The sequence below is a fragment of the Salinispora mooreana genome (assembly GCF_000379065.1).
GTDB classification, from domain to species: Bacteria; Actinomycetota; Actinomycetes; order Mycobacteriales; family Micromonosporaceae; genus Micromonospora; species Micromonospora mooreana.
Map to the genome: position 1 here is coordinate 3932457 of NZ_KB900614.1, position 57671 is coordinate 3990127.

Sequence of the window (57671 nt, forward strand, 5' to 3'; positions counted from 1 at the left end):
TGTCGCAGTTCGGTCCGCTCTTCGAGCTCTTGAACCAGGTGCCCTGCGTCAGGTCCACGGGGAACTTCTTGGTCGCCATTTCCACAACGGCTCCTCTGCCAGTTTCGCGATGTGTGCCATGGACTCCTCAGGACTGATGGCAGCCGCGCGGATGTGATCAAAGATGAAGCTGTACTTCTGCAGTTCGTCGCTCTTTTCCAGGAAGAGCCCACCCGTGGCGTTCTCCGCGTACACAACATCCGGATCACTGGGTTCGGGGAAGCTCAGGATGCTGAAGGTCCCGTCCATGCCCGCATGCGCACCAACCTCGAACGGCAGGATCTGCAACGTCACGTTCGGTAGTTCGGTTACTTCCAACAGCCGCTTGAGCTGACCACGCATCACCGTGTCCCCACCCACCGGTCGGCTCACCACTGCCTCATCGAGCACCACCCACAGATCGACTGAATCATCCTGAGTCAGCAACGACTGACGACCCAGCCGGACACGGACACGTTGTGCGACTTGTTCTGCGGTGAAGTCCGGTCGCGCTGCGCGGATCATGGCGCTTGCGTACTCCTCGGTCTCCAGTAGACCCGGCACGACCTGCTGTTCGTAGGCGCGGATGGAGCTGGCCGCCGCTTCCAAGCCGACGTACGCCCCGACCAAAACCGTGCTGTACGGGTGCCACCAGCCCTTCTGCCGGGCCTCGCGAGCGATCTGTACCAGCTCGTCGCTCTCCGCGCCCACCACTCCACAGATCCGGAGCATGTCCCGGACATCGCGCGGCGTCGCCGTGGTGTGGCCGGTCTCGATCCGGGAGACCTTCGAGGCCGAGCATTCGAGCTGCTCGGCGACCGACTCGATGGTGATCCCCGCGGCCTCACGCTGGCGACGGAGTTCTGCGCCCAACCGCCGCCGGCGGATCGTCGGGCTTCGCCGCTCAGCCACGGTGCCACCCCGGACTCAATCTCGCGGTCACTGCCACCGTCCCCCTCCACCTTGACAACTTCCCGGCTCGGCCGTCGCGCCGGGGAGGGCACGCCGGTGGACGGGCTCGCGACGGCGGATGGTGGCGGGGCGAACCCGACCCTCAGTGTGCCGCCCGAATACGAACAGCTCAAGCATTGCATCGCTCTGGACCGACAACCCATCGGCAACGACCGACATGCAACTTGCATGTCGCACGTTACTGATGCACTCTATTCCCTATGGCGGATCACGCAGAGTTCCACTCCGCTCTCCCACCGTGGTGATCCCACGGTCAGGCACCAACAACGCCAGCCTGCGGGGCACCACCCCGAGGCCGACGACACATGTCCCCCGACAACTCCCGCCGGCGCCTTCGCCGGCCCTCTTCTCCAGGAGCCCATGTGCTTCCCCGCACCGGTGACGTACTGCACGTGACTCGCGCGGCGAGTGTCCAGTTCCTCCGACCCATCGCCTTCCGGGTGATCCGGGTCCTCGACTGGCCGACCTACGACGGTTGGCTCTGGCTCGACGGCTACGAGTTGAACGCATCGGGGGACGCGGTCAGCAGGCGGTCGATCTTCGTACAGCAGGGAGGGCTGGACCAGATCCAGGCCGCTCCGCAACGCCACCCACACACCGTAGGGACACAGCGCCGACCGCTGGCGCGGACCCCCGCACGCGTGGGCTGAACTGCTGCGATCCGCCGCTGGTGGGCGCACTACGAGAGACACCGGTACGCCCACCCGGCAGCTCCACCCGCACCGCCAGGACCTGAGATCCTGGAAAGCCGTCCAGTCAGCCGGTAGAGATGACGCCCGGTCAGCCGGTGGGGGTGGGTTCCAGGGTCGGAGTGAGCGTTGGCCGCTGCGGCGACGGCCCAGACCTCGACACCACCAGGACCACCGCTGTACCCGCCGACACCAGCACACCTGCGCGCGGCTCCGTCCCGATCACGATGCCGGAGGGCTGATCCGAGGGCCGGTACTGGACCCGGTACGCCAGTCCGACCTGGTCCAGGAGCGCTTGGGCCGTCGCCAGCGGCAGGTTGACTACTGGGGGCATCGGGACCTCACCCGGCTCCTCCGTGGGCGATGGAGTGGTTGGTGCGACCGAGGTTGGTGCGGTCGTGGTCGGTGCGGTCGTGGTCGGTGCGGTCGTGGTCGGTGCGGTCGTGGTCGGCGCGGTGGACGTTGGTGTGGGGGACGCTGGCGTCGGCGATGCCGGTGGTGTGGTCGCCGACGGCGAGGAGTCGGGGTTGATCTGCTCATCGTCACCGGCGCCGAGGGCGAGCCACAGACCGGTGCCGAAAACGACGAACAGGAGGACAATCACTCCCCAGAGAATCGGCGACCACCACCGTCGCCCATTCGGCTCCGCGTACCACCCGGGTGCGTCCTGATACTCCGGCGGACGCGGCGGCGGAACCCCCGCACGCCCTGACCATGCTGTCGGCCCGCTAGCTGGCGGTAGCGGCGCGGTCTGGTCGGTGGGCAGCGGCCGGGTCTCGTCGTCCGGCCCGTCGGCGGCGGGCTTTCGGTCGTCGCTCATCGCACGCTCCCCCTCGCTGCCTGACGACAACCTAGCCCGCCGGCAGGGAGGCCGGCGGGAATCAGTTCACCGCGGCCCGGTCCGTGTCAGCGCCCATCCGGCGGTCACCACGGCGATCACGCTGATTCACCTCGATCACCGACAAGCAGAACACCCCCGCATTGATCACTCTAAGTAAGAATTTAGCCGCGGTACTCCCCGCCCCGACCACAGGACGTTACGCTCGCCGGCATGGCGAGACGCGGCTGGGCAATGTCGATCATGACCGCGCTTGGCACCGCTGCCGGGGCCGGCGCCGCCGCACTGGGCTTCGGCTACGGCCTCGGCATCATCAACTGGGCCCCACCACCGGATCAGAGTGTCGCCGTCACCGCCTGGACAGCCAGCCTGATCTGGGCCACGTGGATCGCTGCCACCTCCACTGTGGCTGGTGCGGTCTGCGCACAACACCTCCGTCGTCGTAGCCCGGCGGCGCCCCCGCCGACCAGCAGCCACGGCGAGATCTCCAGTGCGGACTCGCCGGCCGACAACCCGAGCGAGCCGGAGGCCGCCGCAGCGGCCACCCGGGCCAGGCGACGCCACGCCGCGCCGGGCGAATCCGACGGTGCGCTCGGCAAACTGACACTCGCCGTCGCCGCCGGATTCGGCGCCCTGATCACGGTGCTGTTGACCGCCGTACCGGCACGGGTGGCCGTGGTACCCGGAGTCGCCGCGCCCCGCGACGTCGCCGCTGGCTACGCCGCCCTGGGTGTCCTGGTCGGCGTGACCATCGCCGGGTGGGCGTTGCACTCGCGCGCCGCCGCCACCAACGTGATCGCAACCGTCGGCTGGCTGTGGCTGCTCGCCGTGGTGGCTGTTGTGGATGGCGTCATTGCGGGGCGGGGGCTGAACACCGCCCAGCTCGGCATCTGGCAGCTCAGCGTCGGCGGAACCGAGCTGTGGCTCCGCGACTGGTTCTACTGGCCGGGTGCGCTGCTGTCGCTCGGCTCCGCCCTCCTCATCGGCGTACTGGTCGCCCGCGGCACGGCCCAACGCCCCGACCAGCAGGTGGGTGCCGCTGCCTCCGGTGCGGCCGGCCCGCTCCTCGTCGCGGTCGCCTACCTGCTCGCCGTGCCGGACCTGGCCGACCTCGCTCCCGGCCAGGCGTCAGCGCACCTCATCGCCCCCTATGCGGTCATCATCGGTCTTGGGGGCTCGGCGCTGGTCACCGCAGCCGGTCAACGGGCCAACCCCCGGAGGCGGACAGATTCGATGCGACCGGCGGAGTCCCCGGCTGATTTGCCCCAGTCGGCGAGGTCCCCAACCGACCCGGAGCCGGACGACTCGACCGTCGCGACGCCCACCACCCGCGGCCGGACCCGCGGATCGGGCAGCCGCCGGCCCCGCACCGTGAAGGCGGACGCCACCAGCGGAGTACCGGTTCAGCGCACCGCGGACGATGCACCAGCAGAGGATGCCGCCCCCGCCGCACAGGAGCCGAGGGAGACGGGTTCGCGCCGGCCCCGGTCCACCCGCCGCACCAGCTGACGGCGGTCGCGGGGTGCTCCCGAACCGGGCACCGCCCCCGCGCCGGCGGTCCCGACGCTCCGACCGCAGGGGTCGACGGTTGACCCGCCGGCCGCCTAGTCGACCGGCCAGGTGTGCACCGGCTCGTTGCTGTGTTGGAGTTCGGCGTAGCGCTGGACCATGTGGTGCAGCGCCGCCGAGCGGTCGAGTTTCCGGTGCCGCTCGGCCGCCCACACCGTCTCCGCCTGCCATACCGCGCCGTTGCGCCGGGTCCGGCAGCGCTGCTCGATGACGCCGAGCAGCCGGTCTCGCTCAGCGGGAGCCACGCCGAACCGGTCCAACCCGATCGCCGCCTGCGGCAGCAGCACGTCGAGGACCAGCTCGGCGACCGGCACCTCACCGAGCCGAGGCCAGTGCACCACCGCGTCCATGCCTCGACGGGCGGCGGAGTGGAAGTTCTCCTCCGCCGCGCTGAACGTCAGCTGACTCCAGGCTGGACGGTCGGCCTCCGCCAACCCACGCGCCGATCCGAAGTAGAAGGCAGCGTTGGCCAGCATGTCGATAACAGTCGGACCGGCTGGCAGGACCCGATTCTCCACCCTCAGGTGCGGGCACCCGTCGGTAATGTCGTAGACCGGCCGGTTCCAGCGGTAGACGGTCCCGTTGTGCAGGCGCAGTTCGCCGAGGTTCGGCACCCCCCCGGCGTGCAGCACCTCCACCGGGTCCTCGTCCTCGCAGATCGGCAGCAGCGGCGGGAAGTAGCGGACGTTCTCCTCGAATAGGTCGAAGATCGAGGTGATCCACCGTTCGCCGAACCACACCCGAGGGCGAACGCCCTGCGCCTTCAACTCGTCGGGCCGGGTGTCGGTCGCTTGTTGGAACAGCGCGATCCGGGTCTCCGCCCAGAGTTGTCGGCCATACAGATAGGGGGAGTTCGCCCCGGTCGCCACCTGGGCGGCAGCGATCGCCTGTGAGGCGTTCCAGTAGTCGGCGAAGCTGTCCGGCGCGACCTGGAGGTGCAGCTGCAGGCTGGTGCAGGCCGACTCAGGAGCGATCGAGTCGGTGTGGGTCTGCAACCGCTCGACTCCGCGGATGTCGAGTTCGATGTCTTCGCCACGCGCTCCGACGATCTGGTCGTTGAGCACCCGGTAACGTTCGTTGGTGGAGAGGTTGTCAACGACCAGGTGCCCCTCGGTCAACGTCGGCAGGATCCCCACCAGGAGGATCTTCGCGTCGGACTTGGCGGCCCGCTCGTCGGCGCGGGCGAGACTGCCGCGAAGGTCCTGTTCGTAGCCGGTGAAGCCGGTGCCCCCAATCAGTCGGGGCGCGGCGTTCAGCTCGAGATTGAACTGTCCCAGCTCGGTCTGGAAGAGCGGGTCGGCGATGTCGGCCAGAATCTCCTCGTTCCGCATCGCCGGTTCGGCGGCGGAGTCGACCAGGTTCAGCTCGATTTCCAAGCCGGTCATCGGCCGGTCGGCGGCAAACCCGAAGTCATCCAGCATCAAGGCGAAGACGTCCAGGCAGCGACGTACCTTGTGGCGGTAGCGGACCCGATCCTCCCGGGAGAAGGCACCCCGCGTGACATCCCTGCCCATGTGTCCTCCCGGCGCCCGAGGTGACGGAGCGATGCCGCTCCGCAGCGCATTGTGAACCATTCACGGTAAGAGTGCCCACGGCAGCAGGCCAGAGCCGGGCACACACAAGCCCGCCGAACCTGGTCACGTGCACTTTCCACAAAATGCTTGTTTCGTAAATAACGTACTCAACAGATATACCCCCAGCAATATTTTGTTGATCAACGACTGGTAAGATCGTCGGGTGGACCAGAATGTGTTCAACGACCCCCGGATCACCGCCGTCGGCCTACTCGTCGAGGCGCACGCTGGACTGTCAGCCCGGTTCACCGCCCAGTTCGAGGAACACGGCCTCTCCCCGGTGGAGTTCGACGTACTCACCCGGCTCGCCCGCTCGCCGGACTACCGGCTTCGGATGACCGACCTCGCTGCACAGACCTCCCTCTCCACCAGCGGGACGACCCGCGTGGTCGACCGAATGGAACGCGATGGGCTCCTCGCCCGGCGCGCCTGCCCAGCCGACCGACGCAGCTCGTTCGCGGTGGCCACCGAATCCGGCCGTAAGCGGCTCGACGCCGTGCTCCCGGGTCACCTGCGAATCATCGAGGAGTGGTTCACGGGGCAGCTCGACCCGGAGTCGCTGGCCCAGCTCCTCGATGGGCTACGTCGGGTACGAGATGCGGTCCACCCCGGCGCCACCGCCGGCGCCACCGGCCCGGAACCGGACCGGGGCAACGACTGACAGAGATGATGGTCGTGGGTACCTCCCGCCGAGGTCTGACCCGACGACTGACACCGCCGTGGGTGGCGCTGGCTTGGCCGAGTCGTCGCGAGCGGAGGACCGGCAGAAGGAGCGGCAGAACTGCTCGAGGGCCAGATTATTGTCGGGCAAATCGGTCAGCCGACTTTTCCCCGCCAACTAAGCTCCGATCAACGGGGGATGCACCCGGGGGAGGGCGCGGGCGACGAGCGAGGGGTAACAGAGGGGGCTCTCGCTCGCGCCACTCCCGGGACCTGTTCACCCGGCCCACCCGATCTCCGGTGCGACCCGTCACGGCCGACGGGTAATCGCAGCCAAGGCCGCCACCTCCGGCGGCAGCAGGCGAATCCCACTGACCCGGCAGACCGCGTCCAGCCGATCCAGTACAGCCGGCTCCGCCGTGCTGGCGGCCAGCCCCACCAGCGCTTCCACCAGGTCACGGCGGTCCTGACTGTTGGCCCCCACCTCGGCAGCGACGGCGAACCACTCGGCCGCCAGCTCCCGATCGCCCCGGCGCAACGCCAGCGTTCCTTCGATCAACCCACAGATCCCGTCCGCCGGCATCCAGCTCAGAGCCGCCGCCGGGCCCCCCGGTCGCAACTCGGCCAGCACCTCGGCCGCCTCCGTCACCCGGTCGGCCTGTGCCAGCGCCAGCCCGACCGTGCCCAGCACCCGACGGTGGTGCCCCGGGTCACCCAAGGCCGTCAACGCCGCCAACGTCCTCCGCCCCTGATCGACGGCGATGTCGTACCGGCCCTCAAGGCGCGTGACCTCGGCCAGATTGGCCATCGCGAGTACGCGTAGCCGCCGCTCCCCACACTGGGCCGCCAGCCGATCGGCAGCCGCCAACCGGCGCCGGGCGGTGGCGAGGTCACCGACGCGGATCCCGTGCCAGGCCAGATTGTTCTGTGCCACCGTCATATCCCGGATCCGCCCGTGCCGGGTGGCCAGCGTCAGTACCGCCTCGACCTGCCCCCGCGCCTCATCGTGGTCGCCAGTGCCGGTGAACAACCTGCCCAGAACCGTACGGGCCTCCAGCTCACCAGCGACATCACCGGCCGACTGCAGCGCGGCGAGTGCCGCGCGGGCGGCCGGCAGCTCCTCAGCCCCCGCGCCGTGCTCCGCCGCCAGCCGAGCCACGCCCAGCAACGCCCACCCCCGCAGGACGGGGACTGCGTCAGCGGTACGGGGATCCGCCAGCAACCGGCGCAGCCACTGCCGGCCGGCGACATCCCGACCCCGGAAGCGCCACCACCGGACGAGCCCGGCCGCCAGGCCCAGCGCGGTCACCGGTTCGTCAACAGCGGCATGCGCGAGTGCGGAGCTGATGTCCCCGCCTACGTCGTCCAGCCGGTGGACCGCTGCGGTCAGGTCCGCCCCGACCAGGTACGGGGCCGTCTCGGCGACCAGTCTGGCCATGACCCGGGCATGGTGACGCCGGGCCAGGGTGAGTTCCCCCGCGCCAGCGGCCTGCTCGACGGCGAACTCCCGAACGGCGTCGAGCAGCCGGAATCGGAACGATCCCACCCCCAGAATGCTGAGTAGGCCCAGTTCCCGGAGCCGGTCCAGCAGCACAACCGGGTCAACGACCAGCACCGGGTCCGCCGGTTCGGCACCAATTCCGAGCATCTCCTCGGCCAGCTTGATCGACCAGCGGTTACCGAAGATGGCGAGCCGCCGTAGGGCAGCCCGCTCCTGGGGTGTGAGCAGAAGATAGCTGGTCGCAACAGCGTCCCGTAGCGTCTCGACGACCGCCGCGGGCGATCGCTGTGCCGGGCCCGGATCGGCAGCGTTCCAGCCCGGCCGCTCCGCGGTGCCGGAGACGGTCGCCAGATCGAGAACCCGATCGCCATACCGGTCGAGCAACTCGTTGAGGTCGAGAAGGTGTCCCCGCGCCGCCATCAGCTCGATCGCCAGCGGAAGGCCACCGAGGCGCCGGACCAGCCGGGCCAGCGCCGGCAGCTCCTCCGTCCTCGGCGGGTTCGGTCGGACCAGCGCGAGCCGGGCGGTGAACAGCGCCACTGCCGGGTACCGGTCGAGGGCCGTTGGACCCGCCTCGTCGCGGTCCGGCGGTGGCGTCTCGAGCGGGGCTACGGGCCGGACCCGCTCACCGCGCAGCCCGACCGGATGCCGGCCGGTGACCAGCACACACAGGGACGGCACCATGGTCGCGAGCTGGTGCAGGGCCTCGGCGACCGGGCCGGGAGCCCGCTCCACCGCGTCCACGAGCAGCAGTGCCGGCTGACCCGCAAGGCGGGTGGCGAGCGCGGGGAGGCGAGCGGCCCCGAAGACCGCCGCGGAGGTGGCAAGCAGCTCCGCAACATCCGTTCCCTCGCCGGTCAGAACCCCGGCTACCCCACCCGGGAGGTGCTCGGCAGCCGTGTGGGCCACCGACAGCGCCAGCGCCGTCTTGCCAACGCCAGCCAACCCGACCAGGCTGACCAGCCGGACTGCCGGCTCCCCGGTGAGCATCCCGACCAGCTCGGCAACGTCACGCTCCCGACCGATCAGCTCGGGGGCCGGGGGCAGCGCGGTCGGCCGTACCATGCTGTCCGGGCCGAGGTAGAGCGGTGACTCGGACTCCGGGCACCGGGGCGTCGGCATGTGTCGGGCGGCGGCGAGGAAGGTGGACCGCGCTGCCCCGGCCAGCCCAAGGGCGGTCGCGAGCAGCTCGACGGTGGTCCGCTGCGGCCGCGACGAGCGGCCCCGCTCCACGTCCCGGACAGTCCGGACCCCGACGCCAGCCCGATTCGCCAGGTCGGCCTGGGTCAGACCAGCGGCGAGCCGGTGTCCGCGGAGCAGGTCGGGCAGCCCCATCCGGCCGCCTGACCACCGCGAACGGTCATCCTCCGGGTTCATGGCCAGGAAGGGTACGGATCAACAATGATTATCAACAGGTCATCGTCGCCCTACTGACGTGCCACTGCGGATACCCGACAGCGATGCCGCCGGGCGGTTCCGGCGACAACGCGTCCCGTTCCGGCTACAACCCCAGCTCCCGAGCAATGATCATGCGTTGCACCTCGGAGGTACCCTCACCAATTTCCAGAATCTTGGCGTCCCGCCAGAAGCGGGCCACAGGAAACTCGTTCATGAAACCGTATCCGCCGTGAATCTGGGTGGCGTCCCGGGCGTTGTCCACTGCGATGGTGCTGGCGTGCAGCTTGGCAATGGCTGCCTGACGCTTGAATGGTTCTCCGGCGAGCATTCGCGCCGCAGCGTCGTAGTACGCCAGCCGAGCGGTGTGCACCCTCAGCTCCATATCCGCAATCTTGAACTGAATTGCCTGGTTGGCCCCGATCGGACGGCCGAAGGCGTGCCGTTCCTTCGCGTACCGGACCGACTCGTCCACACAGCCCTGGGCCAGTCCGACGGCGAGCGCGGCGATCGCGATCCGCCCCTCGTCGAGAATCCGCAGGAACTGCGCGAAGCCTCGACCTCGCTCGCCGAGTAGGTTCCCCGCCGGCACCCGGCAGTCATCGAAGGTCAGCTCGTGCGTGTCGGAGGCCGTCCAGCCCACCTTGGAGTATCCCGGCGCCACCGTGAAGCCCGGGGTCCCGGCCGGCACGATGATCGTGGACAGCTCCTTCGCACCGTCCGGCCTCATTCCGGTAACCGCCGCGACAGTGACCAGATCGGTGATGTCGGTCCCGGAGTTGGTGATGAACGCCTTCGACCCGTTAATCACCCACTCGTCCGTCGACTCATCGAGTACCGCCCGGGTCTGGGTCCCCCCGGCGTCCGAGCCGAAGCCCGGCTCGGTCAACCCGAACGCGGCCAGTGCCGTGCCGTTGAGCAGCCGCGGCAGCCACCGTGCCCGCTGCTCATCCGTGCCGAACCGGTAGATGGGCATAGCGCCGAGCGAGACCGCCGCCTCGAGCGTGATCGCCACACTGGAGTCGATCCGGGCCAGCTCCTCCAGCGCGAGGCAGAGCGCGAAGTAGTCACCCCCCATTCCGCCGTGTTCCTCCGGAAAGGGGAGGCCGAACAGGCCCATCTTTCCCATCTGGCGAATGACGTCGTACGGGAAGGTGTGTCGCTCGTAGTGATCGGCGATGACCGGAGCGACCACCTCACGGGCGAAGTCGCGGACGCTGGTCCGCAGCGCCTCATGCTCCTCGCTGAGCCGAAAGTCCATGGGTTCCTCCTGGTGGGGGATGGGCCACCGGGCGTTCGTGACGCCGGGGCGGCCGGGTCAGACAGGGGTGACGCCGTGCCGGCGAGTGGCGAAGTGGCGATCCTTGCCGCGGGCGGCGGCAAACCGGCGAATCAGCTCACCTCGCAGCTCGGGTGGTTCCACGATCGCGTCAACCACCAGTTCGCTGGCGAGCCGGACGATGTCGATGTCCTGCTCGTACTCCTCGCGCCGGGCAGCGACAAAGGCGGCCCGTTCGCTCTCGTCCCCGATGGCCGCGATCTTGTTGGCGTAGACCGCGTTCACCGCCGCCTCCGCACCCATCACGGCGATCTTCGCGGTCGGCAGGGCAATCGTGGCGTCCGGCTCGAAGCCGGGGCCGGCCATCGCATAGAGGCCAGCACCGTAGGCCTTGCGCACCACCACGCAGATCTTGGGCACGGTCGCCTCGGAGATTGCAGTGATCATTTTGGCGCCATGCCGGATGATGCCCTGCTTCTCCACCGCGCTGCCGACCATGAACCCGGGCACGTCGGAGAGGAACAGCAACGGCACGTTGAACGCATCACAAAGCTGCACGAACCGCGTCGCCTTGTCGGCCGAGTCAACGAAGAGCACGCCGCCCTTGAACATCGAGTTGTTGCCGACCACACCGACGACCTCGCCGTTGAGCCGACCGAAGCCGATGGTCAGCTCCTTGGCCCACAGCGCCTGGATCTCGAAGAAACTCCCCTGGTCGAGCAGCCCCTTCGCGTACCGACGCATGTCGAACGCCTGCCGCTCGCTGGCTGGTACCAGCGCCGCCAGATCGACCTTCGCCGGCGCTTCGACGGCCGGCGCCGGGGGCGGCTGCTGGGTCCAGTTTGTCGGCAGATACGACAGGTAGCGCCGTACGACGTCAAGTGCGTCGGCCTCACTCCGGCAGAGGAAGTGGCCGACGCCGGACTCGGCGCAGTGCACCCGGGCCCCGCCCATCGCCTCCAGCGTTGTCTGCTCTCCGGTGACCATCTCGACCATGCGGTCCGAGCCCAGGTACATGCTGGCGTTTCCCTCGACCATGGCGACCACGTCGCAGAAGGCCGGGATGTACGCCCCGCCAGCCGCGCTCGGTCCGAAGAGCGCACAGACCTGGGGGATCGAGCCAGACGCGCGGACCTGGTTCCAGAAGATCTTTCCGGCGCCCCGGCGGCCGGGGAACAGATCCACCTGATCGGTGATCCGGGCACCGGCCGAGTCGACCAGGTAGACCATCGGAACCTTGGTCGCGTAGGCGCGCTCGATGATCCGAATGATCTTTTCGACGGTTCGGGCTCCCCAGCTGCCAGCCTTGACCGTGGAGTCGTTGGCCATCACACAGACCGGGCGGCCGTCGATGGTGGCGGTTCCGGTAATCACGCCGTCGGCGGGCAACCCCTCGGCCAGCGCGTTGGCATAGAGCCCGTCCTCGACGAACGATCCCTCGTCAACCAGGAACGCGACCCGTTCCCGGGCGAAGAGCTTGCCCTTCGCCGCATTCGCCGCATGGTACTTGTCCGCGCCACCGGCCCGGGCCCGCTTGCGTAGCTGCTCCAGCGCCTCACCATCGAGCGTCACGCCGACTCCTCCTGTGCCCGCCGCTCCCGGTCCGGCGGGCACTCGCTCGCACCACCGAACCTACCTGAACGATCGTTAGGGTAGCGCACAACGCCCACCAGCTGCCTGCCCGCACCGGGCGAATCCGGGCACTTATCCGGCTCCACGACAGCGACCACCGTGCGGCCGGGTTCGACCGCACGGTGGTGGGGACCAGCTCGGCGAGGGGCTGCCCGGCCGGGGGAACCAGCCAGGCGAGAGACGTCAGCCCGGCAGCGTAGACAGCCGGGTCCGTGGGCCAGCCCGGAGCACGCCGCTGGGCAGGGATCGGCCGACCAACTCCTCGGCCAGTTCGGCGACCTCGATCAGGGCGGCCAGGTCGATACCGGTGTCGATACCCATGTCGTGCAGCATGTGCACGGCCTCCTCGGTGGCCAGATTGCCGCTGGCCCCAGGCGCGTACGGGCAGCCACCCAGGCCACCGACGCTCGCGTCGAAATCGGTGATCCCCAGCTCGATGGCGGTCAACAGGTTCGCCAACGCGGTGCCACGGGTGTTGTGGAAGTGCAGCAGCACTGGTGCGTCTGCGTCGCGATCACGTAGGGCCGTCACCAGCTCACGGACCCGGCGGGGCGTCGCCATGCCGGTGGTGTCGCCGAACGCCACCCGGTCGGCGCCGTCGCGCAGCACCCGGTCCACGATGCCGGCCACCCGCCCGGGGTCAGTATCCCCCTCGTACGGGCAGCCGAAGCTGGTCGCGACGATAACCTCCACCCGGGCACCGGCGTTGTGCAGCAGCTCGACCAACTCAGCGATGTCGTCCAGCGACTCGTCGGTGGAGCGGTTGACGTTGCGCCGGTTGTGGGTGTCGCTGGCGGAGACCACCACCTCTATCTCGGTGAACCCGGCGGCCAACGCGCGGTGGGCACCCCGCGTGTTCGGCACCAGCGCCGAGTAACGCACTCCTTCGGTCCGCTCCGCCCGTCGCCACACCTCGTCGGCGTCGGCCATCTGCGGGATCGCCTTTGGGTGCACAAAGGACACCGCTTCAATCCGCTTCACCCCGGTCTGGGAGAGCGCATCGAGCAGTCGCACCTTCGCTTCGGTCGGAATCGGCTCCTCGTTCTGGAGCCCGTCGCGCGGCCCAACCTCTCGAATAGACACAAATCCCGGCATATTACCCATGGGCCACCTCACTGTGACAGGCTCTGGTCCGACTCCCCCAGCATGTCACCCGCAGCCTCGGCTGAGTCGATCGCGTGATCATGACAGTTGGCGCAGTGCGGCGACCAACAACCCGACCGGGGATCAGCTCTCCCCGACCCCGGGGTCAGTACCTCGACCCCGGGGTCAACCGCCCGACGCCGGGTCCGGGTCAGCGCATTCGGGAGACGATGCCGGTGTCGTAGTCACCGGAGAGGAACTCCGGGTTGTCCAACAGTTCGGCGAAGAAGGGCAGATTGTTCTTCGGCCCGGCCAGCTGGAACTGCGCCACGGCGGCCCGCGCCCGACTGATCGCTTCGGCGCGGTCCACGCCACTGACGATGAGCTTGGCCATCAGGCTGTCGTAGAACGGGGTCACCGTGTTACCGGCGACATACCCCGAATCGACACGGATGCCCTCGCCCGTCGGTTCGGTCCAGGTGGTGATCGCCCCCGGCCCGGGCAGAAAACGCTTCGGGTCCTCGGCGTTGACCCGCAGCTCGATCGCGTGCCCGCGCGGCGCCAAGGCATCCGGGTCGAACGTCGGCGGCAGCCCAGCGGCCACCCGGAGCTGCTCCTCGACCAGGTCAACCCCGTAGACCAGCTCGGTGACCGGATGCTCAACCTGTAGCCGCGTGTTCATCTCCAGGAAGAAGAACTCACCGGTGGTGGGGTCGAGCAGGCATTCCACCGTGCCGGCGTTGCGGTAGCCGACCGCCTCGCCCGCCCGCACCGCCGCGGCCAGCAGACGGGACCGAAGCTCCGGGGTGACTGCCGGGGAGGGGGACTCCTCGACGAGCTTCTGGTTTCGTCGCTGCACCGAGCACTCGCGCTCGCCGAGCGCCACCACCCGGCCGTCGGCCAACCCGAGAATCTGCACCTCGACGTGGCGCACCCGCGGGAAATACCGTTCGATCAGGACGGAGCCGTCCCCGAACATCCGCTCGGCGAACGCGCGCACCTTGTCATACTCGGTGCGGAGCGCGGCCTCGTCGGTCGCGATTCCCATGCCCATGCCACCCCCGCCAGCGGCTGCCTTGACCATCACCGGATAGCCGATCTCCGCCGCCGCGTTGACCGCCGCGGTAAGGTCCGCCGCCGGTTCCGTGGTGCCCGGTGCGACCGGCACCCCGGCCGCCGCCATCAGATTCCGGGCATTGATCTTGTCGCCCATCGCGATGATCGCGTCTGGACCGGGCCCGACCCAGAGCAGACCGCTCGCCACGACAGCCTGCGCGAAGTCGGCGTTCTCCGACAGGAAGCCGTAGCCAGGGTGGATCGCCTGCACGCCGGTCGACTGTGCGGCGGCGAGGACAGCCTCGACGTTCCGGTAGCTCTGCGCCGGGTTCGCCGGACCAACACAGACCGCCTCGTCGGCCTCGGTCACAAACGGCAGGCCGGCATCCGCCTCCGAGTGCACCGCCACCGCCCGGACACCGAGCCGCTTCGCAGTACGGATAATCCGGCGGGCGATCTCGCCCCGATTGACGACCAACAGTGACTCGATCATGTTTCCTCCAGCGTCCCGGGGTCGAACGGAAAGCAAGGGAACCATGCCACCCCGGTTACTGACGAGTCAGTGTGCGGCACAGCCCCTCGATCCAGCCTGCGGCAATCGGGCTCGGGCCCAGAACTCAGCGGGCTGTCGGTGCCAACAGAGCAGCCAGCGTCGCCCCCCGGAGCAGCTCGGCTCGGCGCTGCCGGTCCACCACGCCACCGAGGAACGGGGTCGAGTTCATCAGGCCGAAGGCGGCGTGGGCCAGCACCCGCGCCTCGTTGTCGGGCAGGCCCGGGTGTGACGCGGTCAGCACGTTGACCCACTCCTCGACGTACAGCCGCTGGAGCCGGCGGATGCGGCGACGCGGTTGATCAGGCAGTCGGTCCAGCTCGTGCAGGTGCAGGGCGATCACCGCCGGCTGGGCCAGCGCGAAGTCGACATGAAAGTCGATCAGGGACTCCAACGCGGCGCGGGGATCGTCGGGATGGACGGCCGCCCGCTCCCGGCCCCCGGCGAGCAGCCCTTCGCTGACCGGGATCAATGCGGCGACCAGCATCGCCTCCTTGCCGGCAAAGTGGTGGTAGAGCGCCGGACCGGTCACCCCGGCGGCGGCGCCGATGTCATCCATTGACACGCCGTGGTAGCCCCGGGCGGCGAAGAGCCCGACCGCGATCTCGAGGATCTCCTCCTTGCGGGACCGACGCCGGCCGCCGCCCACATCGCCGTTCGCCGCTTTGGGCGACTGCTGCACCGTCACGGGGAGAGCGTAGTCCGCCGACTCCACCGCGCGCAGTGGCCGGGGCCGTGCCTCGGTTCTCGAGGCACGGCCAGGACAGCAACCAGGAGCGGTGGGCTCGCTCTGGGCGGAGCAGGGGGCCGGTTAGTCCGTCAATGGGGTCAGGACGGGGCGTTTGGCGGTGACCGTGTCACCAGAACTGCGACCCGTCAGGCGACGCGTGAACCAGGGCGCCAGATGCCGGGTGGCCCAACGGAGGTCGTCGGTGCGGGCCGTCAGCCACGGCTTGGGCAGCGGACGCTCGGGGACCAGCAGCCACTCCTCGGCACAGCCGACCCCCAGCGCGGTCAACACCTGGGCGGCCACCCGCCGGTGCCCGGCCGAGGAGAGATGCAGCCGGTCAGTGCTCCACAGCATTGGGTTCAGGTACGTGTCGTCGGCGTACAGGTCGACCAGGATCGCGCCGTGTTGTTCCGCCGTGTCGCCAACCGCCTGATTGAGTAACTGCACCCGGGGGGCGACCAGCCGCTGCCCGGGCAGTCGCGCCATGACGTCGGCGAAACGGAACAGAACCACGTCGGCCCCGCCTGCGCGCAGCCGCCCCACCACGTCGTTGAAGCGCGCGATCAGGTCATCCGGGTCGAAGCTTCGCCGCAGCACGTCATTCCCACCAGCCGCGAAGCTGATCAGATCCGGCTGCATCGCCAACGCCGCGGGAACCTGCTCGTCCACAACCCGAGGAAAGAGCCGACCGCGAATAGCGAGGTTCGCGTACCGGAACTCCGACCCGGCCTCCACGGCGAGCCGGGACGCCACCAGGTCGGCCCAGCCCCGAAAGCGGCCATCCGGGTATGTGTCGTTCAGGCCCTCGGTGAAGCTGTCCCCGACCGCCACGAAACTGCGCCAGCCCACTACACCCTCCAAGGTAGGGAAGGACCCGTGTCTCCGCCTTCGGTGGCGGCGAGCCCCGCCTGAGAAGCGATAGTTTCTCACCAATGATGTTTCTACTGGTGCCCCCGGGTCGGGGCCAGGTGATATCGAGGCGATGGGCCGGACCACCGCTGGTCGAAGGGGTGACCACAGAGACAGGTGTAGTAAGGGGGGAACGGGGAACCGCGTCCCGATCGGGCTGGATCGCTTCCGAAGGAGTCCCATGACCAGTTTCCGGGTCAGTGACGTCATGACAAGGCGGGTCATCTACCTACCGATGGAGACCACCCTGGATGAGGCTGCACGGGTGATGAGGGAGGCCGACATCGGGGACGTGGTCGCCACCGACGGCGCCACCCTCGCCGGGGTACTCACGGACCGGGACATCGTGGTCCGGGCCGTCGCCCAGCGGAGCGACCCGGCCCGAACCACCATTGAGTCGATCATCACCCGTCAGGTGGTGATGATCGAACAGAACTGCACCACGGGCGAGGCGGCGGCCCTCATGCGAGAACGGGGCGTACGGCGAGTGCTGGTCTGCGACAACGAGCGGAAGCTGGTCGGCATCGTCTCCCTCGGTGACCTCGCCCAGCGGCTCGACCCCCAGTCGGCGCTCGGCCAGCTCAGCGGGCAGAACCCGACGTCGTGACGTGGGCACACCCACTGCGTCGTCCGCTGGGCACACCCCGCCGTGAGGTGGCCACACCCGCCGCCGCGATGTGGGCCCGTTCCGTCGGCACACTGCCCGATCCGGGTTCCGGGCGCCGGTAGCCTGGCGGGATGCCCGAGATGCCTCCCCGGCTGGTCGAGATCGTGGACGAGTTCGCCACGGCGCCCCGTGACATCGTGCTGGAACTGCTGCTGGAGTACGCCGACGCCATCAGGCCGTTGCCGTCCGGGCACCCCGGCCGCGCGGAGATGGAGCAGGTCCCGGAGTGCCAGACGGCGCTTTTCCTGCGCGCACGCCTGACCCCCGAGGGCCGCGTCGAGGCCGTCTTCGACTGTCCACCCGAGGCGGCCACCACCCGCGCCTTCGCGGGGATCCTCGCCGAGGGGCTCGCCGGCGCTCGGCCAGCACAGGTGCTGGCCGTCCCAGACGACCTCTACCAGCAGATGGGGCTGGCCCAGGCGGTCAGTCCGCTGCGGATCCGGGGCGGCACCGCGGTCCTGGCCCGGCTCAAACGTCAGGTCCGGGAACAGACAAGCTGACCACCGGGTTGCCTTCGGTTATGAAGATCGAAATCTACAGCGATCTGGTCTGCCCCTGGTGCTACCTCGGCAAGCGCCGATTGGAGCGGGCGCTCGCGTCCTACGACGGCGCCGCGACCGTCAGCTACCGACCGTTCCAACTCGACCCGGCGCCGGTTCCCGAACCGCTGCCGCTGCTGGACGCGCTGGGCGCGAAGTTCGGCGGCCGGGAGCGTGCGCGGCAGATGGCGGACCAGGTGACTCGGGCCGCTGCCGAAGACGGCATTGAGTTCGACTTCGACCGTGCGCTCGCCGCGAACACCTTCGACGCGCACCGACTGGTCGCCTGGACGACGGAGCGGGACCGGGCCGCCGAGACGGTCGAGGCGCTCCACCGGGCCCACTTCCGCGACGGCGTCGACATCGGCTCCCGACCGGCGCTGGCAACGATCGCGGGCGAAGTCGGCCTGGACGCCGTGGCGGCCCATACCTTCCTCGAATCCGACGGGCAGGTAGCCGAGGTCCGCGCACGGCTGGCCGCCGCACGGGAACTCGGCATCACGAGCGTGCCGACCTACGTCCTCGACGGCAGGTACGCGGTGAGCGGCGCGCAGGATTCGTCAGCCCTGCTCGCCGCCCTTACCGAGGCCCAGCGGCACGCGGCGACCGAGGCCTGATGGAGTGCACCGGAACCCGACCAGGGTATCGACCGTCCTGATGTTTCACGTGCAACAACATTGACGATGACGGCTGTCTGGTGGTGCGCGAGCACCGCCACCACCAGGTCAGTTCCCGGCGAGGTAGCCCTTCCCCTCCAGCAGCGTCCGATCACGGTGGGCGGCCAACTCCTCGGCCCGCTGGGCCTGGATTCGGCGCGCCTCCGCCTCCTCCAGAGCGTGCCGGATCGCGAGGCGGATCACTCCGTACAGGAAGACGAACCCTCCGACGTACAGAATCACGGTGGTGACCAGGGTGAACATGAGGCCACCGTAGGTCTGTCCGAACTGGGTGGGGCGGTGGCCGCGGACGGGTTCCCCCGTACGTGTCCAGCGCCACCACCCGACCCGGCGCAGCCCGGGAGTGTCGAGGGGTCGCCGGGGGCACTGCACCCCCACCGAGGTGATCAGGCGGTCTCCAACGCCTCTCCGACCCCCTTGGCCAGCCCGGACAGGTGCTGATCGGCGAGCACGTGGCCAGCGGTCACCACCAACGCCACCGGCCACTCGATGACCTGCAACAGGGTGAGCAGGCCCACACCCGCGTAGTACGCCAGTTTGTCTGGCGGCGGGACGGCCACCTCCCCCAGTACCGGTACCTCCACTCGGCGGGTAAACGTCTGGATCATGTCCCGACTCCCACTGAGATCCCGGGTCAACATACTCATCTCGACCTCCCAGAAACGGCGGTGACCGCCCTGGCTTTCCACCGTCGCCGCCCACCATGCCGGTGTGGCCGGTAGAACTTCGCCGCTGGTCGCGGGCATAACGGACGGCCGGGCGGGAAGTCAGACCGCCGGGACACACGGCGTGGGAGGCGCGATGGCGTACGGAGAGAGCGACACCGGGGGATCGGGCCGACACGAGTCCCGCCGTACGCCTCGATGATCCCGCTGGGCCGCGGCGCTGGCAACGTGCGCGTGCCGGCCGTGCCCCAGCTGATGGGGCAGGCAGCCCGCAACCTCGGATCCGCCGCTGCCCGAGCCGCGCGGCTTACCGGGCTGACCCGCCGCCGGGTCTGGTCCCGCTACGGCCGACACCACATCGAGGTGCACGGTGTCTGCCAGGACGGCGGGGACCGCCTCGCCCGGCAGGTCGAAGCAGCGCTGGAACGCGTACCCGGCGTGAGCTGGGCGCGGGTGAACGCCCCCTCGGGGCGGGTGGTGGTCGCCGTCGGCTCCCCCGAGCCAAGGCTGCGCGATCTGATCGCCACCGTGGCCCGCGCCGAACGCATCAGCCCACACGAACCGGACCCGGAGATCCCACCGCCGCACCCGCCGGAGGAGGGCCCCCGCACCCCCCGTACGCTCGGCGCCCTCGCCTCCGACGCGCTCGGTCTGACGATCTCCGCTGCCACCCGGATCCTGCCCTTCACCCCCGTGCCGGGTGAGGTCTCCGGCCTCCTCAACGCGGTTGACCTACACCCAAGGCTGCATGCCCTCGCCGACCGGGGAGTACGCGCTGACCCGCGTGCCGACCTACTCTTCCCGCTGGCCGAGGCGGTGACGCAGGGCCTCGCGGGCGGCTGGACCGGCATCGTCCTGGACAGCCTCCAGCGGGTGGTGCAGTGGGGCGAGGCGCGGGCCCAACTCGCCGCGTGGACAACAGCCGAACCCCGGCTCACCGGCGCCCCGGGCCGGGCCGCTGCCCCCGTCCTGCCAGCCGAACGGCCCTGCCCGAAACCGGATGGGCCGGCCGAGACGTATGTGATCCAGATGCTGCACGCCGGCGCGGCAGCAGCCGCCGCCGCGACCCCGGTCACCGGTCCGAAACGCGCCGCCGCACTCGGCCTCGCCGCGCTTCCGAAGGCCAGCGGCGCCGGCCGGGAGGGGTACGCCGCCCAGCTCGGTAGCCTGCTCGCGCGGCGCGGCGTCATCGCCATGGACCGCCGCGTGCTCCGCGAGCTCGACCGGATCGACACGCTGGTGCTGGACGCCACGATCCTCGGCTCCGACCGTGGCGTCCTCACCGACCTGGCGCCACTGGGCGACGCGGAGCTGGGCGAGGTGGGCGCCCGAGCGTTTGCCCTCTTCGACCCGGATCAGCCGGCGGCGGTCCAGCATGGCGACGGCTGGAGTCTCGGCCCGCTGGACCGCCTCGACGCGGCTGACCCGGGCGGCACCCTGCACAGCGACCGGCTTCGCGCATCTGGCAGCCGACTCCTCGGCCTGGCACACGACGGTCGGCTTGCTGCGCTGCTGCGGGTCGAGGACGAGCCGGCCCCCGGCGTGGACCTCCTACCGGCAGCCGCTCGACGTGCGGGGCTGCGGCTGGTCGTGGCGGACGACGACCCGGGCCGGTACGACTTCGCCGACAGCGTCCTCGCCGGGGGCGCCCAGCTCACCGAAACCGTACGCCAGCTGCAGCGTGACGGCGCGGTCGTGATGCTGCTCTCCGATGACCGGTGGGCGCTCGCGGCAGCCGACTGTGGCCTCGGCCTGACCACCGACGAGGAGCTGCCCCCCTGGGGCGCACACCTACTGGTCGGAACCGACCTCGGGACCTCCGCGCTGGTGGTCGAGGCGGCTGGGGCGGCACGCCGGATGACGAGGCAGAACATCCGGCTGGGGCTCGGGGGCACCGGTCTCGGGGCGCTGTCCGCACTCACCGCCGCCCGGGAACAGCTCCCGTACCGAACCCAGGCCGCGGTCAATGGGACGGCGGCGCTGGCGTTCGCCCACGGCGTGTGGCGGGCTCACCACCTGCCCACGCCGACCGAGGCCCCCGCCGGGCGGGCGTCGGTACCGTGGCACCTGATGCCGGTGGGGTCCGTCCTTGACGAGCTGGGCAGCAGCTTCGACGGGTTGGATCCGCCGGAGGCCGATCGCCGACGCTCCGACCAGGTCCCCGACGGCGGTCCGACTCCGACCCTGCTCCGCGCCTTCCTGGACGAGCTGGCCAACCCGTTGACCCCGGTCCTCGCCGCCGGGGCGGTGCTCTCCGCGTCATTCGGATCCCTGGTTGACGCCGCCCTGGTCAGCGGTGTGGTCGGCGGCTCCGCCCTGGTGGGGGCGGTACACCAACGCAACACCGAACGCTCACTGGCCGAGTTGCTGTCCCGTACCGCGGTCACCGCCCGGGTCCGGCGGGGCGGTGCCGAGCAGCAGCTACCCGCCGCCGAGCTGGTCCCCGGCGACGTGATCATCCTGGAGCCCGGTGACGCCGTACCGGCCGACTGCCGGATCCTCGAGGCCACGGGGTTGGAGGCAGACGAATCCTCGCTCACCGGCGAGTCGTTGCCGGTTGGCAAGACCGACCAACCGGTGGCCGCGTCCGACATCGCCGACCGCCATTCGATGCTGTACGAAGGCACCACCGTCGCCGCCGGTCACGGCTCGGGCGTGGTCGTCGCCACCGGTACCGACACGGAGGCCGGGCGCAGCCTCAGCCTCGCTCGGCAGGACCGACCCAACGGCGGCGTCGAAGCGCGACTCGGCGGGCTCACCGGCTCGGCGATACCGCTCGCGCTCGGATCGGCGGTCGCGGTCGCCGGGGCCGGCGTTGCGCGCGGCGTACCGCTGGCGGAGACCGCCTCAACCGCCGCGAACCTGGCCGTCGCGTCGGTGCCCGAGGGGTTGCCGTTCCTGGTCAGCGCCGCGCAGCTGGCGGCGGCCCGGCGTCTGGCCGAACGTGGCGCCCTGGTGCGTAACCCCCGCACGATCGAGGCGTTGGGGCGCGTGGACGTGCTCTGCTTCGACAAGACCGGAACCCTGACCGAGGGGCGGCTGGTGCTCTCCGGAGTCGGCGACGGTGCTCGGTTCGCCACCGTGGACCAGCTCGACGACCACCTCCGTATGATCCTCGCGGTCGCGCTGCGCGCCACTCCGGGCGCCGAGGACCCGGAGCAGCTTCCCGAGCAGGCCGACCGGGCGATCCGCCGGGCAGCCCAGGAGACCAACACGGTGGAGCAGACCGGTGCCGAAGCGTGGCGTCCCGCCGGCGGGCTTCCGTTCGAACCGTCCCGCGGCTACCACGCCACCGTCGGCACCTGCGATACCGGCGTGGTCCTCAGCGTCAAGGGCGCCCCGGAGACCGTCCTGCCCCGCTGCCACAACCGGCGGACCAAGGCCGGGGTGGTGCCGTTGGACGACGCGACCCGAGAGGCGGTCCAGCAGGAGCTGCTCCGGCACGCCGGGGCCGGCCAGCGGATGCTGGCCCTCGCCGAACGGGCTGTTTCCGACGAGTCCATCACCGACGGCGATGTCCAGGGCCTGACCTTCGTCGGCATCCTCGCGCTAGCCGACGGGATCCGGGCCAGCGCCGCCCCGGCGGTGGAGAGCATCCGCAAGGCGGGGGTACACACGATCATGATCACCGGTGACCATCCGGCCACCGCCGAGGCGATCGCCTCGGTGATCAGCCCCGATGACGGTCAGCGGGTGGCGACCGCCAGCGACCTCGTGGACCTCGACGACGAGGCGCTGGCGGCCCGCCTGGTCACCACCGACGTCGTGGCCCGGTGCACCCCAGCCCACAAGGTACGAATAATCCAGGCGCTCCGGACCTGCGGTCGTACCGTCGCGATGACCGGGGACGGCGCCAACGACGCACCCGCCATCCGCCTCGCCGACGTCGGCATCGCCCTCGGACAGCGCGGCACCCCCGCGGCTCGCGCGGCGGCGGACCTGGTGGTCCTGGACGACCGGCTGGAGACCATCATCGCCACCCTCGCCGAAGGGCGGGCAATGTGGTCGTCGGTCCGGCACGCGCTGAGCATCCTTTTCGGCGGCAACCTCGGTGAGATCGCGTTCAGCATCGTCACCGCCGCCATTGACGGCCACTCCGCGCTCAACGGCCGGCAACTGCTGCTCGTCAACCTGCTCACCGATCTGGCCCCCGCCCTGGCCGTGGCGGTCCGGCCGCCCCCGCCGGAACAGAGCGAGAACCTGCTCCGGGAGGGGCCCGACACCTCCCTCGGCGCCACCCTCAACCGGGAACTCGGTGTCCGCGCCACCTCCACCGCGCTCGGGGCCACCGCCGGCTGGGCGCTGTCCCGGTGGGTGGCGGCCTCACCTCGCCGGGCCGGCACGGTGGCCCTGGTGTCGCTGATCGGCACCCAGCTCGGCCAGACCCTGCTGGCCGGCGGCGCCACTCCCGGTGTCCTGCTCTCCACCGCCGGCTCGGTGGGGGTACTCGTACTGGTCGTACAGACTCCCGGCCTCAGCCACTTCTTCGGTTGCACCCCGCTCGGCCCGATCAGCTGGACGATCGCTACCGGCTCCGCGGCCGGCGCCGCCCTCGCCAACGGCACGGTTGCCCGCCTGGTGGAGCAGCTACCGGCCCCACCCCGCCCCGCGGTGGACCTGCACGACCTGCTCGCCCGCCTCCGCCACCGGGGGCACGGCAGCTAACCGCTACGTCCAGGTAGCGGCGGCGCGGCGCAACCGGTCGTTGATCGCCCGGCCCACCCCGACCTCGGGCACCGGTTCTACCAGGATCTCGTCAACGCCGGCCCCATCCAGTCGATGCAGCGCGTCGAACAACCGGGCCGCCGCCTCGGTCAGGTCGCCCTTGCTGGACAGCACCTCCACCGCCGCCCAGTCCCCCACCGGAACGCCGCGGAAGCCCAGGAACCCCCGCCGGGCGACGCCGCCGCCGGCCGGCTCGACATCGGTGGCCAACCGCAGCCGCGTACGCGGGGCGTAGTGCGCCGCCAACGTCCCCGGTGCCACCGGCTGGCCCGAACTGCCCAGCCGGACCAGCACCGGACCGACCGCTTCCTGAAGCGACTCCACCGGCAGCGCGCCCAACCGCAGCACCACCGGACGGTTGCCTCGCGCGTCCACGATCGTCGACTCGATCCCACACCGGGTCGGCCCACCGTCGAGCACCACATCAACCGCCGCTCCCAGCCCCGCCACCACGTGCTCGGCCCGCGTCGGGCTGAGCTGACCGAACCGGTTCGCGCTCGGTGCCGCCACCGGCACCCCGGCTGCCGCGATCAACTCGCGCGTCGCCGCGTGGTCCGGCACCCGAACCGCCATCGTCTCCAGCCCGGAGGTGACGATCGGCGGGATCACCGCCGGCCGGTCCACGATCAGCGTCAGCGGCCCGGGCCAGAATCGCTCCGCCAGCACTGCCACCGCCGCCGGCACCGTACCCACCAGCTTCTCCAGCTCCGCCGCCTCAGCCAGGTGACTGATCAGCGGGTCGAAGCTCGGCCGCGCCTTGGCCGCGAAGATCCGCGCCACCGCCGGGGCGTCCAGTGCGTTCGCGCCAAGGCCGTACACCGTCTCGGTGGGCAGGGCCACCAGACCACCGGCCCGCAGGACGGCGGCGGCCTCGACGACACCGCTGTCAGCGGGCAGTACTCGCGGCGTGCTCACGCCTCGACGCTAGCCTGCCGGACCCGCTCCCCCATCGCCGACCCGATCAGCGTGCAGAAATCACTGGACCAGCGGCATATATTCGGACAGTGACCGAGAACACCAAGCGGCGAACAGCCGGGCCGGCCAAGGCGTCCCTCGAGGGCATCGAAAAGGTCTGGTCGCGGGTATGGGAGCAGAACGGCACCTATCGCTTCGACCGCTCGGTAACCCGGGACAGGGTCTACTCGATCGACACCCCGCCGCCGACGGTCAGCGGGGCGCTGCACGTCGGTCACGTCTTCTCCTACACCCACGCCGACGCCATCGCGAGGTTCCAGCGGATGCAGGGCCGGGCGGTGTTCTACCCGATGGGGTGGGACGACAACGGTCTGCCCACCGAGCGGCGGGTGCAGAACTACTACGGGGTGCGGTGCGACCCCTCCCTGCCGTACGACCCGGGCTATACGCCACCGGCCGAACCCCCGAGCCGGCCGCAACCAATCTCCCGGCGTAACTTCGTCGAGCTGTGCCGGAACCTCACCGAGCTTGACGAGCAGGCGTTCGAGGCCCTCTGGCGGCACCTGGGCCTCTCCGTCGACTGGTCCCTGACGTACGCGACGATCGATGACCGGAGTCGGGCGATCTCCCAACGCGCCTTCCTCCATAACCTGGGCCGGGGTGAGGCGTACCTGGCGGACGCCCCGACCCTCTGGGACGTCACCTTCCGCACGGCCGTCGCGCAGGCCGAGTTGGAGGATCGCGAGCGCCAGGGCACCTACTACCGACTCGCCTTCCACTCGGCGACCGGAGACAAGATCTACGTCGAGACCACCCGGCCCGAGCTACTGCCGGCCTGCGTCGCGCTCGTCGCCCACCCGGATGACAAGCGGTACCAACATCTGTTCGGTAGCACCGCCGTCACGCCGCTCTTCGGTGTCCCGGTGCCGATCCGGGCGCACCCGCTGGCTCAGCCGGACAAGGGTTCCGGAATCGCGATGATCTGCACCTTCGGCGACCTGACGGACGTGCTGTGGTGGCGGGAGCTGGACCTGCCGACCCGGCCGGTGATGGGTCGCGACGGCCGCCTGCTCCCCGAGCCACCACCCGGGGTCGTCAACGCCGACGCGGTGGCGGCGTACCGGATGCTCGCCGGCCTGACCTCGTTCTCCGCGAAGGCAAAGATCGTGGAGCTGCTGCGCGCCGCCGGGAGTCTCGAGACCGAGCCCCGCCCCACCACCCAGGCGGTCAAGTTCTACGAGAAGGGTGACAAGCCACTCGAGATCGTCACCACCCGACAGTGGTACGTCCGCAACGGTGGTCGGGACACCGAACTGCGGGCCGCGCTGGTCCGCCGGGGGCGTGAGCTGACCTGGTCCCCCGAGTTCATGCGCAGTCGGTACGAGAACTGGGTTGAGGGTCTCTCCGGGGACTGGATCATCAGCCGACAGCGCTTCTTCGGTGTGCCGATCCCGGTCTGGTACCCGCTCGACGACTCGGGCGAGCCCGACTACGAGCGCCCCATCCTGCCGGACGACGCGGCGCTACCGGTCGACCCCAGCAGTGACGCCCCGACCGGCTATCAGGAGAGCCAGCGCAACCAACCGGGTGGCTTCATGGCGGACCCGGATGTGATGGACACCTGGGCCACCTCCTCGCTCACCCCGGAGATCGCCGGCGGGTGGACGGTTGACGACGACCTCTTCGCCCGGGTCTTCCCGATGGACCTCCGTCCGCAGGCGCACGAAATCATCCGGACCTGGTTGTTCGCCACCGTGCTCCGGTCGCACCAGGAGTTCGATCGTCTGCCCTGGAACACCGCGCTGCTGTCGGGCTGGATCCTGGACCCGGACCGCAAGAAGATGTCGAAGTCCAAGGGGAACACCGTCACGCCGATGGCTCTCCTGGAGGAGTACGGCTCCGACGCCGTCCGGTACTGGGCGGTCAGCGGCCGGCCGGGCACCGACACGGCCTTCGACACCGGTCAGATGAAGATCGGCCGCCGACTCGCCCTCAAAATCCTGAATGCCACCAAGTTCGTGCTGCGGTTCGGCTCCCCGACGCTGTTGGCACCCCACGTGGCGCAGGTGACCGAACCACTCGACCGTTCGATGCTGGCCCGCCTGGCCGTCGTCGTCGACTCCGCCACCACCGGGTTCACCCAGTACAACTACACGCGGTCCCTCGAGTGCACGGAGCAGTTCTTCTGGTCGTTCTGCGACGACTACCTGGAGCTGGTCAAGGAGCGCGCGTACGGGGAACCCGACGATCCCGCCGTCCGTTCGGCCCACGCCGCGCTCGCACTGGCGCTGCACACGCTGCTGCGACTCTTCGCTCCGATGCTGCCGTTCGTCACCGAGGAAGCCTGGTCGTGGTGGCAGGAGGGGTCAGTGCACCGGGCAGCGTGGCCGACCCGACGAGAACTCGTCAGCCCCGACGATTCCCCCCGCTCCGCCGAGGTCAGTGACTCCGCAGCCGCCAGCGGTTCCACCGAGGCCGGAACGGGGTTACTCGGGCTCGCCTCCGACGTGCTCGCCGCCATCCGCCGGGCGAAGTCCGAGGCGAAGCAGTCGATGCGGGTGCCGGTAGCCCAGCTCACCCTCCGTGGGTGCGCCACCGACCTCGCCGCCTTCGCTCTGGTCAGCCGGGATGTTCGGGCAGCGGGGGTGGTGCGGGAGGTCGACACCGCCGAGGCGGACACGCCGTTGACGCCGGAGATCACACTCGGCTGACGGGGCCGGGCTGCACCGGTGCTAGCATTGCTCTCATTCCTCGGTGAGGAGAAGCGATGGCAGCCCTCAGCATCAGAGATCTCGACGACGCGGTCCGGGACAAGTTACGCCGCCGCGCCGCACGGCACGGTCGATCCATGGAAGCCGAGATCCGCGACATCCTCACCGCCGCCGTCGCCGAGGACGCGCCGGCAACCGACCTGTTCAGCGCACTCACCGATCGGTTCACCAGACTCGGCGGCGTCGAACTGGATCTGCCGGACCGTGCCACGCCACCCCGCGCGGCGGGGCTGCCCGAATGAAGATCGTTCTCGACACCAGCGTCGTCTCCGAGCTCATGCGGGCGCAGCCCGCCCCAGCGGTGCTCGCGTGGCTCCAGCAGAGTTCCAGCGCCGGCTTGTACACCACTGCCGTCACCGTCGCCGAGATCCGCTACGGCATCGCGCGGCTGCCGGAGGGTCAGCGCCGGGAATCACTGCACCAGGCCGTCAATGAGATCTTCGCCGCCTTCCCACGCCAAGTGCTGCCCTTCGACCTCGCGGCCGCCGGCGCCTACGCCGGCGTAGTCGCTGGCCGGGAACGGCTCGGCCAACCGATCGACGGATTCGACGCCCAGATCGCCGCCATCTGCCGCGCCCAAGCAGCCACCCTCGCCACCCGGAACACCAAGGACTTCGCGGACACCGGAATCGACGTCCTTGATCCCTGGCAAACCACGGTCACCTGAATCGTGCGCCCGGCTGCCTACCGGGTCAGGGTAGGCAGCCGGGCGTCCAGTCGCCCGGTCGACACCGCGACCACCCGCCCCCCCCGACGGCGACCTGCGCACCGGCGAGCGGACGCACGTGCAGCTCGCCCGGGTCAGTGCGGTGCCGTATCCCTGCCGGACCAGCACCGACTGGGAATGGCCGCCGCCAGTAGCGGCGAGAAATGCCGGCAGACCACCGGCAGCACCTCCGGTGGCCACATCCTCCGCGCCGGGCCGCTCGGACATGGGTACGTTCGCCGGTGAGAACGACGTACGCCATGTCCTCGTACCGGCGCACCGGCACCTCACCCACGTCCGTGCCGGCCAGCAGGTCCGTGCCGAGGGACAGTTCCCGGGCGGGACCGCAGCACATGTTCGGTGCCGAGCAGCGTCTGGGTGCACACCCGCAGCCAAGCAGTTGGTCGACAACCCGCCGTGCTGGTCGCGCCGTTCCCGTTACGGACGTAGGTCGGTCCTGGCTGCGCCGGTGACCGGGTCGAAGGGGTGGGAGAGGTGCTGGTGGGTCATCAGCCAGGCGCCGTCCCGGCGTCGGAAGATGCGGGTCCCGCGGGACCAGCTGTCTACTGACTGCCCGCCAGCGGAGTTCACCTCGACGTGGTTGAGTCCCCAGGCGACGGCGAGATCACCATTGACCAGGATTTTCAGGTCGGGGATGTTCCAGGTGACGCTGCTGTCGCCGGCCGCGTCAAGACCGGCCTTGCAGACCGTGCGGACGGCATCAACCCCGATGCACTGCAGCGACTGGTCATGCTCATAGGAGACGACGTCCTCGGCGATGGGGGCCATCAGGCCGTCGAGGTCTTTGGCAGCGGTGCTGGCGAACCAGCGTTGGTGTAGCTGGCGCAGGTCCTGCTCGCCGGCAGCGTGGTCCTGGTCCGCAGCGGGTTCGGCCGCGGTGGACCCGTCGGTGAGCGGAAATGAGTGGTGTTCGTGAACGATGACCCACCGACCGATCTGCTTGCGCAGACCGAACGTCAGCCGCAGCCGGTTGTCGGGATTGTCGGCGAAGTCGCGCTCGGTGCCACACCGCAGCAGGGCGTACGCGAAGGCGACATCCTCGCCCGCGGTGACCTCCAGCGACTCGATGTCGAACGAGGCGCCCTGGGCCTGCCACCGGAAGAATGGTGGCCAGGTCTCCCGGTAGGCATCGATGCCGCGCACCCCCTGCTGCGGCGGCGGCACGTCGAACATCACGATGTCCTGCGTGTGGTCGGCAAGGACTCCGGTGAGATCGCCGTGGTGGACCGCTTCGGCCCAGCGCTCGATCAGGGTGCGGATGTGCTCCTCGTTGGTAGCCATGGTCGGCTCGGTCCTTCCGGGTTGATGCCTCCGTCAGGACTACAACCCGGGCCAGTCCGCACAATCATCGCGCGCCGAGAAAAATCTCTTCCCACAGCTGCGCCGGCAGGCCGAAGGTCGGGAAATCGGCGTCCAGGAACGAGACCACCTCGGCCACCTGCCGTCCGTGCAGCGTCAACACATCCAGACCCGCCGGGACGTACGCGCCCCGCTCGTCGCTCCACAGGTAGGTGCCGAACGCGAGTTGCCCGTTAGCCCACGTCGGCACGAACCGCCAGCGATGCCGCAGCACCACCTCGACCAGGAACCCGCGGACTGCTACCGGGCCGGCGTACCACCTGGTCAGCGGCGGCATCGAATACCGCGCGTCCTTGGTCAGCATCGCCACGATGGCATCAACGTCGCCAGCCTCCCAGGCGGTCACGTACCGCTGGGCCACCTTCCGTTGTTCCGTGTCGCCGAGCGTCTGCAAGGTCTGCTGTTGGCTGGCTTCGGGGCGAAGTCTCCCGATGACCTTGCGGGCCCGCTGAAGAGCGCTGTTGACCGCGGCCACCGTGGTGTCCAACACGTCGGCGACCTCACCGGCGGTGTAGCCGAGCACGTCACGCAGTAACAGAACCGCTCGCTGCGACGCCGACAGGTGCTGCAGGGCGGCGACGAACGCCAGCTCCACGCTCTCCCGCGCCACGATCCGGGCTTCCGGGCTCAGCCGCGCCGTCCAGTCCATAAGCCGAACCGGGTATGGCTCCAGCCACGCCGTCTCGGTCAGCGGCGCACCGCCCGGACTCAGATCCGTGGGCAACTCGCGCCGACCCCGACGCTCAATAATCGTCAGCGACCGGTTCGTCGCGATCTTGTACAGCCACGGCCGAATTGAGCCGTGACCGTCGAAGCGCTCCAGGCTGCGCCACGCCCGATCCAGGGTCTCCTGGACCGCATCCTCCGCGTCATGGACCGACCCCAGCATCCGGTAGCAGTGGACGCGTAGCTCGTCCCGCAACGGACCCACCAAACGGCCGAAGGCATCGCCGTCACCGGACCGCGCCGCCGCCAGCTGCGTCGCAGCAGCATCGCGTGCCTCACTCGAACTGCTCCCGCGATCTTCGGCATCGCCCACCAGCGCCAGGCTACATCGACAACGGGGTGAGCTTGGGTGCTGTGGGCTTCACCTGGGTGCGAGGAAAAGCCTGCGTCCCACCGGGGTCGAGAGCGCTACTGGCCCCGAACCTTGTCGATGACTGCGACTTCCTCCGTGCCGCTGCCGCAGGTCTCGGGGATGCTGGGCATATCGTCACCGAGCGGTGGGGTGGCGTAGCCGCCAGATGCAGTAAAAAGGGAGCCGACCTGGACGGTGCCCGCGCCGGGCACCTCGACCCCGGTGGTGCCGTCGCCGGTCTTCAGGCCGCTTCCGGCCGGCCAGACGACGACCAGTCTCCGATTCTCCGCGGTCTGCACGGCCAGGCACTGGCCCTTGCCCACCACAAGTTCACCGAGGAGCCACGTTTTGCCTGACCACAGTCTTTTACTGTGGAGCCCAGGGGACTTGAACCCCTAACCCCTGCCTTGCAAAGGCAGTGCTCTGCCAGTTGAGCTAGGGCCCCGGAAGCGGTCGTGTCGCCGAATGCTGACCGGTGCGGGTCAGCGCAGGTCGGGCGCGGTGGTGGCCTCGTGCCAGAGGGCACGCTCGTCGTTGGTCTCCTTGACTCGCTTGGCCACGATTGCCGCCACACCGACGATACCGACGAGGATCAGCAGCTTCTTGAACATTTGGGCAACCCCTCACGCTCGACAGTGCCGTCGGACCTACCCGAGGACCGTATCAGCCGGAAGCAAGGGGCGGTCAACGGGCCCACCAACGCAGTGGCCCGAACGACGCATCACCGTATCCCGCCCCCGGCCGGCACTGCGGCAGCGATCACTCCGGCCGATGACAGACCGCCTCGACGTTGTTGCCATCCGGATCGCGGACGAAAGCACCGAAGTAGGTCGGGTGATACTCCGGCCAGACTCGGGGCGCGTGCAGCACCTCCGCCCCGAGTGCCACCGCGGCGTCGTGGAATGCCTGCACCGCAGCCCGGTCCGGCGCGGTGAAGGCGATGTGCGCCTCGACGCCCCCGGCCGCACCGCCCAGCGGACTGAGCCAGAAGTCAGGAGTGCTGCCGCCATAGCCGACCGCCTCCGGGAACTCCATGAGGCGACGCCCATCGAGTGGGGCCAGAACGGCATCGTAAAAGGCGAGACTGGCGTCGAAATCGCGCACCTGAATGCCAAGGTGGTTGAGCATCGGACCTCCTCGAGGGCGAACCGACCCAGTGGAAACCGGGCGGGACGGAACATCGAACGGCGCCAGACTAGGGGTGGGCTACGACACTTTCGCCACATGCTGCGGTGCCGGCGTCTCGCCGTTGGCGCCCAGGTTGCCAGGCCGGTGACGGCTGGGTTCTGGCATCTCGGCGAGCAGAGCGCTTCCCGGAATCGGCCCAGGAGCGGCCGGGTGCGGAGCGGAGACCGCTGTCGGCTCTACGAAAAACTCGGCCCCCAGAATGTGAGGACCGAGTGGGAGGTGGGGCTAGCTGGAATCGAACCAGCGACCTCAGAGTTATCAGCTCTGCGCTCTAACCGACTGAGCTATAGCCCCGTGTTGCGACGAGCAAGGTTAACCCATCGGACCGGCCGCCCCAAAATCGGGGTGACTCCAGTCGCGTCCCGGCACCGGTGGGTGCGGTACCCGGGCCACCGGCGGCGACCCGGGTAACGCTGACGTACTCAGTCGCGCTCGGCGAGTGTCAGCTCGATGCCGCCCACCAGGTCGGCGCAGACGTTGTAGACGAATGCGCCCAGCGTTGCCAGTGCCGTGAAGAGCACGACGTTGACCAAGCCGATCAACGCAGAACTCAGGATCACGCCGCGGGCAGTGATCTGGAAGCCGTTGGCGCTCTGGCCGCCGCCGGCGTTGACCAGATCACTCAGGCTGTCGTTGACGCTGGCGAACACGCCCATCGCGTCCAGCGCCAGGTACAGCACCGAGGTCGCGACCACGACGACGATGAAGATCACCACCGAAACCGCGAAGGCGAACTTCATCACCGACCATGGGTCGATCCGCCGCAGGTTCAGCCGGGCCCGGCGCGGCCCGCGGGACGCGGCAGAACTGACCGCGGTACGCGCGGCGCGGACCGCCTCGCCGACGCGTGCCGCCCCGATGGCCGCCACCCCGCTGATTCCCGGCGGGAGGGCACCGCCCTGGGGCCGGCCAGCGGAGTTCGGCTGGGGGCGGGCGGTCCCGGTGACCCGCGGCTGACTTCCGGTGTCACCGAGGCGGGGGACGCCGTTCGCGCCGCCCAGGGCAGCCGAGCTCCCGAGACCAGCCGCGCTCCCGGCGACCGTGCTGGTCCGCCCAACGCCGCCAGAGGTGGACGGCGGGGTGGTCGCGGTGGCCTTCTCCGCGGTGGCGCCATCGGTGCGCGGCGTCTCGACCTTCGTAGCCTCAGCCGGTTCCTCGCTGGGTTCCGACTCCGTGGCCGGCTTGTCCGGCGGCGGGGCCATCCCGGGAGCCCTGGTGAACTTCGGGGTCGGCACGTCGGCGGGGACGGTGGCCCGGCCCACTGCCGCACGACCGGCGGCTGGGGCACCGTTCGTGGCACCGTCCTCGTCGACCGGGTTAGCCGAGTTCCCCGCGTTCCCCGACTTCGCCTGTGTCTCCGTCATGCAACTAGTCCTGTTCGTCAGGCTCGTCGGCATTGCGAGCAATCGCCACGATGGTTACGCCATCCGGAAGGTCCATCAGCTTGACCCCCATTGTGTTCCGGTCGCGCGTACGGCGTACAGGCTTCACCGGAGTCCGAATGACACCACCGTTACTGGTGATAGCGAAGAGCTCGTCGTCCGGGTCGATCACCACAGCACCGACCAGACCACCGCGCCGCTCGGTGATCTTCGCAGTCAGCACGCCCTTACCTCCCCGGCCCTGGACCGGGTATTCCTCAATCGGAGTACGTTTCGCGTAACCGCCGTTGGTGGCCACCAGGACGTCCAAGCCGTGCCGGACGACCTCCATCGCGAGCAACTCGTCGTCCTCGCTGAACCGCATCCCGATCACGCCCGAGGTAGCCCGCCCCATCGGCCGTAGCGCCTCGTCGGAGGCGTTGAACCGGATCGCCAGGGCGTTCTTCGACACCAGCAGGAGGTCCTGCTCCGGCGCCACCAGGGCGGCACCGACCAGTTCGTCGTCCTCGCGCAGGTTGATCGCGATGATGCCGCCGGACCGGTTGGAGTCGAACTCCTCGAGCCTCGTCTTCTTTACCACTCCGTTCTTTGTGGCCAATACCAGGTAGGGGGCGACCTGGTAGTCGGAAATCTCGATGATCTGTGCGATCTGCTCGTCTGGTTGGAAGGCGAGCAGATTGGCCACGTGCTGGCCCTTGGCCACCCTACTGGCTTCCGGGAGCTCGTACGCCTTGGCCCGGTACACCCGGCCCTTGTTGGTGAAGAACAGAATCCAGTCGTGCGTCGAGCACACGAAGAAGTGGCTGACGATGTCGTCCTGCCGCAGCGTGGCGCCGCTGACCCCCTTGCCGCCCCGCCGCTGCGAGCGGTACGCGTCCACCTTGGTGCGCTTCGCGTACCCGGTTCGGGTGATGGTGACCACGACGTCCTCGCGGGCGATCAGGTCCTCCATCGAGACCTCGCCGTCGAACGGAATGATCTGGGTGCGCCGGTCGTCGCCCCATTTGGCGACGATCTCGCCCAGTTCCTCCGAGACGATCCGCCGCTGCCGCTCCGGCTTCGCCAGGATGTCCTTGAAGTCGGCGATCTCCAGCTCAAGCTTCGCCAGGTCGTCGAGGATCCGCTGCCGCTCCAGCGCGGCCAGCCGGCGCAGCTGCATGTCCAGGATCGCGGTCGCCTGGATCTCGTCGATGTCCAGCAACCGGATCAGGCCCTGCCGCGCGTCATCCACCGTCGGCGAGCGCCGGATCAGCGCGATCACCTCGTCGAGGGCGTCCAGCGCCTTGGCCAGACCCCGCAGGATGTGCGCCCGCTCCTCAGCCTTACGCAGTCGGTACGCCGTCCGCCGGCGGATCACCTCGATCTGGTGATCAACGTAGTAGCGGATGAACTGGGCCAGGTTGAGCGTGCGCGGCACACCGTCCACCAGCGCCAGCATGTTCGCGCCGAAGGTCTCCTGGAGCTGGGTGTGCTTGTAGAGGTTGTTCAGCACCACCTTGGCGACCGCGTCGCGCTTGAGCACCAGCACCAGCCGCAGGCCGGTCCGCCCGGAGGACTCGTCCCGGATGTCGGCGATTCCGCCGAGCTTCCCCTCCTTGATCAGCTCGGCGATCCGCTCGGCCAGGTTGTCGGGGTTCACCTGGTACGGCAGCTCGCTGACCACCAGCGCCGGCCGGCCCCGCTTGTCCTCCTCGACCTCAACCACGGCGCGCATCCGGATCGAGCCACGACCGGTGCGGTACGCGTCCTGGATCCCCGCCTGGCCGACGATCAGGCCATGGGTCGGGAAGTCCGGCCCCCTGACGATCCCCAGCAGGGCTTCCAGGGTGCTCGCCTCGTCGGCCTCCGGGTGTTCCAGGCACCACTGCACCGCCGCACCGATCTCCCGCAGGTTGTGCGGTGGGATCTTGGTGGCCATCCCGACCGCGATGCCTTCGGAGCCGTTGACCAGCAGATTGGGGATTCGGGACGGCAGGATCGTGGGCTCCTTGGCCCGGCCGTCGTAGTTGTCCTGCAGGTCGACGGTGTCCTCGTCGATGTCCCGCAGCATCTCCATCGCCAGCGGTTGGAGCTTGCACTCGGTGTACCGCATCGCCGCGGCCGGATCGTTGCCCGGGGAGCCGAAGTTGCCGTTGCCGTCCACCAGCGGATAGCGCAGCGCCCAGGGCTGGGCCATCCGGACCAGTGCGTCGTAGATCGCTGAGTCGCCGTGCGGGTGGAACTGGCCCATCACGTCGCCGACCACCCGCGAGCACTTCACGTACCCCCGGTCGGGTCGGTACCCCGAGTCGAACATCGCGTAAAGAATCTTGCGGTGGACCGGCTTCAGCCCGTCCCGGACGTCCGGCAGCGCCCGCCCGACAATCACGCTCATGGCGTAGTCGAGGTAGGAGCGCTGCATCTCCACCTCGAGCCCGACCGGCTCGATCCGGTCGTGCGCCACGACGGCGCCGGCGGTCTCGGGGGCGTCGGGCTCGTTCGGTGTGGACTCGGGGGTATCGGTCACTTGTTAACCCTTATCAGACTCAGAGTCGCTTTTGTGCTGTGGATAACCGCTGTGGAAACCGGCCTGGCTGTGGATAACCCTGTGGATTAGGCATGGTCGCCGCGGACGACGGGCCGGCGGACCGAGTGGCCCTCAGATGTCCAGAAACCGCACATCCTTGGCGTTACGCTGGATAAACGAGCGACGAGCCTCGACATCCTCCCCCATCAGCACACTGAACAGCTCGTCCGCGGTCGCCGCGTCGTCGAGCGTGACCTGGCGCAGGGTGCGCGTAGCCGGATTCATCGTGGTCTCCCAGAGCTCGGGATAGTTCATCTCGCCGAGCCCCTTGAACCGCTGGATGTCGTCCGGCTTTGCGTTGGGCTTCTTCTGCTGCCGCAGAGTGATCAGGCCGTCCCGCTCTCGGTCGGAGTACGCGTACTGCGCGTCATCCCCCTTCCGATTCCACTTGATCTTGTAGAGCGGCGGCGCGGCCAGGTAGACGTGCCCCAACTCGACCAGCGGTCGCATGAAGCGGAAGAGCAGGGTCAGTAGCAGCGTCTGGATGTGCTGACCATCGACGTCCGCGTCGGCCATCAACACAATCTTGTGGTACCGCAACTTCTCGATGTCGAAGTCGTCGTGGATGCCCGTGCCGAGCGCGGTGATCAGCGCCTGGACCTCGTTGTTCCTCAGGACCCGGTCGATCCGCGCCTTCTCCACATTGAGGATCTTGCCGCGGATCGGCAGGATCGCCTGCGTCCGCGGGTCGCGCCCCTGCTTGGCGGAGCCGCCCGCCGAGTCGCCCTCAACGATGAAGACCTCGCACTCACGGGGATCGGTTGACTGGCAGTCGGCCAGCTTGCCCGGCATCGAGCCGGACTCCAGCAACGACTTACGACGGGCCAGCTTGCGTGCCTGCTGGGCGGCGACCCGGGCGCGCGCGGCCTGGGACGCCTTGGTGATGATGACCTTCGCCTCGGCCGGGTTACGGTCCAGCCAGTCAACCAGCCACTCGTTGCAGACCCGCTGCACGAAGCTCTTGACCGGGGTGTTGCCCAGCTTGGTCTTGGTCTGCCCCTCGAACTGCGGATTGGTCAGCTTCACCGAGATGATCGCCGCCAACCCCTCCCGGATGTCCTCCCCGGAGAGCTTCTCGTCACTCTTGAGCAGCCGCTTCTCCGCGCCGTACCGGTTGATGACGCTGGTCAGCGCCGACCGGAAGCCTTCCTCGTGGGTGCCGCCCTCATGCGTGTTGATGTTGTTGGCGAAGGTGTAGACCGACTCGCCATACGACTCGTTCCACTGCATGGCGATCTCGACCGACATGCCGTCTTCCTCGGTGCCGAACTCGACCACCGACTTGTGGATCGGGGTCTTCGAGGCGTTGAGGTGCCGGACGAAGTCGGCGATGCCACCCTGGTAGCAGAAGGTGACCTCCCGCATCCTGCTGTCATCGCCCTCGTCGACTCGCTCGTCGAGGAAGTGGATGGTCAGACCCCGGTTGAGGAAGGCCATCTCCTGGAGCCGGCGGTAGATGGTCTGGAAGTCGAAGTCAACGGTCTCGAAGACCCTCGGATCGGGCCAGAAGGAAACCGCCGAGCCGGTGGCGTCGGTCGGCTCCCCCTTTACCAGCGGCGTCGGCTTCGAGTCCGTGTACGACTGCCGCCAGAAGTAGCCGTCCTTCTGGATCTCCACAGCCATCCGGGTGGAGAGGGCGTTCACGACCGACACACCGACGCCGTGCAGGCCACCGGAGACGGCGTACGCCTTGCCGTCAAACTTGCCGCCGGCGTGCAGCACGGTCAGCGCTACCTCCACACCCGGCTTCTTGAGCTTCGGATGCGGGTCGACCGGGAAACCACGGCCATTGTCGATTACGCGAACCCCACCGTCGGCGAGTAGCACCACGTCAATGGTGTCGCAGTGCCCGGCCAGCGCCTCGTCCACCGCGTTGTCCACGACCTCCCACACCAGGTGGTGCAGACCGCGTTGGCCGGTGGACCCGATGTACATACCGGGGCGCTTACGGACCGCCTCCAACCCTTCGAGGACGGTGATCGACTCTGCGCCGTACTCCTGCTTGTCCTGCGCTGCCACCCTCGGCCACTTTCTCGCGTCGGCCACACCACTGGCGCGACCGGTCACGGGGTTCGGCGGACAGAACGCGACGTCGGGCGCGCGGACCGGCACCGGAGAGTGATCCGGGCTGGGGGTCGAACGCGCCGGCCGCCGCGGTTGCCCGCGGATCGCGATCGGCTCAACCCTGATGTGGAACGATGATCTCGGGCCCGGCTGGCCCCGGGTTTCATCGCTCCGCACCGGGTCTTCGTCTCAGGCTCAATCCTACTGGGCGTCGGCGACAGATCCACCACTCGGCACCCCTTGCGCGGCGGCTGAGACCTTCGTAGCCGGCCGACCGCTCACTCCACGACTCCCCCTACGCGCACCGAGCCGACCGTAGGCTCGCACCGTCGGCGACGCTCCCCGCCCAATGTGTGTCCATCTCGCGATGAACTCCGGCTTGATCTTTGCCGGCTGGAACCGGACGATCGACCCGTTCGTACGGAGATGGGCTTGAGAGGTGACACCAGATGGGGCTGGACAACGTCGTGGTGAACTGGCCGCGGACCGGCCGCTTCTACGACCCGGTCGCGCCGGCGGAGTTCGTGGACTTCGGCGAGATCGTCGACATGCCGCAGATTTCCGCACCGACCGCCGCGCTCGCCGAGCTGATCGCCAAGACCGGCACGGTCCGGGCGACGGCGTACACCGAGCTGGTCGATCTGATCCTCGGCTTGAAAGATGTGCTGTACGCCACAGAGAACTCGGAAGAGGACGAGGACCCCGTGATCGACCCGGACGGCTGCGGGTGGATCGCCGACGGAGTCGAGCGGTTCGTGGCGCGGCACCGAGCAGTCGGTGAGGCAGTCACCTTCGAAACCGTCAGCGAGGTGCTCCGCGTGCTACTCGGGGACGGACGCCTGGCCGAGCAGCAGCTGCGTTGGCTGGACAGCCGGCTGGACCGGCTCCGTGACGACAACGGAGCTCCGCCGCAGTGGACCTTCACCTGCGCGGAGCTGAGCGTCCTCGCCGCATTCTACCGCCGCTGCGCCGAGCGGGGCTTCGCGGTCTACGCCGAGTCGGTGGCACCCCGCCGGGCTGTTCAGCCGTAGGTGTCCCGGGGGCCGCGGCCCCGGACCCGACGAGGGCCACGCGACCAAGACGGCGCGGCCGGACCGTGAATGTGCAACCGGCGTACGACGTTGTGGCCCACCTCGCGGGCGATCTGCTGCAGCAGCGATCCGGCGAGCAGCCGGAGCTGGGTGGCCCAGGCGGTCGAGCGCGCCTCCACGGTCAGCTCCCCCCCCTCCAGCTTCACCGGCCGGCTGTGCTGGGCCACATCTGGGCCGACCACCCGTTCCCAGGCGCCGAAGACCGTCGCCTCGGCCGCCGGTTGCTGCCAGCCCCGGGTCTTCACCAGCCGGTCCAGCACTGCGCCGAGCGGCTGCGGATCGCGCGGGTCCGGCCCCGGGCCGGAGTAGCCCCGCGGCCGTCGCCCCCCACCGCTCGCCCCACCGCTGCGGCTGCGCCGCTGCGGCTGCGCCGCCTGACGGCGAGCCTTCGCCGCATCCAGCACCGCCCGCGCGAGTTGCGGGCCGGCCGCCTCGGTCGGGGCCCCGGCGTCCGATGCCGGGGCGGCCCCGTCCGCGCCGGTCGCCGCCGCATGGGGCCCGACGGCGAATCCCGCCTCATCCGACACGCTCTACCTCCCCCTCGCGGACAACGAATCGCGCTCCGTGTAGACGCGCGGGGAGATCTTCTGCCACCGCACAGGTCACCAGGAGTTGGCTCGCCTCGCCGACCAGCTCGGCGAGGCGGTCCCGCCGGCCGGTGTCCAGCTCGGCGAAGACATCGTCCAGCACCAGCACCGGCTCGATCCCGTCGGCACGCAGCAGGTCGTAACCGGCCAGCCGGAGCGCCAGCGCCAACGACCAGGACTCGCCGTGGCTGGCGTACCCCTTCGCGGGCAGTGGCCCCAGCGTGAGGTTGAGGTCGTCCCGGTGCGGGCCGACCAGGGTGGTCCCCCGCTCGATCTCGGCTGCCCGGCCGGCGGCGAGCGCCTCGCTCAGCGCCGCGGTCAGCTCCGCCCGGTCAGCGGTTGGGCTGGCCGACTCGATCGCCGATCGGTACGTGATGCCGGCCGCACCGGTACCGGCGGCCACCGCGTCGTACGCCCGGGTGATGTGCGGGGCGAGCGCGGCGACAAGATCGAGCCGACCGGCAAGCAGCTCGGCACCGCGCCGCGCGAGGTGGTCGTCCCAGACCGCGAGCGTGGAGAGGTCGCCGCCGCGGGCCCCACCGGTCTTGCGCGCCAGGTACGCGGTGCGCAGCAGGGCGTTTCGTTGCCGGAGTACCCGTTCGTAGTCAGCCCGCACCCCGGCGTACCGGGGCTGCCGGAGCACCAGCAGATCGTCCAGATAGCGGCGCCGCTGCGCCGGGTCGCCCCGGACCAGTTCCAGGTCCTCCGGGGCGAAGAGCACCAGCCGCAGGGCGCCGAGCACGTCCCGGGCCCGCCGGGCCGGGGACCGACCGAGCCGGGCCCGGTTCGCCCGCCCCGGAACGATCTCCAACTCGACCAGGAGCTCCCGTCCCTCGTGCACCACGGCGCAGCGGATGATCCCCGCGGTGGCGCCCATCCGGACCAGCGGGGCGTCCGTGGCGACCCGGTGGGAGTCCAGGGTCGCCACGTAGCCGAGCGCCTCGATCAGGTTGGTCTTGCCGACCCCGTTCGCACCGACCAGGACGTTCGCCCCCGGTTCGAGGTCCACGCCGACCCGCTCGTACGAGCGGAAGTCAACGAGTTCCAGCCGGCGGACGTACACGGGTGGTGGTTGCCGTCAGCGCTTGCGAACGGCGTGCCCGCCGAACTGCTGACGCAGCGCGGCGACGGCCTTCATCGCGGGTGAGTCGTCCTGGCGGGAGGCGAAACGGGCGAAGAGCGCGGCGGAGATGACGTTCATCGGAACGGCGAGCCGGACCGCCTCGTCCACGGTCCACCGCCCCTCGCCGGTGTCCTCCGTGTAGGGGCTCAGCTCGGCCAGCTCCGGGTCCTCGTCGAGCGCACGGTCGAGCAGGTCGAGCAGCCAGGAGCGGACGACCGTGCCCTCCCGCCAGGATTTGAAGACACCGGGAACATCGGTGACCAGCTCGGACTTCGCCAGCAGTTCGTAGCCCTCGGCGTAGGCGTGCATGAGACCGTACTCGACGCCGTTGTGCACCATCTTGGCGTAGTGTCCGGCACCGACCGGACCGGCGTGCACGAAGCCGAACTCTCCGGCCGGCTTCAGCGCCTCGAAGATCGGCATTATCCGGTCAACGTGCTCCTGGGCGCCGCCGACCATGAGGGCGTACCCGTTCTGCCGGCCCCAGACGCCACCGGAAACCCCGGCGTCGACGTACCCGATGCCGCGCTCGTTCAGCCGCTCGGCGCGCGGGGCATCGTCACTGAACCGCGAGTTGCCACCATCAACGATGATGTCGCCGGCGTCGAGCACCTCCGCCACCTTGCTGATGGTGTCGTCGGTGACGGCGGCGGGGACCATGACCCACACCGCGCGGGGCGCGTCCAGCTTCTGCGCCATCTCCGCCAGGCTCGCGACGTCGCTCAGCTCGGCCTGGTTGTCGTAGCCGATCACCTCATGCCCGGCGGCACGCAGCCGCTCACGCATGTTGCCGCCCATGCGACCGAGCCCTACCAGGCCGAGCTGCATTGTCCGTACCTCCGTGCGTTGTGGTTCGTCTCGGTGCGATCAGCGGGAGACGCGGATCGGCATGATGAGGTAGCGGTACCCGGGCACGACCTCGCCATCCTCGTCGACAGGGGAAATCACCGCCGGCTTGAAGGCATCAACGAACGACAGAACGGCGAACTGGGTCCCCATGTTCGAGAGACCGTCGATCAGATACTGCGGGTTGAAGCCAACAGTCAGCGGATCACCGCTGAAGCTGGCCTCCATCGCCTCGCTGGCCCGAGCCTCCTCGGTGCCACCGGCCTCCACCACCAGACCGTCGCCGCTGAAGCTCAGCAGCACCGGAGTGGTGCGTTCGGCGACGAGCGCGACCCGCTTGACAACCTCGATGAGCGCACTGACCGGCACCTGGGCCTGCGCGTTGTGGGTGGCGGGGAAGAGCGAACGCACCGGCGGATAGTTGGCACCGTCGAGGAGCCGGCTGGTGGTGCGACGGGGGCCGCCGACGAAACCGATCATGCCCTCGCCCGCCGCTCCCTGGGAGAGCGCCATGGTGACCTGGCCGCCAAGGGGTCCGAGGGCCTTGGCGGTGTCGTGCAGCGTGCGGGCTGGGACCAGGGCGTTGAGGCTGATCTCCGGGTCTTCCGGGTTCCACTCGATCTCGCGCAGGGCAAGGCGGTAGCGGTCGGTGGCGAGCATGGCCAACGTGCCGCCGGAGAGCTCCAGCCGGACGCCGGTCATCATCGGCAGGGTCTCGTCCCGGCCGGCTGCCACGGCTACCTGGGCGACGGCGGCGGCGAACGCGGCGGCGTCGATGGTGCCAGTGCTGACCGGCATCTCCGGGAGCGTGGGATAGTCCTCGACCGGCATGGTGGGCAGGGTGAACCGGGCACTGCCGCAGACGAGCTCGAGGTGGGCGCCGACCGCCGCGATGTCGACCGGCTTGGCCGGCAGCGCCTTGGTGATTTCGGCGAGGAGCCGGCCGGAGACCAGGGCGGCACCGTCGGCGTCACCCTGCACCTCGACGGTCACCTGGCTGGAGACCTCGTAGTCGAAGCCGGAGACCTGCAGGTTGCCGTCGGTAACCCGGAGCAGCACTCCGGCGAGCACCGGCACGGACGGCCGGTTCGGCAGGCTCTTCGCGGTCCAGGCCACGGCCTCGGCGAGCGCGTCGCGCTCTACTCGGAACTTCATCAATGCCTCCGCGTCAACGTCAGCGCCAACTCTCTCATGCCGACCGCTGCCTGCCGACCCGCCGGGGCGTGCCGGTTCTCCTGGCACCTTAGGGCGCGTGGCCGTCGGCGGTACGTCCGACCCCACGCATGTCCAGGTGCCGCTGATCGGCAGCGGCGGTCTGCGGCCCGATCCACAGGAAGTCCAACGGTGATGATTGGTTTTTGTTGTCTTTAGAGATCTAACTCATCGTCTTCGTCGCACCTGTGCAAACTGTGGAGAACCCACGTTGACGCAGGTCAGCCTGGTAGCACACCGGTGGGTTTCCTGTGGAGAACCCGGGGGAAAACCCAGGTCGTCATCCACAGGCCAGAGTTACCCCCAGCCCGTCCACCGTTGTCCACCGGTTATCCACCGGTTATCCACGGACTTCGTCCCCAGGCTTGTGGATTGCCGCTCATAGCTCGACCCGAGTTATCCCCAGAACCTTCAACAGCCCGTCCACACCCGGTCCACCGCCTGTGGACAACGACATCGTTATCCCCAAGTGTCCACAGCACTACCCCCAGGTTTTTCCACAGCCTGTGGATAACGAGGGGTCGGTGGACCACGTTCTCCACCGACGGGAGCGGAAGCTGTGGACAACGAGCGGGGCTTCCTGGCGCCGACGGGACACCCGGATTCCACCCGCCGCCCGGATCCGGGTGTCCCGTCGTTCGGTCCGGTGGGGTGGTGGAGCACCGAAGGAACACCGCCGTGGCGCCGGTTCGGCGGGTGGTTGTGGTGACCTTGGCGGGTGGTGCGCGGCCCGGCGGTCGCCTCAGGTGTTCTGCTTGATCCGGTTGGTCAGCTCGGCGATCTGGTTGTAGAGCGACCGCCGCTCGGCCATCTGCTGACGGATCTTGCGGTCGGCGTGCATGACCGTGGTGTGGTCGCGGCCCCCGAACGCCTGCCCGATTCGGGGCAGCGACAGGTCGGTCAGCTCCCGGCACAGGTACATGGCGACCTGGCGGGCGTTGACGAGCACCCGCGAGCGGGAGTGCCCACGCAGGTCCTCCAGACTCACCCCGAAGTAGTCGGCGGTCGCCACCATGATCTGGTCGGCGGTGATCTCCGGTCCGGTGCCGTCCGGAATGAAGTCCCGCAGCACCTCCTCGGCCAGCGACAGCTCGACCGACGACCGGGTGAGGCTGGCGAATGCGGTGACCCGGATCAGCGCGCCCTCGAGCTCTCGGATCGAGTTCGACACCCGGGACGCGATGAACTCGAGCACGTCCGGCGGGGCGAACAGCCGCTCCTGGGCGGCTTTCTTCTGTAGGATCGCGATCCGGGTCTCCAGGTCTGGCGGCTGGATGTCGGCGAGCAGACCCCACTCGAACCGGGTCCGCAACCGGTCCTCCAGGGTCGCCAGCTGCTTCGGCGACCGGTCGGAGGTGATCACGATCTGTTTGTTGGCGTTGTGCAGCGTGTTGAAGGTGTGGAAGAACTCCTCCTGCGTCCGCTCCCGGTTTTCCAGGAACTGAATGTCGTCGATCAGGAGGATGTCGACATCCCGGTACCGGCGCTGGAAGGCGCTGGTCTTGTCGTCGCGCAGCGAGTTGATGAAGTCGTTGGTGAACTCCTCGGTCGAGACGTACCGGACCGAGTTGGCGTTGCCGAGCGTCGTGGCGTAGTGGCCGATCGCGTGCAGCAGGTGCGTCTTGCCCAGCCCCGAGCTGCCGTAGATGAACAGCGGGTTGTACGCCTTCGCCGGTGACTCGGCGACCGCCACCGAAGCCGCGTGGGCGAATCGGTTGGACGAACCGATGACGAACGTCTCGAACATGTACTTCGGGTTGAGCCGGTTGCCACCGCCGTCGGCGGGTGCTGGTAGCCGACGGTCCTCGCGGCCACCGGGCCGGTGGTGGTCCACCCGCCCCGGCCCGCTGTCGGTGCCGAGTTCCCGGGGCAGCGCCGGCCTCCCGTGCGGGTCCGCCGCCTCTGCTCGGTAGCGGCCGTCGAACGGCCGTTCGGTCACCGGTGGGCCCAGCCGGGCCTGCTCGTCAACATCGTGTCGTTCGCCTCGAGGCGGCCCGCTGAAGACGGAGCTGAACAACGGCTCCTGGCCGTCCCGGGACACCGGCGATGGCTGCTCCCCGTACGAATCGGCGGGCACCGCGGCGCGGCGCTCCGGCTGGGCCTGCCCGGGAATCAGCGGGAACCGTTGGTCTACGCCGGTGTCCGGGCCGCCTCCCACGACATCGCCGGTGGTGTCGCCGGGCAATCCGCCGGCCTCCGGGCTCGGGGCGCTGTGGTAAATGGTGCCGGCCGCCCGGCCGGCACCATCTTCCGGCGCGCGCACCGTGACAGCTACCTGGATGGGTCGCCCCATTCGGCGGGTGAGCGCCTCGGTGATCGCCGGGCGGAGTCGGGACTCGATGACATCTCGGGTGAAGGCGTCCGGGACGGAGACGAGCGCGGTGTCCTCGACGACGGCGCGGAGCCGGGTCAGCCGCAGGTAAGCCCGCTGCTGCGCGGAGACGATCTCGTCGGCGAGCTCGTCGGTTGTTGCCGTCCACACCTCGGCGAGGTCGGTTGTACCCGTCACCGTCGTGCCACCCCCTCGCCTCTGTTCCCGGACGCCGCCGTCCTCCCCGTCGGCCGTCCCGGGTCCACCGCGTTCACGCGATGTTTCCCCCACCCCGGCTGACCGACCGGTTCTTGTCCACAAGTTATCCACAGCCTGTGTGGGTACCGATTGTGGCCGCCCATCGAATGTGGGTCAGACCTCCCCCGGTACGAGCGGGCGCTGAAGCGGGTCATCTAGCCGAACGATCCACCGCCCGATTCGGTCTTGCCTGCCGGCGGCGACCACAGCCGGACCGACCCTGGGCATCCGACAGCCACTCACCGCGATTCGGGCCAACAGCCCTGCACCGCAATCGGGCACGGTAACAGCGATGTCCGGACGCCATCAACAGCGGACGTACGTCGACCGTTGGCAGCAGCAGCGAAAACGTCGGAACTGCCGGCGCCGGGTCGGCCGGTGGGAGCGTTGACGCTCGTTGTGCCCCTGCGTACGCTGGAGCGGCTGCTGTCTCACCCTCTGCTAGGGTGATGGATGCTTGCTGTCCGCAGCGTCGGGCAGCGTTGATCGGGGGCGCCACGAAGGTGTTCCGGATCATGACCTGGTTCGGATCATGACACGACCCGGATCGTGACACGAACCGAAACTGGGACGACCTCGGACCAGACGCGACCCCGGCGATCCCTCGCCCAGGGGTAGGACAACGGAGAGCCTGACGTGAGCAAGCGCACCTTCCAGCCGAACAACCGCCGGCGCGCGAAGACCCACGGCTTCCGGCTGCGCATGCGCACCCGTGCCGGCCGCGCCATCATCTCGACCCGTCGCAGCAAGGGCCGCGCTCGCCTGGCGGCCTGAGGCCACCAGGTCCGATCGGCAGGGCGTGGAGAGTCGTGCTGACCGCCGCGCAGCGTCTGCGGCGCAGCACTGACTTCGCCGCGGCGGTCCGTGGTGGCCGACGCGTCGGGCGCGGCGTGGTCGTCGTCCACCTGGCTTTGCCCGGCATTCCGCCGGAGATCTCTTCGCCGAAGCCGGCGCGGGACACTGGTGCGGAGCAGACATCCGCACCAGCCCGCGCCGGCTTCGTCGTCTCCAAGGCGGTTGGCAACGCCGTCGTCCGCAACACTGTCCGCCGCCGGCTGCGGCACCTGGTCCGGGAGCGCCTCCCCGAACTGCCGGCCGGGAGCACCCTCATCGTCCGTGCCCTGCCTGCCGCGGCCCACCGGTCGTACCAACGACTCGGTGTCGATCTCGACGCCGCGATCGCGGCCGCGTGCGCCCCCCGCGGGCGGCGGTCCCGGTGAGTTCGGCACCAGATCCGCCACCGCCGATCTCACTCGGTGCCCGGGTGCTGGCCGGGCCAATCATCGCGTACCGTCGGTGGATAAGTCCGGCGTTGCCGGCCCGCTGTCGGTTCTACCCGTCGTGCAGCGCATATGCCCTGGAGGCGGTGACCCGCCACGGCCCGGTTCGGGGAGCCGGCCTGACGGCCCGGCGGCTGATGCGTTGCCACCCCTTCCACCCCGGTGGATTCGACCCGGTGCCGGAGCCGGGCGGTCGCCGCCGTGCCGATGTGACTGGAGTCTGAGAATTGAGTCTCGACTGGATCTACTACGCGATCTCGTGGATCCTGCTGCTCTGGCATCAGGCGTGGGACGTCATCGGCGTGCCGGAAGGCGTGGTGCTCGGCACCAACTGGTCCTGGATCCTCGCCATCGTCTTCCTGGTGGTCACCGTTCGGGTGATCCTCTTCCCGGTCTTTGTCAAGCAGATCAAGTCGCAGCGGGCGATGCAGGCGCTGCAACCGCAGGTCAAGGCGCTGCAGGAGAAGCACAAGGGTGATCGGGAGACGCTCCAGAAGGAGATGATGGAGCTATATCGGAAGGAAAAGGCCAACCCGCTCATGGGCTGCCTTCCGATGTTTCTTCAGATCCCGGTCTTCCTCGGCCTGTTCCACGTGCTCCGCCGGCTCAACCCGGACCATACCAAGAAGACGCTCTACGGCTGGTCGGTCGAGCAGTTCGACAGCGCATCGGTCGCGAAGCTCTTCACCGCGCCGATCGCCGGCAAGTTCGGCTCCTCCGCCGAGGAACTGGCCGCGCTGGGGGCCGACGGCACCACCGTCAAGATCATGGCCGGCATTCTGGTGCTGGTGATGATGGGCACCACCTACCTGACCAGCCGCCAGATGATCCTCAAGACCGGCTGGGCCGAGGACCCGCAGCAGCGGATGATCCAGCGGTTGATGCTCTACGGCATCCCGGCGTCGCTGCTCATCTCCGGCGCGATCTTCCCGATCGGTGTGATCATCTACTGGGTCACCAACAACATGTTCACGCTGGCCCAGCAGCAGTGGGTGTTGCGCAAGTTCCCGCCGCCGCCGAGCGCGAAGTCCAGCACCACCGGTACGCGTGGTCCGGTGCAGCCGGCGAAGAGCGGTGGCCTCTTCGGCCGCAGCAAGTCCGCCCCTTCGGCCGCCACCCAGCCGGCCGCTACCAAGGTCGCCGCCCCGAAGCCGGGTGCCAAGCCCACCAGCCAGAAGAAGGGCCAGCCCGCGAGCCAGAAGGGGCAGGCTGCCGGCCAGAAGGGGCAGGCTGCCGGCCAGAAGGGGCAGGCTGCCGGCCAGAAGAAGGGCCAGCCCGCCAACCAGAAGGGCCGTCCCGCCAAACGGCAGGGCTGATCCGACCGGTGCCCAGCGGTACTTCTTTACCTTGGTAGGTACCGCCGCCGGAGGGCAAAACGCCGCCGCGCCCCGCGGCCACGGGTGAGACTGCCCGGATAGACCTACCCGTGGTACCGGCGTTCCCGCCGGCCCGGGAGACCAGCGGACCCGACGGTCCGGCCGAGTGAGTACGGAGGAGACCGTGACCGAGATCAGCACGCCCCGCGCTGACGAGTCCCAGGATGCCGAAGGGACGGAGACGACGGCGAAGGGCCAGACCGAGGCGGCCGAGGCCGAGGCCGACGGCACGGAGCAGCGGTCCACCGGCGAGGGCGATCTGTTCCGGCAGAGTGAGATCGCCGCCGACTACGTGGAGGGCCTGCTCGACATCCTCGACTACGACGGGGACATCGACGAGTTGGTCTCCGGTGGGCGTCCGGTCGTGGAGGTGGTTGGCGGCCGACTACAGAGCCTGGTTGGTCAGCGCGGTGCCACGCTGGAGGCGCTTCAGGAACTCACCCGGCTCGCTGTCTTCCGGCAGACCGGCACCCCCAGCCGACTGCTGCTCGACGTGGGCGGCTACCGGGCGGGCCGCCGTAAGGAGCTCGCGGCGGTGGCGAGGAACGCCGTCGAGAAGGTCAAGGAGCACGGCGAGTCGGTGCGGCTGGAGCCGATGTCCGCCTTCGAACGTAAGTGTGTGCACGACGTGGTCAACGCGATCGACGGCGTCGCGAGCGAGTCTGAGGGCGTCGAGCCGAGTCGGCGCATCATCGTTCGGCCGGCGGACTGAGCGGGTGACTCACGACGACACAGCGGCGCGCCTCGCGTCCGGCCCGGGTGGTACGCCGCCCGGGCCGTTCCCTGTCGGCGAGCGCCCCGTGCCGGGAGCGGTGGATGCCGCGCCGCCGCCGGAGTTGGCCGCCGCGGCCCGGGCGCTCTTCGGTGACCGGCTGGGCCTGGCTGTTGCGTACGCGGGCCTGTTGGTGACCGACGGGGTGGTCCGGGGACTCATCGGCCCGCGAGAGGCACCGCGGATCTGGGACCGGCATCTGCTCAACTGCGCGGCGGTGGCAGAGCGGATTCCGTCGGGCGCGACGGTGCTTGACGTGGGTAGCGGTGCCGGACTGCCGGGCCTCGTGCTTGCTGTCGCTCGGCCGGATCTCTCGGTCACCCTGATCGAGCCGCTCGCCCGTCGCACCGCCTTCCTCGTCGAGGCGGTGACGCAGCTCGACCTGGCGGCCTCGGTCCAGGTTGTCCGGGGCCGGGCCGAGGAGATCGCTTCCGGTGGTGGCGGAGTCGAGCCGCTCACCGGCGATGTGGTGACTGCTCGGGCGGTGGCCCCGCTGGACCGGCTCGCCCGGTGGTGCCTTCCGCTGGCCGTGCCGGGCGGACGGGTGGTGGCCCTCAAGGGCACGTCGGCCGCGGAGGAGGTCGCTGAGCATTCCGTCGTCGTGGACCGACTCGGTGGCGGCGTGCCGGAGGTGCACCATTGCGCTGTGGGCGTTGTCGAGCCACCGACGACGGTGATCGAGATTGTTCGGGAACGGGTGGTGGCACCGCCGCGACCCACGTCTGCGAAACGCTCTCGTGGTGGTCGGCGGCGCTGAGTCGGCGGGACCATGTGATCACCGTTGACCGTTGACCGTTGACCGTTGACCGCTCAGCGGTCTGCCGGAATTCGGCGGATCCGGCTTGCCGGAGCGGTAACTGCCTCGTTGAACAGGTACGGGTGGTAGGCGGAGCACGAAGCCCGACGTGGACCGACCGCGCCCGACCCCCGTAGGCTGGCCGCGCGTCGATATTGTGAAGCGGGCGGCGCCGGGTGCTCACCGGGATTCCGACCGCTTCCAACGGGCCGCACGCTCGGGTGTGACGACCCGAGCGACCCGTTGACAGGATGCGGACCGACCATCCGAAGCGGGCAGGGATGACAGGTGCATGACGACGGCAGGTACGACGATCCGCGCGTGACCGGGTCAACGGGCGACCTGGTTTCACGTGAAACCGACGATCCCGGTTGGGTCCCCCCCAGCCTCTCCGTCAGCCCGCCTTCCCGAGTGCCGCAGGACGACACCTTCCGGCGAGCGGCGCCAATTCCGGGACCCACCCGCCTATCGTCGCCGGAAGTACCGTTGAGCCGGAGCGCCGGGGAGAGCCCCCGGGCCGGCGATCCCCGGGCGGCCGAGCAGGCCGCGTCGGTACGGGGGAAGGCAGCCACGTCGGCACGCATCGAGGTGGCTGTGCCGCAGCAGGCAATGCCGGGACGGCCGGCCGAACCGACCAAGGCTCCGAACCTGCCCTCCGGGCAGGACGGGGTTGATGACACGTACGTTTCACGTGAAACACCGACGCGCGAAGAGGATGACCCACCGTTGGCGATGGAAGCTATGCGCGCCGTGCAGATCCTGAACCCGAGCGGCGAGGTGACGATGCCTCGCCCAGAACGGACCCGGGTCATGTGCGTCGCGAACCAGAAGGGCGGCGTTGGAAAGACCACCACGACGGTGAACCTGGCAGTGGCGCTAGCACTGCACGGGAACCGAGTGCTGGTGGTCGACCTCGATCCGCAGGGCAACGCGTCTACCGGACTCAACGTCCCACACCACACCGGGGTGCCGGACGTGTACGACTGCCTGATCAACGGCCTGCCCCTGGAGGATGTGGCCCAGCCGGTCGAGGGAATCCCCAGTCTGTGGTGCGTACCCGCGACAATTGACCTGGCCGGAGCCGAGATTGAACTGGTCTCTGTGGTTGCCCGGGAGTCGCGGCTGGCCCGCGCCATCACCGGCTACCCGGGTCACTTCGACTACGTCCTCATCGACTGCCCGCCGTCGCTTGGTCTGCTCACGGTGAACGCGTTGGTTGCTGCGGAGGAGGTACTCATCCCAATCCAGTGTGAGTACTACGCGCTGGAGGGGTTGAACCAACTCATCAACAACATCAACCTCGTCCGGCAGCACCTCAACCCCCGGCTGGACGTCTCCACCATCCTGCTCACGATGTACGACCGACGTACGCGGCTGGCGGACGCGGTGGAGCAGGATGTGCGTAACCACTTTGGGAACAAGGTGCTCCAGGCAGTCATCCCCCGTAACGTCCGGGTATCCGAGGCACCTAGCTACGGCCAATCTGTGATGACCTACGATCCCGGGTCACGGGGGGCGACGAGTTACTTCGAGGCCGCCCAGGAGATCGCCGAGCGGGGTATCAAGGCCGAGGTAAGCCGCAATGCATAGCGCGGACAGGCCACGGGGAGGCCAGGCATGAAGAATCGTCCCAAGGGTGGACTCGGCCGAGGGCTGGGCGCCCTCATTCCTACCGAGGCGGCGGTGCCCAGTGGGCCCGCCCCATTCGTCGGTAGCCCAGCGGTGACACCGACCGCTGGCCTGCCGGCGGTGAGTACGCCGCCACCCGCGTCCGAGTCACTCAGCCCGGTCCCGGGTGCTCGCTTTGCCGAGATACCGGTCGACGCGATCGTCCCCAACCCGAAGCAGCCGCGGCAGGTCTTCGACGAGGACGCCCTGGAGGAGCTGAAGGTCTCTATCGAGGAAGTCGGCTTCCTCCAGCCGATCGTTGTCCGCCAGCTCGACGACGAGAAGTTTGAACTCGTCATGGGTGAGCGCCGCTGGCGGGCCGCACAGGCAGTTGGTCGGAGCGCCATTCCGGCGATCGTGCGGGACACCCGGGACGATTCGATGCTTCGGGACGCGTTGCTGGAGAACATCCACCGCGCCAACCTGAACCCGCTGGAAGAGGCGGCGGCGTACCAGCAACTGTTGGATGAGTTCGGTGCCACCCACGAGGAGCTGGCCCGCCGGATCGGCCGGAGCCGCCCGCAGATCTCCAACACAATCCGGCTACTCAACCTCCCTGCCCAGGTCCAGCGCCGCGTCGCCGCTGGAGTGCTCTCTGCTGGCCATGCCCGAGCGTTGTTGAGCCTGGACGATCCGGATGCGCAGGAGCGGCTTGCCCAACGGATCGTCGCCGAGGGACTGTCGGTACGGGCAACCGAGGAGGTGGTGGCACTCTCGCTCACCGATGACACCAGTGAGAAGGAGGCGCCGAAGCGTCGGCCGAAGCCGCATGCGCCAGCACTGACCGATCTCGCCGATCGACTCTCCGACCGCTTCGACACCAGAGTCAAGGTCGACATCGGCCGGAGCAAAGGAAAGATCACGATCGAGTTCGGCAGTGTGGACGACCTGGAGCGGATCGTCGACATCATCGGGGTCGACCGGGAGCAGCCCGAGGACTGACCGAAGGCCCTCCTCCCGCCGTAGAGCGCCGCCCCTGTTTCACGTGAAACAGGGGCGGTTGTCGTTCGGCTTGGGAGCTTGGGAGCTTGGGAGCTTGGGAGCTTGGGAGCTTGGGAGCTTGGGAGCTTGGGAGCTTGGGAGCTTGGGAGCTTGGGAGCTTGGGAGCTTGGGAGCTAACCCGCTCGGCCAACCGGCCCGCTTGACCCCGAGCCCACTCGGCCCAACCGGCCGACCGCTCGCCACGTGCCCGCTTGCCTGCTCACTCGGACCTGCCGGCTCCTTGGCCCGGTCCTCAACTGCGGTGGCTCACTCGGATCGACCTGGCGAGTGACTTCCTCGGTACCCAGTGTTGGCCCCGCGATCGGATGATCGGCCCACCAGCGCCCCGCGAATCTGACCGTCGACACAGGATCGGTGCAGTAGAAGCCTCGTCCCCAACGTTATCCACAGCAGTTGTCCACAGGTGGCGCTGTTTCACGTGAAACAGCGCCTCAACCTCCGTGTTGACCTGTGGAAGATGGCTGTGGATAACCTCAGGCCTCCTGTGGATAACTTGCTGAGTGGTGGATGGGTGGCGGCGGGCAGGTCTGGCGAATCGGGGGTCGAAGGAGGTGGGGACAGCAGTCCCGGAAACAGTTAGGGTCACCTCGTGCCCGACACCCCTCCCGCAGTGCCGAACTTCACCCAATGGCCCTCCTTCCCCTTCGAGGGCGATCTCCGCGTCAGACAACTCGATGATCCGGTCGCGACCGAGCCGCACCGTCACGGCGAAGGCGGCCGGGAATGCATCGCGTGCGACGCCCCCGATGAGGCGTACATCTGGGCCGACGAGCGGTGGCGGGTACGTGCGATGGATAGACCTACCGGGCTTCCGGTGGTGTTGATCCTTGAATCCCGTTCCCACTTGGATCTGGGTGACCTACCGAATCTGCTCGCGGCCGAACTCGGCGTGCTGACGGTCCGGCTGGAACGCGCCATCCGGTCTCTCGACGGCGTGTCCCGGGTGCATGTGAATCGCTGGGGCGACGGATCAGCGCACCTGCACCTCTGGTTCCTCGCCCGGCCGTACGGTCGGCTCCAGCTTCGGGGCACCTTCCTGCCCCTGTGGGATTCGATCCTGCCGCCGATCCCCGAGCCGACCTGGCGGGAGAATCTAGCCCTCGTCGCTGCGTGGTTGGCGGACTTCGGTGGACGTCAACTCGCCGAACCGACTCGAATCCGGTGGCAGGCACCGGCCAGTTTCGGTGCGGTAGAGGCCGCGGAGCACGCGGAGAGCGCGGAGCACGCGGAGACTGCCAAGGAGACGGAGAGCGCTGAGCCGGCTCGAACGAAGGAAACTCGGCTTTCGTGACCTGGTAGCAGCGCGCGGCAGATAGGGGCGGCCCGGTGGAGCGCGGCGATGCGGCGGTGACGCTGACGTTCCGGCGGGCGGCGAGGGAGCCCCGGGCAACGCCGAGAGCGAAGCCGCGCCCGGTGGTGCAGCCGAAGACCCCGCAGGCCGCACCGACTCGGGTCCGCTGGAGACGGTGGGTGACGTTCCCCGCCGCAGACATCAGCGCCGAAGGCGGCCCCGTCCTGACGCTGGCGCCGACTACGACCGCGCTTCGCCGGCTCAGGCTGCCCGGGAGGCAGCTTGGGAAACCAGGGTCCCGATCATCCGACCGAAGTCGAGACCGGCAGCCTGGGCCGCGAGCGGTAGCAGTGAGGTCTCCGTCATGCCGGGTGCGACGTTCACCCCGAGTACGTGCGGCTGATCATCGGCATCAACGATCAGGTCGACCCGGCTGAGGTCGCGTAACCCGAGCGCGGTGTGGGCGGCGACGGCGAGCTCGGCGACCGCCTCGGCCACCTCGGTGGTCAGCCGGGCCGGTGTGTGCCACGTGGTGTGGCCGGCCGTGTACCGGGCGGCGTAGTCGTATACCCCGTTCCGGGGCACGATCTCCACCGCCGGCAGAGCCTGCGGTCCCTGCCCGAGGTCGACCACGGATACCGCCACGTCTGTCCCGGCTAGGTAGCGTTCGACGAGGGCGGTGGAGTCGTACGCGAAACAACCGACCATCGCGGCCGGCAGTGCGGCGCTGTCCCGGACCACGGCGGCGCCCAAGCCCGAGCCGCCCTGCGCGGGCTTCACCATCAGCGGGAGGCCCAGCCGGTCGGCGATGCGGTCCAGCACCGCTACCGCACCAAGTTCGGAGAATCGGTCATGGGGTAGGGCCACCCATTCCGGGGTGGGGATGTGGGCTTCTCGCAGCACGGTCTTGGCCGAGGGTTTGTCCCAGGCACGGCGGGACGCACGCGCATCGCAGCCGACGTATGGGACGTCGCAGAGGTCCAGCACACCCCGGAGCGACCCGTCCTCGCCGGTGGCGCCGTGCAGCGCGATGACCACTGCGTCCGGCGGATCGGCGATGAGCGTCGGCAGGAGGGCGACATCCGCGTCGCGCAGCTCCGCCTCCACGCCCACCGCGCGTAGCGCGTCGAGGACCCGACGGCCGGATCGCAGCGAGACGTCCCGTTCATAGGAGAGCCCGCCGGCGAGTACCAGCACGCGCAGGTCGGTCAGAACAGCGGGGTCGGCAGCGGTCTTACCCATGCCCAAATCATGCCAAGTCTGGTCCGGGTGTGTCCGAACCGGCCCGCCCTCGACGAGAGCCGGGAGAGCCGACGGCGCCGAAGACCCGACGCATGGCGATGTCCTGCTCCATCACACCGGAGAGGCGCCGCACGCCCTCCCGGATCCGCTCGGGCGGCGGGAAGGAGAAGTTGAGGCGCATCGCATCGGTGCCGGTGCCGTCGGCGTAGAAGCCAGTGCCCGGCACGTACGCCACCCGGGCGGCGATGGCGCGGGGCATCATCGCCTTCGAGTCCAGCCCGTCCGGCAGCGTGGCCCAGACGAAGAGGCCGCCTCCAGGCCGGGTCCACGCCGTACCGGCCGGCATCAGGTCCGCCATGGCCGCGAGGAGCGCGTCCCGCCGCTCCCGGTAGACCTCCCGGTAGACCTTGAGCTGCTCCCGCCACGGCATCGTGCCGAGGTAGGTGGCCACGGCCGCCTGAGCGAAACCGCTGGGGCAAAGGATCTGTGCCTCACTGGCGATGACGAGTTTGTCCCGCACCGCGTGCGGGGCGAGGATCCAACCGACCCGCAGCCCCGGCGCGAAGGTCTTCGAGAACGTGCTGAGGTAGAAGACGCCATCGCGGCGGCGAGCGCGCAGCGGTGCCGGGGCATCGCCCTCGAAGCCGAGTTGCCCGTACGGGTCGTCCTCCACCACCAGCAGGCCGGCGCGTTCGCAGATGTCGAGGATCCGTTCCCGCCGCTGCTCGGTCAGCGTCACGCCGGTCGGATTCTGGTACGTGGGGATGGTGTAGAGGAACTTGATCCGGCGCCCGGCGCGCGCCTGATCAGCGATGGCCGTCTCCAGGGCCTCGGGGACCAGCCCGTCGTTGTCCATCGGCACGTGTACGACCTGCGCCTGGGCGGCTTGGAAGACCCCGAGCGCCCCGACATAGGTCGGACCTTCGGCGAGCACGACATCGCCGGGGTCGAGGAAGAGGCGCGCGACCAGGTCCAGCGCCTGCTGGCCGCCGACGGTGACGACGACGTCGTCGGGGGAGGCACCGCAGGCGGCGTCGATGCCGGAGAACGACATCACCTCACAGATCCGCTCCCGTAGCTCCGGGGTGCCCTGGCCGATGCCGTACTGGAGGGTGGTGCTGCCGTGGTCGGCACCGAGCCGGCCGAGCATCTCGCCGACCGCGTCCAGGGGGAGAGCAGCGACGTACGGCGCACCTCCGGCGAGCGAGACCACCTCCGGCCGGTTGGCCACCGCGAAGAGCGCCCGGATCTCCGAGGCGGTCATGCCTCGGACCCGTCGGGCGTAGCGGTCGGTGTAATCGTCGAGCGTCGTGCCGGTCATGTTCCGCTGTCACCTGCCCGGTGGTCGTTTCGCGTATCCCTTCCCGTGGTGTCCGGATCCGGCGTACGATCGTTGGTCGGGGACACCGAAGGGGCGGTCTACCTCCGAGCCTACTGTGGGGATGCGCTGATGTCGCGACGTCTGGTCAGCCTGACCTTGGACACCCTGGAGGATCTGCCCCGTTCGTGCCGGCAGTGCGTCTACTGGGAGCTCGACCCGGTCTCCGCCGACCGGGCCCGCGGGGCTGGGGATCCCGGTCTGGAGAAGGAGGCCTGGGTCTCGCAGACCCTGCTGGAGTGGGGCGCCTGCGGCACGCTGATCTACGTTGACGGCATGCCAGCCGGGTTCGTGTTGTATGCCCCGCCGGCGTACGTGCCGCGATCAATGGCCTTTCCGACCTCACCGGTCTCCCCCGACGCGGCGCTGTTGATGACGGCGAAGGTGGTACCGGCCTTCGCCGGTGGCGGGCTTGGCCGGATGCTCGTGCAGGGGGTTGCCCGGGACCTGACAAAGCGCGGAATCAAGGCGATCGAGGCTTTTGGTGACGCGAAGTTCGGCGACGCCGACGACTCGGTGCGAGCCTGCGTGGCCCCGGCGGAGTACTTCCTCTCGGTGGGGTTCAAGACGGTCCGCCCGCATCCGCGCTTCCCCCGCCTGCGCCTGGAGTTGCGCACCGCACTGAGCTGGAAGTCCGACGTCGAGTACGCGTTGGAGAAGCTGCTCGGCTCGATGAGCCCGGAGAGCCTGCTCCGGCCGGTCCGGCCCACTCCGGCGACTCGGTCCAGCGCCGGCTGACCGCCGGCGATCCCACCGTTTCGGTCAGTCGACCACGGTCCCGGCGGCCACGCTCTCGGCCGCCACCATCGCCCGCAGCTTGCTCACGTCGATCGACCCGGTGGGTACGTCTTGTTCGATCGGGTAGTACATCCGCTGGACGGCGGCGACGATCGACTCCACCACTCGGTCCCGGAACCGCGGGTCGACCAGCCGGGATCGGTCCGCTGGCGAGGTCAGGTAGCCCACCTCGACCCGGACGGCCGGCATTCGGGTCAGCCGCAGCAGATCCCACGCCTTTGCGTGGGACCGACAGTCGCGCAGCCCGGTTCGCGCCACGATCTCCCGCTGTACGAGGCCGGCGAGGCGCTCGCCGGTGGTGGAGGTGACGCCGTTGTCGGTGCCGTAGTGGTAGGTGGCCACGCCGTCGGCGGCCGGGTTGACGTGTCCGTCGAGGTGCAGGGAGATGAACACGTCGGCGCCGAGCGAGTTGGCCAGGGTGGCCCGGTCGACGTCGGGCAGGTGGTCCCGCTGTGCCGGACCACGGGTCAGCTGCACTCGTACCCCGGCCGCGGCGAGTCGTCCCTCGAGGCGACTGGCGAGGTCGTACACCAGATCGGCCTCGGTCCAGTGCAGCTGCCCCTCGGGCACGGTCACGCCCGGGTCGCTGCCGCCGTGCCCCGGGTCGATGACCACCGTCCGCCCGACCAGGGTGGGACCGGACTGTCGGATGGCGTCGGATTCACGAAGCCACTGGGGGCGCCCGCCGACCACCTTGCGGCCGAGACGTCGCAGCGAGTTCACGGTGTGCGGGCCGCAGGTGCCGTCCGGGACCAGCCCCACCTCGCGTTGGAACTGGGCGAGCGCCCGGGCTGTGCGGACACCGTAGATGGCATCGGCCCGGCCGACGTCATAGCCCATCTCGAGGAGCCGTTCCTGGAGC

Annotated in this window: 48 protein-coding genes, 2 tRNA genes and 3 pseudogenes (2 of these 53 cut by a window edge); 21 read left to right on the plus strand and 32 right to left on the minus strand. The window is 69.4% G+C overall.

All coding sequences use genetic code 11. The annotated features are described in order from the left end of the window. A protein-coding gene (locus SALPAC6_RS0118710; RefSeq protein WP_018254884.1) for a DUF397 domain-containing protein crosses the window boundary here: on the minus strand, positions 1 to 79 show its 5' portion. It extends 143 nt beyond the left edge of the window; the window shows 79 of its 222 coding nt (coding positions 1-79); it begins with the start codon at positions 77 to 79; the stop codon falls past the left edge of the window. Beyond that, positions 49 to 930, minus strand: coding sequence for a helix-turn-helix domain-containing protein (locus tag SALPAC6_RS0118715; RefSeq protein WP_018254885.1), 882 nt, complete (start codon positions 928 to 930; stop codon positions 49 to 51). The genes SALPAC6_RS0118710 and SALPAC6_RS0118715 overlap by 31 nt, the downstream gene beginning before the upstream one ends. Positions 931 to 1352: 422 nt before the next feature. Between SALPAC6_RS0118715 and SALPAC6_RS0118720 the strand changes: the two genes are divergently transcribed. Continuing rightward, complete coding sequence (locus SALPAC6_RS0118720; RefSeq protein WP_018254886.1) at positions 1353 to 1640, plus strand: hypothetical protein; 288 nt, start codon at positions 1353 to 1355, stop codon at positions 1638 to 1640. A 130-nt stretch (positions 1641 to 1770) separates the two neighbouring features. On the opposite strand, the gene SALPAC6_RS0118725 is transcribed toward SALPAC6_RS0118720, so the two are convergent. Next, positions 1771 to 2499 (minus strand): PASTA domain-containing protein, encoded by a 729-nt coding sequence (locus SALPAC6_RS0118725; protein WP_018254887.1) that lies wholly within the window; start codon positions 2497 to 2499, stop codon positions 1771 to 1773. 261 nt (positions 2500 to 2760) lie between these two features. Between SALPAC6_RS0118725 and SALPAC6_RS0118735 the strand changes: the two genes are divergently transcribed. Continuing rightward, on the plus strand, positions 2761 to 4026 hold the full coding sequence (locus SALPAC6_RS0118735; RefSeq protein ID WP_026189829.1) for a hypothetical protein: 1266 nt from the start codon (positions 2761 to 2763) through the stop codon (positions 4024 to 4026). Between the two features lie 95 nt (positions 4027 to 4121). Here SALPAC6_RS0118735 and SALPAC6_RS0118740 read toward each other — a convergent pair whose 3' ends face one another. Further along, positions 4122 to 5600 (minus strand): hypothetical protein, encoded by a 1479-nt coding sequence (locus tag SALPAC6_RS0118740; RefSeq protein ID WP_018254890.1) that lies wholly within the window; start codon positions 5598 to 5600, stop codon positions 4122 to 4124. Positions 5601 to 5823: 223 nt separating this feature from the next. Between SALPAC6_RS0118740 and SALPAC6_RS0118745 the strand changes: the two genes are divergently transcribed. Beyond that, positions 5824 to 6321, plus strand: a complete 498-nt coding sequence (locus SALPAC6_RS0118745; protein WP_018254891.1) for a MarR family winged helix-turn-helix transcriptional regulator — start codon at positions 5824 to 5826, stop codon at positions 6319 to 6321. Between the two features lie 309 nt (positions 6322 to 6630). Here the strand turns inward: SALPAC6_RS0118745 and SALPAC6_RS0118750 are convergent, their stop codons facing one another. The 7 genes from SALPAC6_RS0118750 to SALPAC6_RS0118780 form a co-directional block, all read right to left on the minus strand. Continuing rightward, a complete protein-coding gene (locus SALPAC6_RS0118750) occupies positions 6631 to 9198 on the minus strand; it encodes an ATP-binding protein (RefSeq protein WP_026189830.1) in 2568 nt (855 codons plus the stop codon). Positions 9199 to 9322: 124 nt separating this feature from the next. Next, positions 9323 to 10477 (minus strand): acyl-CoA dehydrogenase family protein, encoded by a 1155-nt coding sequence (locus tag SALPAC6_RS0118755; RefSeq protein WP_018254893.1) that lies wholly within the window; start codon positions 10475 to 10477, stop codon positions 9323 to 9325. 57 nt (positions 10478 to 10534) lie between these two features. Further along, on the minus strand, positions 10535 to 12067 hold the full coding sequence (locus SALPAC6_RS0118760) for an acyl-CoA carboxylase subunit beta (RefSeq protein ID WP_018254894.1): 1533 nt from the start codon (positions 12065 to 12067) through the stop codon (positions 10535 to 10537). A gap of 243 nt (positions 12068 to 12310) precedes the next feature. Further along, on the minus strand, positions 12311 to 13222 hold the full coding sequence (locus tag SALPAC6_RS0118765; RefSeq protein ID WP_026189831.1) for a hydroxymethylglutaryl-CoA lyase: 912 nt from the start codon (positions 13220 to 13222) through the stop codon (positions 12311 to 12313). 199 nt (positions 13223 to 13421) lie between these two features. Further along, on the minus strand, positions 13422 to 14759 hold the full coding sequence (locus SALPAC6_RS0118770; protein WP_018254896.1) for an acetyl-CoA carboxylase biotin carboxylase subunit: 1338 nt from the start codon (positions 14757 to 14759) through the stop codon (positions 13422 to 13424). 124 nt (positions 14760 to 14883) lie between these two features. Next, positions 14884 to 15465 (minus strand): TetR/AcrR family transcriptional regulator, encoded by a 582-nt coding sequence (locus SALPAC6_RS0118775; protein ID WP_026189832.1) that lies wholly within the window; start codon positions 15463 to 15465, stop codon positions 14884 to 14886. Between the two features lie 162 nt (positions 15466 to 15627). After that, positions 15628 to 16395 carry an SGNH/GDSL hydrolase family protein gene (locus SALPAC6_RS0118780; protein WP_018254898.1) on the minus strand — a complete coding sequence of 256 codons (768 nt, stop codon included), beginning with the start codon at positions 16393 to 16395 and terminating at the stop codon, positions 15628 to 15630. Between the two features lie 241 nt (positions 16396 to 16636). On the opposite strand from SALPAC6_RS0118780, the gene SALPAC6_RS0118785 reads away from it, so the two are divergent. From SALPAC6_RS0118785 to SALPAC6_RS0118795, 3 genes are all read left to right on the plus strand, one after another. Next, positions 16637 to 17062 carry a CBS domain-containing protein gene (locus SALPAC6_RS0118785; protein ID WP_018254899.1) on the plus strand — a complete coding sequence of 142 codons (426 nt, stop codon included), beginning with the start codon at positions 16637 to 16639 and terminating at the stop codon, positions 17060 to 17062. 131 nt (positions 17063 to 17193) lie between these two features. Beyond that, positions 17194 to 17622 carry a SufE family protein gene (locus tag SALPAC6_RS0118790; RefSeq protein WP_018254900.1) on the plus strand — a complete coding sequence of 143 codons (429 nt, stop codon included), beginning with the start codon at positions 17194 to 17196 and terminating at the stop codon, positions 17620 to 17622. Positions 17623 to 17642: 20 nt separating this feature from the next. Then, positions 17643 to 18278: a DsbA family oxidoreductase gene (locus SALPAC6_RS0118795; protein ID WP_018254901.1), complete on the plus strand. Its 636-nt coding sequence runs from the start codon at positions 17643 to 17645 to the stop codon at positions 18276 to 18278. Positions 18279 to 18386: 108 nt separating this feature from the next. Here SALPAC6_RS0118795 and SALPAC6_RS0118800 read toward each other — a convergent pair whose 3' ends face one another. After that, complete coding sequence (locus SALPAC6_RS0118800) at positions 18387 to 18581, minus strand: hypothetical protein (RefSeq protein WP_018254902.1); 195 nt, start codon at positions 18579 to 18581, stop codon at positions 18387 to 18389. Positions 18582 to 18724: 143 nt separating this feature from the next. Continuing rightward, positions 18725 to 19084, minus strand: a complete 360-nt coding sequence (locus SALPAC6_RS0118805) for a hypothetical protein (protein WP_026189833.1) — start codon at positions 19082 to 19084, stop codon at positions 18725 to 18727. A gap of 117 nt (positions 19085 to 19201) precedes the next feature. On the opposite strand from SALPAC6_RS0118805, the gene SALPAC6_RS0118810 reads away from it, so the two are divergent. Then, the gene (locus tag SALPAC6_RS0118810) at positions 19202 to 23668 is read left to right on the plus strand and encodes a cation-translocating P-type ATPase (RefSeq protein WP_018254904.1); all 4467 of its coding nucleotides are present in this window, start codon (positions 19202 to 19204) and stop codon (positions 23666 to 23668) included. A gap of 3 nt (positions 23669 to 23671) precedes the next feature. Here the strand turns inward: SALPAC6_RS0118810 and SALPAC6_RS0118815 are convergent, their stop codons facing one another. After that, positions 23672 to 24625 carry an L-threonylcarbamoyladenylate synthase gene (locus SALPAC6_RS0118815; protein WP_026189834.1) on the minus strand — a complete coding sequence of 318 codons (954 nt, stop codon included), beginning with the start codon at positions 24623 to 24625 and terminating at the stop codon, positions 23672 to 23674. Between the two features lie 107 nt (positions 24626 to 24732). On the opposite strand from SALPAC6_RS0118815, the gene valS reads away from it, so the two are divergent. Genes valS through SALPAC6_RS0118830 form a run of 3 tightly spaced genes read left to right on the plus strand, consistent with a single transcriptional unit; the run spans position 24733 to position 28081 of the window. Beyond that, positions 24733 to 27354 carry a valine--tRNA ligase gene (gene valS / locus SALPAC6_RS0118820; protein WP_018254906.1) on the plus strand — a complete coding sequence of 874 codons (2622 nt, stop codon included), beginning with the start codon at positions 24733 to 24735 and terminating at the stop codon, positions 27352 to 27354. A gap of 56 nt (positions 27355 to 27410) precedes the next feature. After that, positions 27411 to 27656, plus strand: a complete 246-nt coding sequence (locus SALPAC6_RS0118825) for a FitA-like ribbon-helix-helix domain-containing protein (protein WP_018254907.1) — start codon at positions 27411 to 27413, stop codon at positions 27654 to 27656. Beyond that, positions 27653 to 28081, plus strand: coding sequence for a type II toxin-antitoxin system VapC family toxin (locus tag SALPAC6_RS0118830; RefSeq protein ID WP_018254908.1), 429 nt, complete (start codon positions 27653 to 27655; stop codon positions 28079 to 28081). Before SALPAC6_RS0118825 ends, SALPAC6_RS0118830 begins: the two co-directional genes overlap by 4 nt. A gap of 477 nt (positions 28082 to 28558) precedes the next feature. Here the strand turns inward: SALPAC6_RS0118830 and SALPAC6_RS0118835 are convergent, their stop codons facing one another. The 10 genes and pseudogenes from SALPAC6_RS0118835 to gyrB all read right to left on the minus strand — a co-directional run bounded on the left by SALPAC6_RS0118835 (position 28559) and on the right by gyrB (position 37733). Then, the gene (locus tag SALPAC6_RS0118835) at positions 28559 to 29422 is read right to left on the minus strand and encodes a YybH family protein (RefSeq protein ID WP_018254909.1); all 864 of its coding nucleotides are present in this window, start codon (positions 29420 to 29422) and stop codon (positions 28559 to 28561) included. Between the two features lie 64 nt (positions 29423 to 29486). Next, positions 29487 to 30539 (minus strand): sigma-70 family RNA polymerase sigma factor, encoded by a 1053-nt coding sequence (locus SALPAC6_RS0118840; RefSeq protein WP_018254910.1) that lies wholly within the window; start codon positions 30537 to 30539, stop codon positions 29487 to 29489. A 95-nt stretch (positions 30540 to 30634) separates the two neighbouring features. Then, positions 30635 to 30919: pseudogene (locus tag SALPAC6_RS26280) on the minus strand (hypothetical protein); the annotation flags it as partial. Between the two features lie 31 nt (positions 30920 to 30950). Continuing rightward, positions 30951 to 31023: transfer RNA gene (locus SALPAC6_RS0118850), tRNA-Ala, on the minus strand. A 37-nt stretch (positions 31024 to 31060) separates the two neighbouring features. Then, complete coding sequence (locus SALPAC6_RS30390) at positions 31061 to 31189, minus strand: DLW-39 family protein (RefSeq protein ID WP_011903934.1); 129 nt, start codon at positions 31187 to 31189, stop codon at positions 31061 to 31063. 148 nt (positions 31190 to 31337) lie between these two features. Continuing rightward, entirely contained in the window at positions 31338 to 31706 is a 369-nt protein-coding gene (locus SALPAC6_RS0118860; RefSeq protein WP_018254912.1) for a VOC family protein, read from the minus strand. A 280-nt stretch (positions 31707 to 31986) separates the two neighbouring features. After that, positions 31987 to 32060, minus strand: a tRNA-Ile gene (locus tag SALPAC6_RS0118865). 128 nt (positions 32061 to 32188) lie between these two features. Next, positions 32189 to 33130, minus strand: a complete 942-nt coding sequence (locus SALPAC6_RS0118870; RefSeq protein WP_018254913.1) for a DUF3566 domain-containing protein — start codon at positions 33128 to 33130, stop codon at positions 32189 to 32191. Between the two features lie 4 nt (positions 33131 to 33134). After that, positions 33135 to 35654: a DNA gyrase subunit A gene (gene gyrA, locus SALPAC6_RS0118875; protein ID WP_018254914.1), complete on the minus strand. Its 2520-nt coding sequence runs from the start codon at positions 35652 to 35654 to the stop codon at positions 33135 to 33137. A 132-nt stretch (positions 35655 to 35786) separates the two neighbouring features. Then, on the minus strand, positions 35787 to 37733 hold the full coding sequence (gyrB, locus tag SALPAC6_RS0118880) for a DNA topoisomerase (ATP-hydrolyzing) subunit B (RefSeq protein ID WP_026189835.1): 1947 nt from the start codon (positions 37731 to 37733) through the stop codon (positions 35787 to 35789). A gap of 494 nt (positions 37734 to 38227) precedes the next feature. Between gyrB and SALPAC6_RS0118885 the strand changes: the two genes are divergently transcribed. Further along, the gene (locus SALPAC6_RS0118885) at positions 38228 to 38809 is read left to right on the plus strand and encodes a hypothetical protein (RefSeq protein WP_018254916.1); all 582 of its coding nucleotides are present in this window, start codon (positions 38228 to 38230) and stop codon (positions 38807 to 38809) included. On the opposite strand, the gene SALPAC6_RS0118890 is transcribed toward SALPAC6_RS0118885, so the two are convergent. The 5 genes and pseudogenes from SALPAC6_RS0118890 to dnaA form a co-directional block, all read right to left on the minus strand. Beyond that, positions 38800 to 39396, minus strand: a complete 597-nt coding sequence (locus tag SALPAC6_RS0118890; protein WP_018254917.1) for a DUF721 domain-containing protein — start codon at positions 39394 to 39396, stop codon at positions 38800 to 38802. The two genes, SALPAC6_RS0118885 and SALPAC6_RS0118890, sit on opposite strands and share 10 nt — an antisense overlap. Next, positions 39386 to 40519, minus strand: coding sequence for a DNA replication/repair protein RecF (recF, locus tag SALPAC6_RS0118895; RefSeq protein WP_018254918.1), 1134 nt, complete (start codon positions 40517 to 40519; stop codon positions 39386 to 39388). The genes SALPAC6_RS0118890 and recF overlap by 11 nt, the downstream gene beginning before the upstream one ends. A gap of 15 nt (positions 40520 to 40534) precedes the next feature. Then, a pseudogene (gene gnd, locus SALPAC6_RS0118900) lies at positions 40535 to 41425 on the minus strand (phosphogluconate dehydrogenase (NAD(+)-dependent, decarboxylating)); the annotation flags it as partial. Between the two features lie 21 nt (positions 41426 to 41446). Beyond that, positions 41447 to 42580, minus strand: coding sequence for a DNA polymerase III subunit beta (dnaN, locus tag SALPAC6_RS0118905; protein WP_018254920.1), 1134 nt, complete (start codon positions 42578 to 42580; stop codon positions 41447 to 41449). A gap of 799 nt (positions 42581 to 43379) precedes the next feature. After that, entirely contained in the window at positions 43380 to 45146 is a 1767-nt protein-coding gene (gene dnaA, locus SALPAC6_RS0118910) for a chromosomal replication initiator protein DnaA (protein ID WP_018254921.1), read from the minus strand. A gap of 696 nt (positions 45147 to 45842) precedes the next feature. Between dnaA and rpmH the strand changes: the two genes are divergently transcribed. The 9 genes and pseudogenes from rpmH (at position 45843) to SALPAC6_RS31420 (ending at position 53619) form a co-directional block, all read left to right on the plus strand. Then, entirely contained in the window at positions 45843 to 45980 is a 138-nt protein-coding gene (gene rpmH / locus SALPAC6_RS0118915) for a 50S ribosomal protein L34 (protein WP_018221882.1), read from the plus strand. Between the two features lie 35 nt (positions 45981 to 46015). Beyond that, positions 46016 to 46426 (plus strand): ribonuclease P protein component, encoded by a 411-nt coding sequence (gene rnpA / locus SALPAC6_RS0118920; protein ID WP_018254922.1) that lies wholly within the window; start codon positions 46016 to 46018, stop codon positions 46424 to 46426. Then, positions 46423 to 46710, plus strand: a complete 288-nt coding sequence (gene yidD / locus SALPAC6_RS0118925; RefSeq protein WP_026189836.1) for a membrane protein insertion efficiency factor YidD — start codon at positions 46423 to 46425, stop codon at positions 46708 to 46710. Before rnpA ends, yidD begins: the two co-directional genes overlap by 4 nt. 3 nt (positions 46711 to 46713) lie before the next feature. Further along, entirely contained in the window at positions 46714 to 47802 is a 1089-nt protein-coding gene (gene yidC / locus SALPAC6_RS0118930; protein WP_018254924.1) for a membrane protein insertase YidC, read from the plus strand. 166 nt (positions 47803 to 47968) lie between these two features. Continuing rightward, on the plus strand, positions 47969 to 48574 hold the full coding sequence (locus tag SALPAC6_RS0118935; protein WP_018254925.1) for a Jag family protein: 606 nt from the start codon (positions 47969 to 47971) through the stop codon (positions 48572 to 48574). Between the two features lie 88 nt (positions 48575 to 48662). Then, positions 48663 to 49391 carry a 16S rRNA (guanine(527)-N(7))-methyltransferase RsmG gene (gene rsmG / locus SALPAC6_RS0118940; protein WP_026189837.1) on the plus strand — a complete coding sequence of 243 codons (729 nt, stop codon included), beginning with the start codon at positions 48663 to 48665 and terminating at the stop codon, positions 49389 to 49391. Between the two features lie 327 nt (positions 49392 to 49718). Continuing rightward, positions 49719 to 51020, plus strand: coding sequence for a ParA family protein (locus SALPAC6_RS0118945; protein WP_080636086.1), 1302 nt, complete (start codon positions 49719 to 49721; stop codon positions 51018 to 51020). A gap of 27 nt (positions 51021 to 51047) precedes the next feature. Further along, positions 51048 to 52040: a ParB/RepB/Spo0J family partition protein gene (locus SALPAC6_RS0118950; protein WP_026189839.1), complete on the plus strand. Its 993-nt coding sequence runs from the start codon at positions 51048 to 51050 to the stop codon at positions 52038 to 52040. A gap of 670 nt (positions 52041 to 52710) precedes the next feature. Further along, positions 52711 to 53619, plus strand: a pseudogene (locus tag SALPAC6_RS31420) (hypothetical protein). Between the two features lie 33 nt (positions 53620 to 53652). Here SALPAC6_RS31420 and SALPAC6_RS0118960 read toward each other — a convergent pair. Together SALPAC6_RS0118960 and SALPAC6_RS0118965 are read right to left on the minus strand one after the other, a co-directional pair. Further along, the gene (locus tag SALPAC6_RS0118960) at positions 53653 to 54633 is read right to left on the minus strand and encodes a D-alanine--D-alanine ligase family protein (RefSeq protein WP_018254930.1); all 981 of its coding nucleotides are present in this window, start codon (positions 54631 to 54633) and stop codon (positions 53653 to 53655) included. Positions 54634 to 54640: 7 nt separating this feature from the next. Further along, on the minus strand, positions 54641 to 55954 hold the full coding sequence (locus SALPAC6_RS0118965; RefSeq protein ID WP_018254931.1) for an aminotransferase-like domain-containing protein: 1314 nt from the start codon (positions 55952 to 55954) through the stop codon (positions 54641 to 54643). 129 nt (positions 55955 to 56083) lie between these two features. On the opposite strand from SALPAC6_RS0118965, the gene SALPAC6_RS0118970 reads away from it, so the two are divergent. After that, on the plus strand, positions 56084 to 56749 hold the full coding sequence (locus SALPAC6_RS0118970) for a GCN5 family acetyltransferase (RefSeq protein WP_026189840.1): 666 nt from the start codon (positions 56084 to 56086) through the stop codon (positions 56747 to 56749). Positions 56750 to 56773: 24 nt separating this feature from the next. Here the strand turns inward: SALPAC6_RS0118970 and SALPAC6_RS0118975 are convergent, their stop codons facing one another. Continuing rightward, positions 56774 to 57671: the 3' portion of an N-acetylmuramoyl-L-alanine amidase gene (locus SALPAC6_RS0118975; RefSeq protein WP_018254933.1), read on the minus strand. 281 nt of this gene lie beyond the right edge of the window; 898 of the gene's 1179 nt are visible here — the last part of the coding sequence; its start codon lies beyond the right edge, outside the window; the stop codon is at positions 56774 to 56776.

Bases quoted from the DNA above. Each gene is read 5' to 3' on its own strand.
- SALPAC6_RS0118725 (WP_018254887.1), bottom strand. From the start codon at position 2,499: ATGAGCGACGACCGAAAGCCCGCCGCCGACGGGCCGGACGACGAGACC.
- SALPAC6_RS0118735 (WP_026189829.1), top strand. From the start codon at position 2,761: ATGACCGCGCTTGGCACCGCTGCCGGGGCCGGCGCCGCCGCACTGGGC.
- SALPAC6_RS0118740 (WP_018254890.1), bottom strand. From the start codon at position 5,600: ATGGGCAGGGATGTCACGCGGGGTGCCTTCTCCCGGGAGGATCGGGTC.
- SALPAC6_RS0118750 (WP_026189830.1), bottom strand. From the start codon at position 9,198: ATGAACCCGGAGGATGACCGTTCGCGGTGGTCAGGCGGCCGGATGGGG.
- SALPAC6_RS0118755 (WP_018254893.1), bottom strand. From the start codon at position 10,477: ATGGACTTTCGGCTCAGCGAGGAGCATGAGGCGCTGCGGACCAGCGTC.
- SALPAC6_RS0118765 (WP_026189831.1), bottom strand. From the start codon at position 13,222: ATGCCGGGATTTGTGTCTATTCGAGAGGTTGGGCCGCGCGACGGGCTC.
- SALPAC6_RS0118770 (WP_018254896.1), bottom strand. From the start codon at position 14,759: ATGATCGAGTCACTGTTGGTCGTCAATCGGGGCGAGATCGCCCGCCGG.
- SALPAC6_RS0118785 (WP_018254899.1), top strand. From the start codon at position 16,637: ATGACCAGTTTCCGGGTCAGTGACGTCATGACAAGGCGGGTCATCTAC.
- SALPAC6_RS0118790 (WP_018254900.1), top strand. From the start codon at position 17,194: ATGCCCGAGATGCCTCCCCGGCTGGTCGAGATCGTGGACGAGTTCGCC.
- SALPAC6_RS0118795 (WP_018254901.1), top strand. From the start codon at position 17,643: ATGAAGATCGAAATCTACAGCGATCTGGTCTGCCCCTGGTGCTACCTC.
- SALPAC6_RS0118800 (WP_018254902.1), bottom strand. From the start codon at position 18,581: ATGTTCACCCTGGTCACCACCGTGATTCTGTACGTCGGAGGGTTCGTC.
- SALPAC6_RS0118805 (WP_026189833.1), bottom strand. From the start codon at position 19,084: ATGCCCGCGACCAGCGGCGAAGTTCTACCGGCCACACCGGCATGGTGG.
- SALPAC6_RS0118810 (WP_018254904.1), top strand. From the start codon at position 19,202: ATGATCCCGCTGGGCCGCGGCGCTGGCAACGTGCGCGTGCCGGCCGTG.
- SALPAC6_RS0118825 (WP_018254907.1), top strand. From the start codon at position 27,411: ATGGCAGCCCTCAGCATCAGAGATCTCGACGACGCGGTCCGGGACAAG.
- SALPAC6_RS0118830 (WP_018254908.1), top strand. From the start codon at position 27,653: ATGAAGATCGTTCTCGACACCAGCGTCGTCTCCGAGCTCATGCGGGCG.
- SALPAC6_RS0118835 (WP_018254909.1), bottom strand. From the start codon at position 29,422: ATGGCTACCAACGAGGAGCACATCCGCACCCTGATCGAGCGCTGGGCC.
- SALPAC6_RS30390 (WP_011903934.1), bottom strand. From the start codon at position 31,189: ATGTTCAAGAAGCTGCTGATCCTCGTCGGTATCGTCGGTGTGGCGGCA.
- SALPAC6_RS0118860 (WP_018254912.1), bottom strand. From the start codon at position 31,706: ATGCTCAACCACCTTGGCATTCAGGTGCGCGATTTCGACGCCAGTCTC.
- SALPAC6_RS0118870 (WP_018254913.1), bottom strand. From the start codon at position 33,130: ATGACGGAGACACAGGCGAAGTCGGGGAACGCGGGGAACTCGGCTAAC.
- SALPAC6_RS0118885 (WP_018254916.1), top strand. From the start codon at position 38,228: ATGGGGCTGGACAACGTCGTGGTGAACTGGCCGCGGACCGGCCGCTTC.
- dnaN (WP_018254920.1), bottom strand. From the start codon at position 42,580: ATGAAGTTCCGAGTAGAGCGCGACGCGCTCGCCGAGGCCGTGGCCTGG.
- SALPAC6_RS0118950 (WP_026189839.1), top strand. From the start codon at position 51,048: ATGAAGAATCGTCCCAAGGGTGGACTCGGCCGAGGGCTGGGCGCCCTC.
- SALPAC6_RS0118960 (WP_018254930.1), bottom strand. From the start codon at position 54,633: ATGGGTAAGACCGCTGCCGACCCCGCTGTTCTGACCGACCTGCGCGTG.
- SALPAC6_RS0118965 (WP_018254931.1), bottom strand. From the start codon at position 55,954: ATGACCGGCACGACGCTCGACGATTACACCGACCGCTACGCCCGACGG.
- SALPAC6_RS0118970 (WP_026189840.1), top strand. From the start codon at position 56,084: ATGTCGCGACGTCTGGTCAGCCTGACCTTGGACACCCTGGAGGATCTG.